Origin of the sequence: Flagellimonas olearia (genome assembly GCF_009184425.1) — a bacterium.
In the GTDB taxonomy this organism is placed as follows: domain Bacteria; phylum Bacteroidota; class Bacteroidia; order Flavobacteriales; family Flavobacteriaceae; genus Flagellimonas; species Flagellimonas olearia.
Window position 1 is genome coordinate 633,395 of sequence record NZ_WELG01000002.1, and the last position, 57,671, is coordinate 691,065.

The 57,671-nt window shown below is 43.0% G+C and carries 37 protein-coding genes and 1 tRNA gene (1 of these 38 cut by a window edge); 22 read left to right on the forward strand and 16 right to left on the reverse strand.

Annotation, left to right across the window (positions count from 1 at the left end; translation table 11 throughout):
- Both dcm and F8C76_RS12270 read left to right on the forward strand, forming a co-directional pair.
- On the forward strand, positions 1–1,143 hold the 3' portion of the coding sequence (dcm, locus tag F8C76_RS12265) for a DNA (cytosine-5-)-methyltransferase (RefSeq protein WP_152131967.1). The gene continues 93 nt to the left of window position 1, outside the view; only the last 1,143 of its 1,236 coding nucleotides appear in the window; its start codon lies off the left edge, out of view; the stop codon is at positions 1,141–1,143.
- Positions 1,133–1,741 carry a hypothetical protein gene (locus tag F8C76_RS12270; protein WP_152131968.1) on the forward strand — a complete coding sequence of 203 codons (609 nt, stop codon included), beginning with the start codon at positions 1,133–1,135 and terminating at the stop codon, positions 1,739–1,741. The genes dcm and F8C76_RS12270 overlap by 11 nt, the downstream gene beginning before the upstream one ends.
- Before the next feature lies 1 nt (position 1,742).
- Here F8C76_RS12270 and F8C76_RS12275 read toward each other — a convergent pair whose 3' ends face one another.
- Together F8C76_RS12275 and F8C76_RS12280 are read right to left on the reverse strand one after the other, a co-directional pair.
- Positions 1,743–2,183, reverse strand: a complete 441-nt coding sequence (locus tag F8C76_RS12275; RefSeq protein ID WP_152131969.1) for a GNAT family N-acetyltransferase — start codon at positions 2,181–2,183, stop codon at positions 1,743–1,745.
- Between the two features lie 62 nt (positions 2,184–2,245).
- Positions 2,246–2,677 (reverse strand): RpiB/LacA/LacB family sugar-phosphate isomerase, encoded by a 432-nt coding sequence (locus F8C76_RS12280; RefSeq protein WP_152131970.1) that lies wholly within the window; start codon positions 2,675–2,677, stop codon positions 2,246–2,248.
- 593 nt (positions 2,678–3,270) lie between these two features.
- Here F8C76_RS12280 and rnr point away from each other — a divergent pair.
- The 3 genes from rnr to F8C76_RS12295 are packed head-to-tail and all read left to right on the forward strand — an operon-like array spanning position 3,271 to position 6,853.
- On the forward strand, positions 3,271–5,454 hold the full coding sequence (gene rnr, locus F8C76_RS12285) for a ribonuclease R (RefSeq protein ID WP_152131971.1): 2,184 nt from the start codon (positions 3,271–3,273) through the stop codon (positions 5,452–5,454).
- A 52-nt stretch (positions 5,455–5,506) separates the two neighbouring features.
- The gene (locus F8C76_RS12290; RefSeq protein WP_152131972.1) at positions 5,507–6,187 is read left to right on the forward strand and encodes a head GIN domain-containing protein; all 681 of its coding nucleotides are present in this window, start codon (positions 5,507–5,509) and stop codon (positions 6,185–6,187) included.
- Between the two features lie 6 nt (positions 6,188–6,193).
- Positions 6,194–6,853 (forward strand): LysE family translocator, encoded by a 660-nt coding sequence (locus tag F8C76_RS12295; RefSeq protein ID WP_152131973.1) that lies wholly within the window; start codon positions 6,194–6,196, stop codon positions 6,851–6,853.
- Between the two features lie 28 nt (positions 6,854–6,881).
- Here the strand turns inward: F8C76_RS12295 and F8C76_RS12300 are convergent.
- The 6 genes from F8C76_RS12300 to F8C76_RS12325 all read right to left on the reverse strand — a co-directional run bounded on the left by F8C76_RS12300 (position 6,882) and on the right by F8C76_RS12325 (position 27,199).
- A tRNA-Cys gene (locus F8C76_RS12300) sits at positions 6,882–6,952 on the reverse strand.
- 219 nt (positions 6,953–7,171) lie between these two features.
- Positions 7,172–7,528: a dihydroneopterin aldolase gene (gene folB, locus F8C76_RS12305; RefSeq protein ID WP_129653876.1), complete on the reverse strand. Its 357-nt coding sequence runs from the start codon at positions 7,526–7,528 to the stop codon at positions 7,172–7,174.
- Between the two features lie 43 nt (positions 7,529–7,571).
- On the reverse strand, positions 7,572–8,522 hold the full coding sequence (locus F8C76_RS12310; protein WP_129653877.1) for a PorP/SprF family type IX secretion system membrane protein: 951 nt from the start codon (positions 8,520–8,522) through the stop codon (positions 7,572–7,574).
- Between the two features lie 21 nt (positions 8,523–8,543).
- Complete coding sequence (locus F8C76_RS12315; RefSeq protein ID WP_152131974.1) at positions 8,544–22,859, reverse strand: T9SS type B sorting domain-containing protein; 14,316 nt, start codon at positions 22,857–22,859, stop codon at positions 8,544–8,546.
- Positions 22,860–22,861: 2 nt separating this feature from the next.
- Complete coding sequence (locus tag F8C76_RS12320; protein WP_152131975.1) at positions 22,862–24,931, reverse strand: PorP/SprF family type IX secretion system membrane protein; 2,070 nt, start codon at positions 24,929–24,931, stop codon at positions 22,862–22,864.
- Positions 24,932–24,937: 6 nt separating this feature from the next.
- Complete coding sequence (locus F8C76_RS12325) at positions 24,938–27,199, reverse strand: T9SS type B sorting domain-containing protein (protein ID WP_152131976.1); 2,262 nt, start codon at positions 27,197–27,199, stop codon at positions 24,938–24,940.
- Between the two features lie 266 nt (positions 27,200–27,465).
- Here F8C76_RS12325 and F8C76_RS12330 point away from each other — a divergent pair, with 266 nt between their 5' ends.
- Entirely contained in the window at positions 27,466–29,151 is a 1,686-nt protein-coding gene (locus F8C76_RS12330) for a glutamine--tRNA ligase/YqeY domain fusion protein (RefSeq protein ID WP_152131977.1), read from the forward strand.
- 234 nt (positions 29,152–29,385) lie between these two features.
- Here F8C76_RS12330 and F8C76_RS12335 read toward each other — a convergent pair whose 3' ends face one another.
- A complete protein-coding gene (locus F8C76_RS12335) occupies positions 29,386–30,312 on the reverse strand; it encodes an SPFH domain-containing protein (RefSeq protein ID WP_129653882.1) in 927 nt (308 codons plus the stop codon).
- 85 nt (positions 30,313–30,397) lie between these two features.
- The gene (gene gltX / locus F8C76_RS12340) at positions 30,398–31,906 is read right to left on the reverse strand and encodes a glutamate--tRNA ligase (protein WP_152131978.1); all 1,509 of its coding nucleotides are present in this window, start codon (positions 31,904–31,906) and stop codon (positions 30,398–30,400) included.
- Positions 31,907–32,070: 164 nt separating this feature from the next.
- Between gltX and F8C76_RS12345 the strand changes: the two genes are divergently transcribed.
- The 5 genes from F8C76_RS12345 to F8C76_RS12365 all read left to right on the forward strand — a co-directional run bounded on the left by F8C76_RS12345 (position 32,071) and on the right by F8C76_RS12365 (position 39,435).
- A complete protein-coding gene (locus tag F8C76_RS12345) occupies positions 32,071–35,442 on the forward strand; it encodes a DUF4175 family protein (protein WP_152131979.1) in 3,372 nt (1,123 codons plus the stop codon).
- Complete coding sequence (gene ybeY / locus F8C76_RS12350) at positions 35,435–35,854, forward strand: rRNA maturation RNase YbeY (RefSeq protein ID WP_152131980.1); 420 nt, start codon at positions 35,435–35,437, stop codon at positions 35,852–35,854. The genes F8C76_RS12345 and ybeY overlap by 8 nt, the downstream gene beginning before the upstream one ends.
- 3 nt (positions 35,855–35,857) lie before the next feature.
- Positions 35,858–37,726, forward strand: a complete 1,869-nt coding sequence (mnmG, locus tag F8C76_RS12355; protein ID WP_152131981.1) for a tRNA uridine-5-carboxymethylaminomethyl(34) synthesis enzyme MnmG — start codon at positions 35,858–35,860, stop codon at positions 37,724–37,726.
- 131 nt (positions 37,727–37,857) lie between these two features.
- A complete protein-coding gene (locus F8C76_RS12360; RefSeq protein ID WP_152131982.1) occupies positions 37,858–38,688 on the forward strand; it encodes a class I SAM-dependent methyltransferase in 831 nt (276 codons plus the stop codon).
- Positions 38,689–38,928: 240 nt separating this feature from the next.
- Positions 38,929–39,435 carry an OmpH/Skp family outer membrane protein gene (locus F8C76_RS12365; RefSeq protein WP_152131983.1) on the forward strand — a complete coding sequence of 169 codons (507 nt, stop codon included), beginning with the start codon at positions 38,929–38,931 and terminating at the stop codon, positions 39,433–39,435.
- Positions 39,436–39,539: 104 nt separating this feature from the next.
- On the opposite strand, the gene F8C76_RS12370 is transcribed toward F8C76_RS12365, so the two are convergent.
- From F8C76_RS12370 to F8C76_RS12380, 3 genes are read right to left on the reverse strand one after another with little or no spacing between them, the layout of a single operon-like run.
- Positions 39,540–40,340: an endonuclease/exonuclease/phosphatase family protein gene (locus F8C76_RS12370; RefSeq protein ID WP_152131984.1), complete on the reverse strand. Its 801-nt coding sequence runs from the start codon at positions 40,338–40,340 to the stop codon at positions 39,540–39,542.
- Positions 40,341–40,372: 32 nt separating this feature from the next.
- Complete coding sequence (locus tag F8C76_RS12375; RefSeq protein WP_152131985.1) at positions 40,373–40,768, reverse strand: DoxX family protein; 396 nt, start codon at positions 40,766–40,768, stop codon at positions 40,373–40,375.
- Between the two features lie 10 nt (positions 40,769–40,778).
- The gene (locus F8C76_RS12380) at positions 40,779–41,930 is read right to left on the reverse strand and encodes a DNA polymerase III subunit (RefSeq protein ID WP_152131986.1); all 1,152 of its coding nucleotides are present in this window, start codon (positions 41,928–41,930) and stop codon (positions 40,779–40,781) included.
- Between the two features lie 132 nt (positions 41,931–42,062).
- Between F8C76_RS12380 and F8C76_RS12385 the strand changes: the two genes are divergently transcribed.
- The 3 genes from F8C76_RS12385 (at position 42,063) to F8C76_RS12395 (ending at position 45,984) form a co-directional block, all read left to right on the forward strand.
- Positions 42,063–43,253 (forward strand): phosphoglycerate kinase, encoded by a 1,191-nt coding sequence (locus tag F8C76_RS12385; RefSeq protein WP_129653892.1) that lies wholly within the window; start codon positions 42,063–42,065, stop codon positions 43,251–43,253.
- Positions 43,254–43,371: 118 nt separating this feature from the next.
- Positions 43,372–44,982: a lytic transglycosylase domain-containing protein gene (locus tag F8C76_RS12390; RefSeq protein WP_152131987.1), complete on the forward strand. Its 1,611-nt coding sequence runs from the start codon at positions 43,372–43,374 to the stop codon at positions 44,980–44,982.
- 51 nt (positions 44,983–45,033) lie between these two features.
- Complete coding sequence (locus F8C76_RS12395; RefSeq protein ID WP_313790134.1) at positions 45,034–45,984, forward strand: DUF4837 family protein; 951 nt, start codon at positions 45,034–45,036, stop codon at positions 45,982–45,984.
- A gap of 84 nt (positions 45,985–46,068) precedes the next feature.
- On the opposite strand, the gene F8C76_RS19040 is transcribed toward F8C76_RS12395, so the two are convergent.
- From F8C76_RS19040 to tatA, 3 genes are all read right to left on the reverse strand, one after another.
- Positions 46,069–46,239 (reverse strand): DUF6747 family protein, encoded by a 171-nt coding sequence (locus tag F8C76_RS19040; RefSeq protein WP_313790130.1) that lies wholly within the window; start codon positions 46,237–46,239, stop codon positions 46,069–46,071.
- 249 nt (positions 46,240–46,488) lie between these two features.
- On the reverse strand, positions 46,489–48,531 hold the full coding sequence (locus tag F8C76_RS12400) for an OmpA family protein (protein WP_152131988.1): 2,043 nt from the start codon (positions 48,529–48,531) through the stop codon (positions 46,489–46,491).
- 225 nt (positions 48,532–48,756) lie between these two features.
- The gene (tatA, locus tag F8C76_RS12405) at positions 48,757–48,951 is read right to left on the reverse strand and encodes a twin-arginine translocase TatA/TatE family subunit (RefSeq protein ID WP_116217611.1); all 195 of its coding nucleotides are present in this window, start codon (positions 48,949–48,951) and stop codon (positions 48,757–48,759) included.
- Positions 48,952–49,118: 167 nt separating this feature from the next.
- Here tatA and F8C76_RS12410 point away from each other — a divergent pair, with 167 nt between their 5' ends.
- From F8C76_RS12410 to rfbC, 8 genes are read left to right on the forward strand one after another with little or no spacing between them, the layout of a single operon-like run.
- Entirely contained in the window at positions 49,119–49,988 is an 870-nt protein-coding gene (locus tag F8C76_RS12410; protein WP_116216671.1) for a M23 family metallopeptidase, read from the forward strand.
- Positions 49,989–51,485 (forward strand): GH3 auxin-responsive promoter family protein, encoded by a 1,497-nt coding sequence (locus F8C76_RS12415; RefSeq protein WP_152131989.1) that lies wholly within the window; start codon positions 49,989–49,991, stop codon positions 51,483–51,485.
- Positions 51,486–51,541: 56 nt separating this feature from the next.
- Positions 51,542–53,227, forward strand: a complete 1,686-nt coding sequence (locus F8C76_RS12420) for a DUF6909 family protein (RefSeq protein ID WP_152131990.1) — start codon at positions 51,542–51,544, stop codon at positions 53,225–53,227.
- Position 53,228: 1 nt separating this feature from the next.
- Entirely contained in the window at positions 53,229–54,230 is a 1,002-nt protein-coding gene (locus F8C76_RS12425; RefSeq protein WP_152131991.1) for a hypothetical protein, read from the forward strand.
- Between the two features lie 13 nt (positions 54,231–54,243).
- Entirely contained in the window at positions 54,244–55,020 is a 777-nt protein-coding gene (gene rfbD / locus F8C76_RS12430; protein WP_152131992.1) for a dTDP-4-dehydrorhamnose reductase, read from the forward strand.
- Between the two features lie 59 nt (positions 55,021–55,079).
- Positions 55,080–56,141 carry a dTDP-glucose 4,6-dehydratase gene (rfbB, locus tag F8C76_RS12435; protein ID WP_152131993.1) on the forward strand — a complete coding sequence of 354 codons (1,062 nt, stop codon included), beginning with the start codon at positions 55,080–55,082 and terminating at the stop codon, positions 56,139–56,141.
- Positions 56,142–56,147: 6 nt separating this feature from the next.
- On the forward strand, positions 56,148–57,020 hold the full coding sequence (gene rfbA / locus F8C76_RS12440; protein ID WP_152131994.1) for a glucose-1-phosphate thymidylyltransferase RfbA: 873 nt from the start codon (positions 56,148–56,150) through the stop codon (positions 57,018–57,020).
- The gene (gene rfbC / locus F8C76_RS12445; RefSeq protein ID WP_152131995.1) at positions 57,017–57,562 is read left to right on the forward strand and encodes a dTDP-4-dehydrorhamnose 3,5-epimerase; all 546 of its coding nucleotides are present in this window, start codon (positions 57,017–57,019) and stop codon (positions 57,560–57,562) included. The genes rfbA and rfbC overlap by 4 nt, the downstream gene beginning before the upstream one ends.
- Positions 57,563–57,671 lie beyond the last annotated feature (109 nt).

Genomic DNA, 57,671 nt, shown 5'->3' on the forward strand with positions numbered 1-57,671 from the left:
AATCAATGGGAACCCTCGACCAAGACCCAGCATGCATCCAAGGTCTACGAGGCTCGTTTTGGTCCAGAAAACCATTCCAACACCAACATTGAGGAAGTTCCCACCGCAGAAATTCCCGACCATGACATTTTGGTGGGTGGTTTTCCGTGCCAGGACTATTCCGTGGCCACCTCACTTAAAAATTCAAAAGGACTACTAGGCAAAAAAGGGGTGCTGTGGTGGTCCATCCATCGTATTCTGACTGAAAAAAAGACCAAGCCCAAATACCTTTTCTTGGAAAATGTGGATCGGCTTTTAAAGTCTCCATCATCGCAAAGAGGGCGTGATTTTGCGGTTATGCTCCGCAGCTTATCCGATTTGGGTTATGCTGTGGAATGGCGTGTGATCAATGCCGCAGATTACGGGATGCCACAGCGCCGAAGGCGCGTTTTTTTTCTAGCCTATCATACATCCACCCCTCTTTATTCCACACTCAAAAAGACAAATCCAAAGGATTGGATGTTCAAAGATGGTGTAGTTTGTAGCGCTTTTCCAATTGAAAATATAAATCAACCCCTTGCTTCCTTTGATTTGGATGAAGATTTGGTTTCGTTGTCCAAACAGTTTAACACAGAGCAAAAATTATCTCCTTTTTTAAATACTGGTTTATGTATTGATGGAAAGGTATATACCCAAAAAACTGCTCCTTCCTTTGATGGAAACCGTACCTTGCTTTCAGATATTTTGGAGAACGGGTCGGCTGACCCAAGTTTGTATATCAATACAAATGATCTTGAAAAATGGACATATTTAAAAGGGGCCAAAAAAGAAATACGCAAGACCAGTACAGGTTTTGAATACAATTATAGCGAGGGAAGCATGGTGTTTCCCGATGCACTCGATCAACCTTCCAGAACCATTATAACCGGAGAAGGGGGCAAGTCGCCCTCCCGGTTTAAGCACGTGGTCCAAACCTCCAAGGGACTACGAAGACTCTCCCCCATTGAACTGGAACGGTTGAACATGTTTCCCGACAATCACACCTTACTGGATGGAATCCCAGATGCCAAACGGGCATTTTTTATGGGTAACGCCCTTGTTGTAGGTATTGTGGAACAAATAGGTTCTGCCCTGTTCCACAAAATATCCCAACTTGAAAAGTAAGTTCTTATCCGACCTTTCCAAAGAAAAACAACTGGCCCCATTACTGGATTTTTATTACCAAAAGCACCTACAGCAATATGCTTTTGAGCGGGTTTCAAATCTAGAGCAACAGTGGAAGGGCATAGATCTTATCCTTGAGCACAAAACCTCAAAAAAACTATTCTATCTGGACGAGAAAGCCCAATTGGATTATGTAAACGAGAGTTTGCCCACTTTTGCTTTTGAACTTTTTTATCATAAAAATGGATATCAAAAACAAGGTTGGTTGTTCGATAATTCCAAAAAAACACATTTTTATGCCTTGGTTACTAGTATTTTTTCCGATGAAGAAAAGATGTTCACTTCATGCAACATCACCTTTGTAAACCGAAAAAAATTGATTGGCCATCTGGTTGATTTAAATCTGACAGAGGAGCATTTGACCAAAGTTATCCGAAACAACGCGCAAACTAATGGAAAATTGATTTTGGAAAGCCTTCATCCCAAAAAAGAGGGATTTCTCTTTTTTTCTACGTCAAACAAAGCAGAAAAACCTATAAATCTTGTTCTAAGACTGGAGTTTTTAGTTGAAATCGGGGTTGCAAAAAGGTTGATATAATCTAATTTTTTGTCATTTTCACATGGGGAATGCCATCTTCCAAGTATTCGTCCCCAACGCGTTTAAAACCCAATTCCGTATAAAATTTTAATAGGTAGGTTTGGGCGGATATTTCAACAATGGTGTTGGGAAATCTTTCTGTGATTACCTCTAAAGAAGCCTCCATAATCTGTTTGCCATACCCATATTTACGCTGATCGGCAGCTACCACTACCCTGCCTATGCTGGTATTTTTAAAATAGTCGCCAGGCTTAAAAATCCGGGTATAGGCCACCACTTCATTTTCTTTTAACCCAACTATATGAAGTGCTTTCTGGTCCTTGTTGTCCAAATCTTGGTACACACAGTCTTGCTCTACCACAAATACCTCGCTTCGCAAACGCATAATTTGGTAGAGTTCCATGTTGGATAGTTCATCAAAAGTCTTGGTAACTATTTCCATGAATGTTGGACCATACTATTTTGGAATGATCGGCACCAATGAGAATGGTACTTCCTTAATTCTTAACTGCAAGGAATTTTATCTATTCTTCGTTCATGCCTACCACCATCAAACTTTGTGTTCAAAAAGGTTTCTACCATGTCCAAGGCTTGTGGCAAGGCAATAAATCGTGCAGGTAGACTTAGGATATTGGCATTGTTGTGCTCGCGCGCAAGGGCCGTGATTTCCTTGTTCCAACAAAGGGCACCCCTAACCTTTTGATGTTTGTTTATGGTCATGGCGGCACCATTACCGCTTCCACAGATTACTATTCCCATATCAACCTTACCTTCTTCAACATCTGACGCAACAGGATGGGCAAAGTCAGGATAATCCACGCTATCCGTACCATCGGTACCATAATTGACAATATCAATACCTTTGGATTTCAATAGTCCTATAATGGCCAATTTATAGTCGGTTCCAGCGTGATCGTTTCCAATGGCAATTTTCATAGTGCATGTATTAAGATGGTGGATTGCAAAGGTACGATTCTTTTTGAGTGCGTGTGTTGATAAAAAACACGCACTTCTTGCATTTTGTTGTTTTACAATGAATTACGTTTTTACCCATTTTGTTGATCGTTTTAAGAAAACTTGGAGCAATTAAATTTTGTAATTCTAAAAAATACTTACAATAGAAGAATTTCCTTTGGTTCGACCACTAATCCATTAAAAATTAATCAACCAATTGGAAACATTATTTCACCGTAATTAACATTAAAGACATATTAAGTTTTCAATAAATTCATGTTGAAAACGGTTATTAAAAATCGTTCATAAAAAACATAACCTTTTGATTTCTATAAATATTCATAACTGAAAAATTGTCAATAAAATTTTCTTCCTGTTCAAAGCAATTTTTTTTCGGAAATATTATTCCACATTTCAACATACTATCATAATCACCATTTTTAATTTTTAAAAAAAGAAAGAAAAGAGATTATATTGATTATTGTTGATAAAAGCGGTTAAGTACTATGATTAGTTCATAGATCATAGTGCCTCAAGGATTATAATTTGTACTTTTCAAAAAAATAGAAATGTAAATGTCAAAGAAAAAGAAGAGGGCCAGAAGTCAGCGGAAGAATGAGATTACAAGAGGCATTTTCACAGTACTGGAGAAAGAACCATCCAAAAGCTTTAATTACAAGCAAATAGCTTCCAAACTTGGAATTACGGATACCCAGGACCGTAATGAACTCATTAAACGATTGGGCCAGCTCAAGTCCAGTGATCGGATTGTTGAGGAAGAACGCGGTAAATACAAAAAGAAACCATCGGTACATACCTATTTCAAGGGAAAAATGGATTTGACCTCCAGTGGTAACGGTTATGTTATCGTTGATGAGTTGGATGATGACATTTTTGTACCCTACAACCGATTGAACAAAGCCTTTCACGGCGACATCGTTGAAGTGTTTTTAAAACCGAGAAGGAAAGGAAAAAAGCAGGAAGGGGAAATATCCAAAGTGTTGGAACGTAAAAAAACTTCCTTTGTGGGTATTGTGGACAAACAGAAAACCTTTGCTTTTGTCCGTCCTACCGATTCTAGGATGTATACCGATATTTTTATTCCCCAGGAAAAGATGAAAAAGGCCAATAATGGGGACAAGGTACTGGTACAAATAGGAGACTGGCCCAATGATGCCGATTCACCTTATGGTGAAATAATTGAGGTTTTGGGAAAACCAGGCGAACATAATACTGAAATCCATGCCATTTTAGCGGAATATGGGCTGCCGTACGAGTTTCCCTATGAGGTGGAACAGTTTGCCAATACCTTGGATACTTCGATAAAGGAATCAGAGATATCCAAACGAAGGGATATGCGTGAGGTACTTACCTTTACCATAGACCCAAAGGATGCCAAGGATTTTGATGATGCACTATCGTTCCAAAAGTTGGAAAACGGAAACTATGAGATTGGAATCCATATTGCAGATGTATCCCATTATGTTCTCCCTGATACCATTTTAGAGGAAGAGGCCTATAATAGGGCCACATCGGTGTATTTGGTAGATCGTGTGGTTCCCATGCTGCCCGAGGTATTGTCCAACAACGCCTGTTCACTACGGCCCAATGAGGAAAAATATACCTTCTCAGCTGTTTTTGAAATGGATGATAAGGCCCGGTTGGTGGACCAATGGTTCGGAAGAACAGCAATCAATTCCAACGAACGGTTTGCCTATGAAGAGGCGCAGCATGTTATTGAGACCGGAGAAGCACAAATTCCAGAAGATATTTCCATTCGTGGAAAAGAGTATATGGTTTCCGATGATATCGTGGAGGCTATTTTAACCTTTGATAGATTGGCCAAGATTATGCGAGCCGCACGGATGGATGCCGGTGCTATTTCATTTGATAAGATTGAGGTACGGTTTAACCTTAATGAAAAAAATGAACCGGAAAGTGTTTATTTCAAAGAGGCCAAGGAGGCCAATAAGCTCATTGAGGAGTTTATGCTTTTGGCCAACCGGAAAGTGGCCGAGTTTATAGGCAAACAAAAGAAAACCTTTGTATACCGAGTACATGATGAACCGGATCAGGAAAAATTAATGGCCCTGAACGGGGTTATTTCCAGATTTGGACATAGTATCAACCTTAAGGATAAAAAGAGTGTCAACAAGTCCCTAAACCAGTTGTTGGAGGATGTAAAGGGAAGTAAGGAACAGAATTTGGTCGATACCCTGGCCATTCGTAGTATGAGCAAGGCCATTTATACCACGGAGAACATTGGCCACTACGGATTGGGGTTTGACTACTATACCCATTTTACCTCGCCCATTAGACGATACCCGGATGTGATGGTCCACCGATTGTTGCAGTATTATTTGGATGGGGGCAAGTCGGCAAAATCCGTGGTTTATGAAGAAAAATGCAAGCATTCTTCGGATATGGAACTCTTGGCAGCCAATGCAGAAAGGGATTCTGTGAAGTACATGCAGATCAAGTTCATGGAAGACCATAAAGACCAAGAGTTCTTGGGTGTGATTTCCGGGGTTACCGAATGGGGCATTTACGTTGAAATTGTGGAAAACAAGTGCGAAGGAATGGTGAGGATTAGGGACATCAAGGACGATTACTATGTTTTTGACGACCGCCAGTATGCCATTATCGGGGAGCGGACCAAACGAATGTATCAGCTGGGCGATGAGGTCTATGTAATGGTCAAGGATACCGATTTGATGAAAAGGCATTTGGACTTTTCGTTGATCGGTAAAAAGGAATAATACTATTTTGGAATAAAATTTGTTATCCTATTGAGAACCAAATTTTTGACACATGAAACCAATTACGATTGTTTTACTGTTGTTTTCCTTGCAGTTCTTGAATGCGCAAGACCGGGAGATTGTAAAAGATCTTCAAAAGTTTACAGAGGTCAAGGGTTTCGATGGACTATCCATACATCTTATCAAATCCACTGAAAACAAAGCAGTCATTACCGGTGCCAATACCGATAAAGTGGCTATTGTGAACAATGAAGGGGTATTGAAAATTCGCATGGAAATCGATAAAATTTTTAGTGGGTACCGAACTTATATCGATTTGTACCATACCGAAACCCTAAATGTGATTGATGTGAATGAAGAAGCCAGAATGTATTCTGACGAAACCTATATACAGGATGTTTTGGAATTGAAAGCACAGGAGGGAGGAGAACTTGAAATTGCTTGTCAAGTAGACCAATTATTGATAAAGGCCGTATCTGGAGGCGAAATATTGGTTTCCGGTTTTTCCAATAATCAGGATATTATCATCAACACAGGAGGGGAATATTATGCCAAAGCCTTTAAGACAAAATTTACTACCATTCGTGTGAATGCAGGTGGAAATGCCGAGATTTATGCCACAGATTATGTCAAGGCCAATGTTAAGGCCGGAGGTGAGGTCCTCGTGTACGGCGATCCAGTAAAAATGGATGAATCCACCGTTTTTGGTGGAAAAATAAAGAGAGTGGAATAATACAATATGATTGACGATATCCAAGCAGCGATACCCTTGGGATTTTTACTGAGCTTTATGATCGGGCCGGTTTTCTTTGTTCTGTTGGAAACCAGCGCCACAAAGGGATTTAGGGCAGGAGTAAGTTTTGATGTAGGGGTGATTATTGCCGATATCGTGTTTTTGGTCATTGCCTATTTCAGTAGTTTCCAATTGCTAGAAAACTTGAGCAACCAGCCTGGACTTTTTGTTTTTGGAGGTATGATCTTGTTGGTGTATGGCATTGTACTCTTTATGAAGAAGGATGGAAAAAAAGCCAATGTAAAAGCCACCAAAGGAAACTATCTGGTGCTTATGGCCAAAGGGTTTTTGTTGAATTTTATAAATATTGGGGTATTGGCATTCTGGTTGGGGCTGCTCATTGTGGTAGGTCCAAGTTTGGACAATGATCCCAACAGAATATTGGTTTTCTTCGGAACGGTGATAGCGGTATATTTTGGTACCGATTTACTAAAGATCATACTGGCCAAACAACTTAAAAAGTACTTGACCCAAGAAAGGATTGTCCTTATTAAAAAGGGACTGGGGTTGGTATTGGTCGTATGTGGTATTGTGCTCATTACCAAAGGTTTTCTTCCCAAGGATGAGTTCAATATAAAACAGGAAATAGAACGGATAAGTGAATAAAAAAACCCAACATTTGTTGGGTTTTTTGAGGCATCGAGCGGATTCGAACCGCTGTACAAGCTTTTGCAGAGCTGTGCCTAGCCACTCGGCCACGATGCCAATTGGATCGCAAAGCTATAAATATTTTATGAATTTTTGGTTTGATATAAACCAAATGTGAACAGCGTTTTCTAAAAAAAGCTTAGAGGCATCGGGTGGACTCGAACCACCATAAAAATCCTTGCGGGATTTTGTCTATCCATTTCGACCACAATGCCGTAATCAATAAGGACAAATTTAAAAAAAGTAATTCATTGTGATAAGCTAGGAAACAGTGGTTTATCGATTATATTCGAGTTTCACCGAAACGCTTTCCACATCACCACCAATTGGAGGGTTAATTTTTGATACTTCCACAATTACATGGGTCACTTCAATGATTTCTTTAAAAATGCGATCGATAATGCGTTTGGCCACATGTTCCAAAAGATTGGAACGGATACCCATTTCTTCCTTTACAATATTGTTCAGATGAACATAGTCCACCGTTTCACTGAGTTTGTCGGATTCTGAAGGTAAGGATAGATCAGCGGTGATTTCCAAATCCACGCGATAATCGCTACCGATAAGCATTTCTTCCTTTAAACACCCATGATTGGAGTGTATCCTGATATTTTTTACCCTAATTTTTCCCACAAGAGTTGAATTGAAGGGCAAAAATAGATCAAAACCAGCTAAATCAATACATACATCTACAATTGCTTATCCCCTGGAAGAGATCCATACCCACGGTAAGTACATGTGTTCCAGTACTATATCCTAAAATTTCGTTGGTAATGACCTGATAGGAATAACCAAAATAGAAATTGCTTTTTTTGAATCCTGCTATTGGAGCTATGTACAGCGGAGAACCGAATTGATCGTTCAAAAAGCGATAGGTGAGACCCACATAGTAGTAGTCTTCAAAATCATGGAACCTGAACTTGGCATTTAGATCGGTTACAGATCGGTTATCACTTTCAAACCACTGAAAGAAAACGGAGGGTTCCAATTCCAATTTACTGTTTTTGTTTTTGGAAATGCTATATCCTGTGTACAGATAATAGTTCCTCAAGGTATTGGGTTCAAAAACAGGATTGAACTGTTCCAAATTCTTGTTAAGGATGTTGGATGCGTTAAGACTCAAATAGAACTTATCATATCGGTAAAGCACCCCAAGATCAAAATTGTGGTTGGTAGTGGCTTTGTCATCCGTAGGAAGTTGTCCATTGTTTGCTGTAAAGTTCTCCACATCTATCCGAAACTGGTTAAAGTTGTAGGAGATTCCAAAAGAGAGAAAAATATCATCATAACGATCCAGGGTAAGATGGTGGGCAAACGATACCCTGGCCCCCCTTTGTTTGGTCTCACCATTGCTATCATTGTACAACAGCATTCCAAGTCCCGATCGGTTTCCTATTCGGGCATCCGCTGCCAAGGTCTGGGTATCCGGAGCATCCTCAATCCCCACCCATTGGGTCAACCCATTCAACCGGACCTTTATGTGGTCCCCAATCCCAGCATAGGTTGGGGACATGATAAAAGGGTTGTCAGCTATATATTGGGATAACTGGGGTATAGTCAATTCCTGCCCTCTGGCCATAAAGGCCATGAGGAACAGAAAGACAGAGGGATATATTTTCTTTAGCATGGGGTTGCGTAGGTTAAGCATTTATTGTCGATATAGGGTAAAGTGGCCCACAAACTCACGGTTGTCCTGTTCGCCTTGTAGACGAACTACGTACCAGTAATCACCGGTTGGTAAAGGTTTACCGTCATAATTTCCATCCCAACCTTGGGTGTTTCGGGTCATCTCTTCCACTACTCTACCATAACGATCGTAAATCTTAATTAGTACGTCTGGGAAGCCTTCAATGTTGTCAGGAATCCAGGTATCGTTAAGACCATCACCATCAGGAGTAAAGAAGTTGGGCATTTCAATGTCAATGAACTCCATGAATATCTCTGCGGTGGCTTGACAACCGTTTTGATCGATTACTGTAACGGTATAGGTATCTGTTCTATTGATATAGAAGGTGTTTTCACTACCGTTGTCCACATCATCAAAATAGAAGGTATACGGAGCCACACCACCTTCGGCAACGGCCGTTATCTGGTTAATGGTGTTGTTTTCCAAAATCAAGGTCAACGGCTCATAACCCTCTATAGTGAAATCATAAGTGGTCATACATCCATTGGCATGGGCAATGGTGATGTAGTGATCGCCAGGAGTCATGTTGGTGAAATCCGCACTTAACTGCATATCGGCTGGATCGGTAGAATCCAAAGCGTACAATACATCGGCAGATACGGTTGGATCTTCAAAGATGATGTCCAAAGAGTTATTAGGGATATTTCCGGTACACTCGTACATTGGGGTTACCGTGGCCCCTAGGTTTACTCCGGGCTCGATTTCCACAAAAACATTGGTATCACAACCTTCGGCATCTCTAATGAATACCACATGGGTTCCGGCACTTAGATTTTGGAAGACGGTCTGTCCAGGAACAAAATCGGCATCCGCATTGGAATCCAAAGCTGTTTCGTATGGCGCAGTACCTCCAGTAATCTGAAGTTCAAAGGAACCATCGGCACTATCAAAACAAACCTCGTGCATAATATTGATGGCCTCTGCCTCAATAGGCTCAGGTTGTTCAATAGTAAACTGGAAGGTCATGAAACATCCATTTATATCTTGGGCAATGACATCATAAGTACCAGGTGCCAGATCGGTAAATGTATTTACGGTATCAAACTGATCGAGGTTAGGCGAAATGGCATATAGAATCTGCCCTGTTCCTCCAGACACTTCCACAGTGATGGTACCATCGTTCATACCAGAACAGGTCGCATCTGTAGATTCCTCACGATCCACTTGCAATGGTGCGGGGTCTACAATTGGGATAACAGGGGATACCTCAACACAATCTCCGCTAGTGACCCTTACATAATAGTCCCCGGCATAAAGACCGTTGAAGACTCCATTGGTATTTGGTCCTGCCACCAAGTTGGTCAGGGCAGCATCGCTGAACAATTCATAGTTATAATTGCCCAGACCGCCCGTTGCATGTGCAATGATGGTACCAGTAGGCTCTCCGAAACAGTTGATAAACGCTGCGGAATCATCAATGGTAAGGATAAGCTCAGGAACCTCATCAATGGTTACTTGGTTGGATACCATAGCGGTACAACCATTGCTGTCCCTTACCATGAATTGATAGGCATCGGCCAACATGTTAGGGAAATCATGATAACTTCCATTGTTGAAGCTTTGCCATGTAGATGTATTCACATCGTAATATTCATAGGAACCACTGCCTCCGGAGGCAGACAAACGCATACTACCGTCCATGGTACAGGTCATTTCGGCGGTCTGCACCAAATTGCTCTCTACTTCATCGGGTTCTTGGATTTGAATAGGACCAACATTTACACCACAATTCCAGTCGTCAGATATGGTGATGCCATAGTACCCTGCACCCAAACCGGTAAAGGTTGCGCTGCTTTGTACCCCGGAAGTAAATACAATGTTTGTTCCGGTTGCATCATACACATTCAATTGGTATTGATACACGCCTTGACCACCCAAAACATTTATAGCGGTAATGGAGGCATCATCTTGACCATAGCAATCCAACATAGTGGTTGAAGCACTGATGCTGGCAGTAATGTCATCTGGACGAACCAAGGTTATATTTCTGGTTAAAGGACAACCATTGGCATCGGTGATTTCCACATCAAAGTCACCAGCGGACAATCCTGTGAACAGGAAGCTGGCCACATTATTGGCATTGTACACTTGACCGGTATCCGTATTGGTCAATACAATATTGTAGGGAGCGGTACCACCTGTTGGGGCCACATAAATCTGTCCTTGGTCATTGGTACAGGTAACATTGGCCACTTCCACAGGTGCAGCATCCAAAGCTGCACTTGGAGAGATGATCTGTACCGTATTGGAATCTTCGACACAGAATGGGGCACCGGTTTCCGTAACTCGGATATAGTAGCTTCCACCCACCAAAAGGTTTGTTGGATCAGGAATCTCGAAAGGATTCACAGAGGTGTTTCCGCTTCCGGTAAGTCCTAATGAACTACCATCGGCACGGAACACTTCATAATCGTAGGCACCGGTATATCCGGTAACATCTATTTCCAAAGTTCCTGCCTCACCATAGCACATGGCATGGGATACAACCGATGCTACTACATCAATGGTATCATAAGGAGCTATCGTATAGGTGATTTCCTCATAACATCCTGTGGTATCGTTTGTGGCACGGAATGTATAGTTTCCAGGAATGGACAAATCAAAAGTAGCCGTTGTTGATGTGCTGGAAACCACACTTCCATAAGGGTTTCCTACGGGCAACAATGCAAAAGTATAGCTATCACCACCAATACTTTCAACAACAGTTATGGTAACCCTTTCAGGATCATTACAAGTAATGGCTGTGTCCTGTGCTGTATTCAATGTGAAGGTGTTCAAAGGTTGAACATCAACACTGTCCACATACTCACAGCCATTGGCATCCCTTACAATGTAATTGATCGTTTGTACGGAACCATTATCAGTTACACCAAAGGTGGCATCTTGGGTAAAGCCATTACCATTAAAGCTATAATAGTAAGTACCCGTTCCGCCATTGGCTGTTACGGTAACAGTAGACTCATTGACCGAATTGCTCGGGCTACACACAAAGGCAGAAGCTGTTGCAGAAGCTGTTAAAGCCGTTGGTTCGGTGATGGTTTCCGGTCTGATGTCTTCACAACCTCTTGATGAAACTACACGTACTTCGTAGTCCCCAGCAGGAAGGTTTTCAAACAATGGCGTGTCTTGCAATGGTCTGCTTGGAGCCCCAACACTTATTCCGATAAGTTCATATCTATATATTGGGTTCGCAGCTGTTGCAGGATCCAAATTGGCCAAGATACTTCCATCACTGCCACCAAAACAACTTACATTTTGTATGGTTGAAGCCAATAGTGAAGGATCAACCTTATCATCCAATTCTTGGGTCAATGTAAACGTACAAGGTGTAGTGGTATCACTATCTGTAACTGTAAATGTATACGTTCCAGGCTGTGTAAGTCCAGTAAAGACCCCTGTGGTGTTGTTGTCTGTGGTCAATCCGTCAGGGAAAACCACTTCAAAGAATAGGTTGGAGGAACCACCAGAAACATTGATGGTTATCTGACCTCCCGGATCTACGGTACAATCTATTGGTTTAACCACGGTTGCAGTTGCAGACATGGCTTCGCTCAAGACTACGGGCCCAACAGTGGTATCACAACCCCATTGGTCAATAATATATACCTCGTAGGAACCTGCTCCTAGGCCAGAGAAAATGGTGCTGGTCTGAGGAGAACCTACATTGCTTCCATTACGGATCAATTGATACATATAGTTGCTGCCCTGACCACCTGTTACCGGGTTAGTGGCCGGGATGCCCACAACCTCGATTTCGCCTTGTAGGTTAACACAGTTTTCATTGTTGACCTGAAGGTCTGCCACTATGGGCAGTGGATCGGCCAAGGTTTCATCCGGTAATTGTACGGCGCAACCAAATTGATCGATTACCCAGATTTCATATGTTCCGGCCACAAGGTTTTCAAACCTTGGGTTGGCCACATAGTTTGATGGGTCATTTGGATCGGGATTGGCCACAGTGCTTACATAGTAAGCATAACCACCCCATCCTCCTTGTGCATTGATGATTTCAATGATACCGTCATTCCCTGGGTTACAGGTAATATCGGTTATGGCCGTAGCTGCGGTTACGGCTGCAGCAGGACCGGCAATATTGAAAGATTGGGTATACACACAAGCCGCTCCAGGAGGATTGGTATCGGTTACCTCAATATAATACGTTCCAGCAGCAAGACCTGTGATGGTAAAACTTCCATCGGCATCAGAACCGGTGGTAATCACATCATCGGCCAAGTTGGTGGGCGTGTTGTTTATGTCATAATATAGGGTATAGCTCGTGGCACTGGCATAGGTAATGCTGGACGCATCTACCAAGTTCAATTCCACTTCGCCATCTGCGGCACCAAAACAAGTGATATTGGTGGTGCTTACCACATCCAAATCCAAAACTTCGGGACTGGCCACGGTATGGGAAACGGAGATGATACATCCCGTAACGGTATTTCTAACTTCAAAGTTATGAGTGCCTACGGCCAATCCGGTAAAGCTTCCAGAAGCTTGGAATGGACCGGAAGGCAACAACCTAAACTCATAGTTGGCAGGGTCTGTTATGGAATTGGTGATGGAACCTGTGGCGGTAATGGTGATGTTTTCACCGGTAACACAAGTTGCAACGGCATCAATGGCCACAGAAGCGGACAATAGTTCATCAAATGGGGCGATGGTCTCCGTAGCGGTTCCCACACAGCCGTTGTTGTCATACACATTGATGATATAACTTCCGCCAGCCGTATTGGTTTCAATGTACACATTGTTCGATCCGGACTGAACCACAACATCGTCTCCAGTGGCTGGCGTACCCTGGTCGTTGATGAACTCATAAATCACATAGGTACCACTTCCACCAGTAATCGAAGCTGTATCCACTGTAATAGTGGCATTGTTCATGTTGTTGCCTGTGGTACAACCAAATTCCACAACACTGGTATTGATGTTGGCAATAGGGTCTGGCTGACTTATAATCTGGGTCAAGGTTGTGGTACAACCATTGGCCGCGGTAACTTCAATGGTATAGGTGATTCCGGCAATACTTCCTTCAAGTCCTGTAAAGGTAGCCGTAGTGGCATTGCTTGACGTTGGAGCAATTGGGAATGAAGCAGAACTTCCAGGTCCAGAAATAATTTCAAAAGTATAAGGTCCGGTACCGTTGTCCACGGCGCTTACCGAGATAGTACCATCAGCATCGCCATTACAGGTTACATCTGAGAAAGATGTAATGCTGAACGAAGGCATAATGGCCGGAGGAACCGAGACATTGAATACCCTGGAACATTCTGGTGATGCTGTATTGTTGTCATAAATGGTGATAATGTAGTCCTCTACCGTTGTGGTGCTGAACACCAACGGATTGGTGGACAAGCTTGTTCTGCTGACCACAATTCCGGAACCATCGGAAATTTCATAATCATAGCTTCCAGAGCCTTGAAGTACCTCAAGGGTAATTTCAGCATCTGGGCTAACGGAACAATCCAAAAGTTTGGTAAGGACCACATTGGCCTGGAGTACGGGATGAACCGTTACGGTATCTGTATCAATACAGCCGTTGCTATCAATGATGGACACATTATATGTTCCTGCTGCGATATTGTTGAATACCCCACCATTATCCACATAAGTAGTTCCACCATCCAATGAATAGAAAATTTGTGCGGCCGTAGTGGTCGCTGTAATGGTCACTGTAGCAGGATCGGTACAGTTATCCACAGCGATGCCTGTAATGGTTGGGTTTGGTGTCAAATCAAGGTCCACTGTACCCAAAGGCATGGAACAACCAAATTGATCCTGAATTTCGACAGCATAGGTTCCAGCAGGTGAATTGGCAGGAATCTCAATAGGATTATCAGATGTTGTTGTAATGGTTACAAACGGAACTGGTCCAGTAACAGTATACGTATAGATTCCGCCTCCACCAAGAGGGTTTTGAACCTCAATGAGTCCAGGGGCATTACAGCTAATATCCTGTAACACATTAGGTGTACCACTCAATGGATCCAGTTCTATCAATAACTCATTCTCAGTGGCGCCAACACAACTATCATTGTTTGAACCATCTACTTCTACAACTTCGATGAAGTAGTTTCCAGGAGCCAAATTATTGATGGTAATGTCCTGTTGTGGAGTAGAGAAGGGAACTATTCCCCCACTATCTGTTACAAAAACAGCAGAACCGGAACTCATATCGTACAGGGTCCATCTGAACTGTGTTTCAAAAGGAGCTTGGTTGTCAGTTACTGTGTAGGTAATGCTTCCGTTGTTGGCTCCATCACAGCTTGGAGTAATGCTTGATGTAATTTCCAAAGGAACCGTGATGATATCGTTCACGTTCACGTTACTTTGACGAACACAACCTGCGCTATCCCTAACGTAGAAGGTATAGGTTCTACCAGGGACCAATCCGACAAAGGTGTGGGTTGTTCCCAAAGGCAAAGGAGCGGTCCATGCTGCAGTAGCCGGGTTAAAATTGGCCGGGTCGTCCGAATAGGCATATTCGTAAGGCGCCGTACCGTTTTGTCCTCTCACCGTAACTTGTAGTTCATTACAATTGACAATTATTGGCAATATGGTAATGTCCAAGTCATCCAATGGGTATGGTATGATGAAGGGAGGAAGGTCTGTCTGACAAATGGTATTGTTGGACCCATCCACGGTTCTCATGGAAGGATAAACGGTTTGACCAGAAGTATAACCCGTAAACTGATCTGAAGTTCCAGGGTTGGAGTTGTCACCAATCCAAGTGGCACCACCATCGGCACTGAATTGAATGGTTCCCAAAGTAGTAGGATATCCAGAGAATTCAAAGCCAAAATCATTGATGTCGCCAGTACAAGTTGCGGGCGTAACCCCAGATACAACCCCCGTCAATTCATCAGGATTGTTGATGGTCTGCGTATCGGTAATGGTACAACCTGTGGCATCGGTGATATTGATGGTATAGTCCCCAGGCATTAGGTTATAATACGTTCTGCTTGTAGAAAGTACGTTGGTATCGGTTTGGTCTGAGGCACCTCCATTGTCCAAATCAATGATTTGAATGGTGTATGGGGCAAGCCCGGAAGTGATATCCACCAAAATGGAGCCAGTTCCATCATGACATTCAGGGTCTGTTGGAGTGGCCGTCATGGTCAACGGAGTGGCCGGGTCAACGGTCACGGTTTCCATAAACTCACAGAAAGGAGCTGTTGCGGAATTGTCCCTAACATATACATCATAAGTGCCTTCGTTACCAGCAGTTACAGTATAGGTGTTGGTTGTGGAGAAAGATCCGGTTGGATCAGTAGTTGTTGGCACAAAAGCATATTCCAAGGTAGGTGAACCACCTGAAGCCGTAACGGTAATGCTACCATCGGCACATGTGGTAATGTCCTCAACGGCCACACTGGCGATCAAGGCATCTACAATGGTTACGTTTTGAAGCGTGCCCGTACAACCAAAGCCATCCCTTACATTGATGGTATAGTTTCCAGCGGCCAATCCTGAGAAAGTGTGCGTTGTGGCCGTGGCAGGACTTGGAGTGATCCAAGGACCACCATTTAAACTGAATTGATAATCGCCATTTCCACTGGTCACATCCACTTGGATAGTACCGTCATTGTTTCCACTATAACATGCAGTGGGTGTAACATCAAATAGGATATCGGCAGGAGGTGCAATGGTAATGGCCGTATCAACAGGGTCTTCGCAAAGATTTGTGTCGATAACCCTGATAATATAATCACCATCGGAAAGACCAGTAAATATGTTGGAAGATTGATAAGCAACAAGCACACCCCCTCCATTGTCTTCCAATTGATATTGGTAGGTAGGGGTTCCGCCTGTGGCTGAAGCCGTTATAGTGGCCCCTCCGTTTGTACAGGTCATCACACTGGTCACAGAGGCAGAAGCAACCAATGCATCAGGCTCTGTTAAAGTTTGATTCAAGATTACTGAACACGCAGGGTCTCTTAAGTCTACAATGGTAATGGTATGGTTGCCTGCTGTTAGTCCGTTAACAGTAACAGGGCTTGCAAATTGAGGGGCAGAAACCGCGCCTCCATCCACTTGGTACGTAAAGCCTGTGGCAGGGTCAAAGTTTTCCGCTTCAAAAGTAATGGAACCGTCGGCACTACCATTACAAGAAATATCAGTGAAGGCAGTAATGGCCGCGTCAAAGGCATGACCATCCTCAACATTGACATCAACGGTCAATGAACCGGAACAAACTTCAGGGGTTTGGAACGCCTGAATATCGTCAATGGCGATGTCATTTCCACCCGTAACAGCAGAGTTGGTACGAATTACAATATCTAAATTGGCATTGCCTCCTGGATTTAGGGTAACTGTATAGTTCTGCCAATCATCAGCATTATTGTTTTTAGGAACTTGTCCTGTTGTGGTACTGGCAATTACCGTACCCACGCCATCTACCAATTGAATATCGATATCAGGGTCAGCACCACCGGTTCCAACTCTTAACAAGTTGAAAGCCCATAATGAAATGGTGATATCCCGATTGGGGACCACTTCAATATCTCTTTTGGCATAGATAATCCCATTGGGCCCTACGGCACCACCTACATTCATGGCCAAAAATCTACCATTGGCCAAGGCGGAGTGATCATTGGGGTTTCTCCATGTACCATAGGGGTTTACAATGGTTTGTGTAACCGAATATTCCCCGTCTTGGATATGGGTGTCAATGGCCCAACCGCAGGAGTTCACTGCTCCGTTTTGAGGCTCGTAACAGTACGCAGGATCCACCTCGGGAATGCTGGTATTGGGTCCAGCTCCAAAAGTTTCCAACAGCAACACACTTGGAGTTGGAGCGGAATTGCTGGTATAGTTTACCGTAATGGTATGTGATCCAACAGCAACATTGTTAAAGATATTTGAGTCAGCAGGAGAGTTTGGATTACCATCGATTTCATAGGTGTAATCAAAATCTGCGCTGTCCGGAGTCAAGGTAATGATACCTTCGCCATCACATTCGTAGTCTATGGCCGGAGTAACATTGGGTGGGGTGGGAACAGGGTCAATGGTCACCGTCATGGGATATGTACAAAGATTGGCATCCCTGATGTAAAGTGTATGTGTTCCTGGAAAAAGATACCCAATAGAGCTTGATCCATATGTGGACCCACCATCAAAACTGTACTCGTAAGGAGCGGTACCTCCCAATGCATTGGTAATACGTACCTCAGCACCCAACCCTGGGTTACATTCTGCCAATTGGGTAACGGCGGCAGAAGCGGAAAGGGTCAAAGGTTCGGTTATGGTATAAATTTCATCAACGGTACAGTTGTTGGCATCCCTAACGCGGATGTTATAACTGCCCGCAGCTTGGTTCACAAATGTGTTTGAAGTTTGATAGGTAGCACCATTGTTGATACTATATTGATATGGGGCTTCACCACCTGAAGCGTTAATGGTAATGGTGGCTTGTGCCTCTCCACTACACAAAATTCCTGTGTCGGTCACTGAAATGGCCAATGGTGGATCTTGGGCTATCGTAATATCGTAGGAAGCCTCACAGTAACCAGCAGCGCCATTGTTATCTCGAACATATACATCGTAATCACCGGCACCGGTTACGGAAACAGGGTTGGTGGTTGAAAAATCCCCATCGGCGGGAGTAACCCCATTGCCCACAACAGCGTATACATAGTTGCCATCGCCACCAGCAGCGGTAATGGTAATATCGGTATCCGTTCCACAAGCAATAATATCTGGAGCCGAAGCAATCACACTCAACTCTGGATCAATAGTGATGGAAGCTGAATCTGTACAGCTGTTCCCGTCTCTAACATCAATGGTGTAGGTTCCTGGGGCTAGACCCGAGAACACATTGCCGCTTACAAACGGACCGCCATTTAGGCTATATTCGTAGTTGCCGTCCCCTCCAGAAGTAACATTAGCGGTAAGGGTGAGGCCTACGGCATCGTCATAACAAATGTCGTTGGGCACAATGGCCAAAATAGGGGCCACGGCTTCAATGATATCAAAGGTATCCGTAAAAACACATCCATTGGAATCCGTAACGGTATACGTATAGGTTCCTCCTATGGTAAGATTGGCAAATAATCCATTTGATTGAGGGGCAGGAAGGACATATCCAACAGGACCTGCAGTGATTTCAAAACTGTTGCCACCCCATCCTCCGGTTGGAGTAATGGTAACCGAACCGTCTGCAATACAGCTAGGCTGGGCAACCACGTGGGAAGCAGTCAATGCTGAAGGAGGTGCATTTATGGTAACACTGGCCGTATCGGTACAGCTGGTGTAGTTGTCGGTAACGGTAATGGTATAGGTTCCTTCGGCCAATCCTGACAAAGAAATGGTTCCATTGGTCTGTGCACTTCCGTTGAAAGTAGCAGGACCTGTAACCGAATAATCATAATCTGTATTGAAGTTGGCTACGTTGAACTGAAGCTCCCCGTCGGTATCACCAAAACAAGTAATATTACTCAACAATTGGCCTGTCACGGAAATTTCGGTAATGGGGTCTATGGTATAGCTTTCATCATACGAACAACCCAAACTGTCGGTAACCCTGAACAAATAAGTTCCTGGAGCCAATCCAGCAAAAGTGGCATTGTTTCCGTTATTGACCACACTACCGGCAGGGGCAATGATCTCGTAGGTTAAATTGGGGGTTCCTCCTGTTGCGGATAAGGTTACATCAGAAGTAAATACGGGACAGATGGGATTTGTGGCTGAAAAATCCAAATCTGTTGGTGGGTTCAAGGGATCTATGGTGATAGGGTCCGTTGCTATAAGACACCCATTGGCATCCCTAACCGTTACAGTATAGGTTCCCTCTGTCAATCCAGAGAAAGTTTCAGCACCGGGACCACTTACAAAGTTTACCCCATCAATACTGTATTCATAGGGAGCGGTACCTCCAGAAACATTTTGGGCCTCAATGATGCCATCCTGTAAACAGGTATAATCCTGAACCAAAGCGGAGTCTGCATCCAAGGCTTGTGGAGGCCCATCAACGGTAACATAATCGTAATAATCACAAGAAGCACTACCCTTACGTTGGTTGATAACAATCACATAATCCCCACTAGGCAAACCAGAGAAAAAACCTGTTTCATTGGTGGCCAATGCGTTTACATAATCATAGTTGTCCTCATCAAAACCAGTGGCATCAAACAGGTAATAAGTAAGTTGGTACCCATTACTGTTCGTAAGGTTTTTGGTAATGGAACCCGTTGATTCCCCAAAACAAAGGACATCAACAATCGTATTAAAATCATAGTCCGCTGCTGGCCTGAATTCAATGGTAACCGGATTGGAGATATCATAACAGTTGAACCTATCCACAACCACGAACAGGTACTCTCCTGGATCATAGATGTCGAAAATCTGACTGGTCTGAAATTCTGAAGGAGGGATATCCTGTACCGTTGGATATGAAATTACAGGATTGCCCAAGTCATCGGTATAGGACCAAATGGCGTACAAGTGAGGTGTTTTACCCCCTGTAGATTCCATAAGAATATTACCTTCCTTACAGGTAATGTGTTGGGAAACCCTGGCAGTAAGCTCCAGGTCTGCCAGGTCAAGAATGGTCACTTGTTCGGTGTAGGTACATCCGTCATCGGTGGTTACGGTAACATCGTATACCCCATCGTTCAAGTTCTCAAAGGTGTAATTATTGTCTGTGGATGGTCCGTGGGTGTCCACTACGGTACCACCTTGGGATATTTCATAATAGTATTGGGGCTCTACATTGAGCACAGAGATGGCAATCTCGCCCAAACCAGAACAGTTGGTGTCTTGTGGAGTGATGTCCACTTGGAAATTTCTTTCCAGAATCCCAATATTCTCTAGAAGAAAAACACAACCATCGGTAACACCTTGTTGTCTCATTTCAACGGCATAAGCACCGTTGGTGGTAATATCAAAGCTTGGACTTGGTCCAAAAGGAACCAATACGTTTCCTGTGGTTTGATCCAAAAGTTGATATTCGTAATCAATAGGCATATTGGTCACGGTAATGTTTCCATCCGTGTCACAAATAATATCGCTAGAGGTGTATTGTGGGTTGAGCGGGTTCTTGTAAATATTGAAATAGAACCTGCTGAAACATCCGTTCTGATAGTTGATGATCAATCGGTACTGTCCTGAATCCGAAGCCAAGAAGTCGTTCCCGGTATCCACGGTGTTCCAAGTACAGCTTGCGTTGGTGTTGGCACAGCCTGAAACAGCAGATCCACAGCTAGTTTCGTCCAATTGTTCCCAAACAATGCTCTGCGCATCAGGGATGTTTACTTGTATAAGTTCTGTGTCGTTAAGACCACATAAGAAGATTTCGGGCAGTTCGCTACCGTCATTGGGGCAGATTTGAATCTCGCCATCAATGGTATTTGAAGTGTTGTTGATTAACGCCGTGATAGGGTTGCTTTGAACCGAACCGAACAATTCAACCACTATGATTTCCATAAAATCCTTACAGGGATCGGCAACTTGCTTGTCTACTAGATAAGTTCCGGTATCACCTACCAAAATAGTGCTTGGGTCGTTGTCGGCATCGGCATCGGTAATAACGGTATCTGTACCAAGATCAATCTGGTTGTTGCCATTTTCATCACGGTACCAGATATAGTTGTCAAAATTGTCACCGGCATCCAAAAGCACGGTATCACCACAAAGTTGTACCGTTCTGCTAAAGTTACAGGCACTTAGGTCATCCAACAAAAAGTTGGTGGCCCCGGGGGTGGGGAAACCACAACCGTCAAATTCGGACACACTGGGGTCGTCCGTAATCTGTGCATTGTTAATGACACCACTATAGGTGGAATAGGCCAAGTTTTGGATGATATCCGTACAGGCATCGATAAAGTCAAAACAGTTTTCCGCCACTTGTACCCGCATCCGGATGGAGGCCATGGGATCACCTTCTTCTACCAAACCATCTGGAATACTGAAGAATATGGTTCGTGAGGCCGGATCGTAGGAGTAAGTAGCTCCTGCGGGCATGGTAATGCTGCTTTCATCCAAGGTTACGTTAATGGGCAATACATCTCGAATGGTATAATATCTTTGAAAAGGGTCTGAACTGGCAGGATCAACCCCGGTGGCATCATCATTCCCCACATTCTCAAAAGAGAGCACATAATCCAAGTATTGTCCTAAGTTAACTCCTTGACCTGTAATATCGTTACCTCCAATATCCTCAACGGTTTTGGTCAGCTCAATATTGGGCTCAATGATTTCCACATCCAGAGAGGTGAAGAAAATGTCGTATTTATCCTGGGTTGAGGATGCTCTTAAAGTCGCCCCGGTCTCACTGTTTGGAATAACCGTCTGGTTGGGGTTAGGTATGGTGAACAAATCCACATCCCAACCTAAAGTGTTTACACTGTTGGGGTTTCTAGTGGTGATAATATTGTCTTCAATGGTAATGTTACTATTGAAAAAGTTGGTGGTAGGGTTGACTGTGTTTCCAAGTGTTGTAAATCCGGCGTTGCTGTCCGCACGAATGGCAAGCCTGTCCCCAGAGATTCGGTTGTCTCCTTCCAAAGTGGCCACACCCAATTTTGCACGCACGGGAAAGGGCGCGGGCAATGTGGTAAAACCACTAAAGGGAACATCAACCGTTTGTCCTGATTTGATACCGGCGTACCCATCAAAAGTGGTAATGTATTTACCGGGAAGGGTTGGGTTTTCATAAACCACGACCAAGGTCCAACCTCCAGAAATACCTCCGGTAATGGAGCTTCCGGAACTAGCCCTGACGTTTGCTACAAAGTATTCCCCATCGGGGTTGGCCAATGAGGATACCATGGAAGTTACATCCTTATAACAAGCATAGGGGCTATAGCTCCCAAAGTCGGAATCGTTATATCCATCAAATAAAATTTCATCTGCGGTCAGATCTACATAGGAACCTCCAGGAACCCTAAACTTGACCTGGTTGAAATCGCTCCTATCACTGCCCTTGTATACTGCGGACCAGTATAGTCCGGCATATCGTATTAATGAACAGGAAGGGTCCGGTACGGCCAAGGTGGCACTACTGGAACTAAAGGTGGAACCATCCCCGTCTATATCAATATATTGCATGTTAAGGTCATCGTTATATGATGAGCTTGAACCGGTTGCATTGTAAGGGTCTTCAGGGTCTGTACTTCCGGAATCCCTGTTTACTATATTGTTGGCAATAAAGGTAAGATCCCCCCTAAGTTCGTTTTCATAACGTACGTCAAAGGTGTTCTTGACCTGGGAAGTACCCACCCAAGAAATGAGTGCCATCCCTAAGAACAGCAATATTTTATGTAAAGGTTTGGCCATGGTTAGCTATTGTAGTTTGGTTTCACGCGCATGATCCACATTTGGTCATCATACGAAGCGTTTAGTTTGGAATAGTAAGAGGTTAGGGCGTTGTTCCAGGTTTCATGTTTTTTGAGGTACACATATCTATGGTTGTCCTCTGGGTTTATGAAATAACTGGCATTTAAACCTCTGGAATTCAGTGCTTTTACAAATTGCTTGGCACTGGTTGAATTGTCGAATACGCTGGCTATGATGTAGAAGCCTTCTGGCAATCCGTTTGCGTTTATGGTTTTGTAGGTTACCTGGCCTGAGCCTGTACTACTTTTGTTAACATTCTTGTGTAAGGAGTTGTTTCCATATTTGGAAGGTGTTGTTGTTGAGCTGTTTACAAATCCTTGGATGGTGGCAGTACCATCGTTGACGTTCATGACCCACGCATCACCTTTATATGAACCATTGAGTTTGGAATGGTATGCCTCCAAAGCTTCTTTTTTGTCCTTGTATCCGTCCAAATACACATAATTGAGACCGTTCTTTGGATTTTCAAAGTAGCCAGCATCAAGAATACCTTGTTCATGGAGTTGTTGGATAAAGGCGTCCACGTTTTCTGGATTTTTAAAAACGTTGGCGATTAAGTAATGTCCGCTTTGAACATTGGGAATAGCATTTGACTTGAAACGGGCAGATTTGATCTTCTTGGTATTGGAGGTTTTGTCCCTTTTTACCGAAGAGGTATGTGCTACCGCGTTGTTGGTTTTGGATTCGTTGATACGGATAATCTTTTTGGTTGCCGTGGTATTGGTAAGCCCGTGATTTGAAATAGGTTGTTTCTTGGTTTGTGTTACAAGGTCGGCACTGTCCATATTGGCAAAATAGACTTGCTTGGCCTTTTCTTCAAGCGCTGGATTTTGTCCTCTTGTTTCACGTTTTACCATTTTCATGACCGTTTCAAAACGTTTCTCCAAATCTTGTCTACGGGTGGTTTCTATGGAATCCTGACGCATGAGGAGCTCGTCCAAAATGGCATCGTTTTCGGCTAACTTGTCTTTCAATTGTGCTATTTCCAGGTCCTTTTCGGTAATACTCAAGCTGTCTTGTGGAACATTTTCGTTTTCCACCAAGGCTTCGTTTTCTTTTTCCAACATTACGCGGTCCTCGGTAAGGTTCGGCGTAAAGGAATAGGCAAGGGAAATCTCATGACTTACCCCAAAGTTTTCAAAGTTGTTGGAGAGACCTTTTTCCATGGTGTAACCCAGGGAGATGTTCTTGGTCAAATTAAACCCAAGTCCTGCAGATGCGCCGTAGAAATCGTCATAACCCGCTTGTAGCCATCCTAGCTTGGGAAGATCAAGGATAAGGTTTCCTCCCAATACGAGGTTTTCCTCACCCACTTTTCTAACCCGGGCCATAGGCATCAATCTGGCGCGTTCCAAAAGCCCCGCACCATTTTTAAACTGATGGGTATATTGTAGGTGTCCGGAATAGGTTTTTTCGTTGAATTCGGTAACAGATTCACTGTTCTTAAGGTTGTAATCAAAAAGGTTTTCGGCAAAACCACCAATGTCGAAATTCCCTATGGAAAAGTTGAAACCGGGTTGAAAACTCACCAAGGAACTACTTTCCAAAGTGTTTAGAAAAGGATCGTTTTCAATGGCATTGACACGGTCTTGGTTCAAGGCACTTTGGTAATATGAAAAGTTGGCTCCGAAAGTAAAGGTGCTTTTTGGGGCCAATCGCACACCATAGGCGTAGTTGGCGTGAACACCGAAGTTGTTGAAAACCCCTTCCCTATTGGTAAATAAGCTTAGACCCACACCACTTCTGTCACTCACTCTACCACTATAACTCAAGAAGTATACCTGGTTGTTATCGTCAAAAGATACCGACTGGTTTCTATGAAATAAATTGATATAGGACTTGTCTTCGCGCACTGTTGAAAATGTTGGGTTCAACAAGAACCTGTTAAATTTCAGCAAGTTCTGGGATGGGATGTTATAGGGCACAAAAGGATCCTCCTCTTGTCCGTAGGTCCCGGATGAAGCAAGTAGCAAGATATAGACGAGTAGTAGTAAAGGTTTTTTGGTGTGCATTTCTGTTTATTTAATAACAGTTATGGTGCCCTGTTTCAGGCTTTTACCTCCTTTGCTGATCTTGTAATAAAAGATCATGCTGGATTTGTTGAACGTTGAGGTGGATTGCGGCCAATTGTTTTCATAATTGGTCTGGCTGAATACCTCCTTCCCTCTTTCATTGAATATGGTCACTAGAACTTCTTGATCTCTGGAGTAGGTATTTGGCAATATCCATAGGTCATTGATACCATCGCCATTGGCTGTAATTACATTGGGAATGGCAAACATGTCCCTATATACCACAGTAATGACACGGCTTACGGTACACCCACCAAAATGGGCTACCAACAGGTATTGTCCTTCCTCTTGAAAACCAAAGAAATCCTGAGTTGATACTAAATTGCTGTTGTAGTCGAACCACTCATAAGAATCTGCACCGCTTGCGGTCATGGTCATGGTTTCGCCCTCAATAATGATAAGTTCTTGAGGCTTGTCCAAGACCAATAATGATTCGTCAAAGGCACGTATAGTAATTTCATTGGATGTCAACGGACAATCGTTGGTCCTGATAACAAGTTGGTATACGCCAACCTCTGAAACGGTATAGCTTTCAGATGAGGTGTCTACAACAGTGCCGTCCTTAACCCATTCAAAAGTTTCACCCTCGAGGCTTTGTGTGCTGTTCAGTACGATAGGGTCTGAACCTTCACACAATACGGTTCCCGTAGTTGAAATGGTAAGAGCTTGATTAACAACAAGCTTGACATTTAGGGTGTTGGACGATGCGTTGAACCCATCCAAGGAACCATTTAGTTTGTAGTTTCCATTGTTCCCGTGGTCAGATAGGGTTATGGTCTTGGAGGTTTCCCCTCCTATAATATTGCCATCTTTAAGCCATTCATAACTGAATGACGATTGTAGGTCCGATGTTACATTAGTTTTTGCCCCACCATCGCCGACTGCATTGATGGTTGTTAAACTCAATGTGGCATCAGTATTTTCACATGAGGTATAGGAACCTACGTAGGAAATGACAAACTCAAACGAGTTCGGAGATACTACCGTAGTTACTGCGGAGTTTTTCGGAGAAACGGAACAAGACCCACCATTTTGGGTAACCGTAACATAATACTCCCCTACTTCGCTGATATTTAATGTGTTTGTGGTTTCTCCTGAGATGGCACCACCATCTTTGAACCATTGGTAGGATGGAGAGGCTGCCGTTGTGGAAACCGATAAGGTTTTGTTCTGTGAGGGCAGCAACACAATATTTTCTTCATTGTTAAGGGCTACTTCAAAAGAACCTGCACTCTGTACGGAAACTGCTGCGGAACGTTCTTTACAGGCACTTGGCCCTTCAATTTCAACTTCGTAGCTTCCTTCAAACCCAACCAGATTAGAGTTTATCGCATAGGAATCACCTTCCAACGTGGGTCCACTTACTTTTGTCCCATCTTTATACCACGTGTAGGTAAGCCCCATTCCGGTGATGTTGGCCTGAAGGGTATAAGGGTCTCCTGGGCACAGCTCAACATTGCTGGAACCATTTATGGCGATGCCCTGACTACTACCGGTATTGATTTCAATGGTGTTGGACAGGGTGTTTGCCGATCCAGAACAGATGGAACCATAATCCAGCTCAACATAGTACATCCCAGAAGTAGAAACGGTGATGCTCTCTGTCTTCTGGGGAAGCAATGTACCGCTGCGGTACCAATTATATTTATAGGTACTGGCATTGGGTATGTTGTGAGGTTTTAGGGTTACCGTGCCACCATCACATATTTGAATGGTTCCACCGGATGGAATGCTTCCACTGCCATTTTCACTAATAAGCAAGGGCGAATTATAGTCAATATAGTACATGGGATAAGCATCGGAGGCAGGACTGGTTTTTGAAGGACTGGTGCTTCGTACCCTGAATTTGTAGTTTTCTCCACGGACATAGTTGGGTACGGAAAACTGAAATTCGAAGTCAAAAACAGTGTTTTTATCGCTCACCCTTGATAGTTCTATGGGAGAACCAAAGTTTCCATTGGCATCCGATAGCTCCAAGACAAACTCGTTGTTTGAGTTCACCAAGGGTAGGTTCCAGGTGAAATTCACATAATATTGATTGAAACTGCTTGAAGCACAGGCTGCTGTCCAAGGGTCGCTACTGCCATAATTGGGATTGGGCGCAGCGGTTGGTTTGTTTAGGATTTGGGCTTGCATGGTAGACGCACCCAAAATGACCACCATAAGGGTCAGTACCAGAAGGCCATACGTTGAACTACTTTTTTTCATCACCGTTAGTTTTAAGAGGTTGAGGGCATACAATGCCCAGTTAGTTTGTGCCCCTTAATGTCTTTTAGTTCGTTAGAGCGTTTCTCAAGCGCCCCATTTTCATATAGCTTTCTACTAACAAATATGATTTTATTTTCGTCGAATGGAAATATATTGTTGTAGGTGGCCCCAAAAGTGTTGTGAAATGGCGTACTTTGTATACACTAAAGCGTGATTTTTAGCTACGAAGACACGTTTTTACTACATTTGCGCTTCAAATTTTGGATATGGCCGAGGATGTTAAATCGCTGAATTTTATTGAACATATTGTTGAGGAAGATTTAAGAAATGGGTACAATGCTGAGAGCCTTCGTTTTCGTTTTCCGCCGGAACCCAATGGGTATCTTCATATTGGGCATGCAAGCTCCATTTGCCTCAATTTTGGGTTGGGATTACGCTATAATGCACCGGTAAATCTTCGTTTTGACGATACCAATCCTGCCAAGGAGGAAAAGGAGTATGTGGATGCCATTAAAAAGGATGTCTCTTGGCTTGGTTATGAGTGGGATACGGAATGTTATGCCTCTGATTATTTTCAACAATTATATGATTGGGCCGTGGAGCTGATAAGGACCAATAGGGCTTATGTTGACAGTCAATCTTCTGAAGAAATAGCGAGTCAAAAGGGAACCCCAACGGAGGCCGGGAAGGAAAGTCCATATCGTAACCGCTCTGTGGAGGAGAACCTTGAACTGTTCGAAGGCATGAAAAATGGTGATTTCAAGGAAGGCGAGCATGTGTTGAGAGCCAAAATTGATATGTCCTCCTCGAATATGCTCATGCGTGATCCGGTCATGTATCGAATTCTGCATAAGCCCCACCACAGAACAAATACCGATTGGTGTATTTATCCCATGTATGATTGGACGCATGGCGAGAGTGATTATATCGAGCAAGTCTCGCATTCCCTGTGTACACTGGAGTTTTTGCCCCACAGAGAGCTTTACGATTGGTTTTTGGACCAATTGGTAGATTCTGATAAATTGCGTCCTAAACAGCGTGAGTTTGCCCGTAGAAACCTTAGTCATACGGTAGTCAGTAAACGAAAATTGCTTCAATTGGTGGAGAGCGGTGCGGTTACTGGATGGGATGACCCAAGGATGCCAACAATATCTGGATTGCGGAGGAGGGGGTACACCCCGGAATCTATCCGAAACTTTGCTGACACCATTGGTATTGCCAAGCGTGAAAACGTGGTTGATGTATCCTTGTTGGAATTTCATGTGCGTGAGCATTTGAACAAGGTTGCCCCTCGGGTTATGGCTGTACTTAACCCCTTAAAATTGGTCATCATCAATTACGAAGAAGGGAAAGAGGAATGGTTGGATGCCGAGAATAACCCTGAAGATGAATCGGCAGGAGAAAGGAAAGTTCCATTTTCCCGGGAGCTTTATATTGAACAGGAAGACTTTAAGGAAGAAGCAAACCGTAAGTTCTTTAGGCTGAAGTTGGGGGGTGAAGTGAGATTGAAGAACGGTTATATCATAAAAGCTGAAAGTTGCACCAAGGATGCAGAGGGTAATGTTATAGAGGTGCAATGTACCTACGACCCTAAAAGTAAAAGTGGTTCTGGAACGGAAGAAAGTTTGCGCAAGGTGAAAGGTACCTTGCATTGGGTCTCCATTCCCCATGCCATTCAAGCCGAAGTGCGTTTGTATGATCGTCTTTTTAATGACGCAACCCCGGATGCCCATAAGGATAAAGATTTTATGGATTTTATCAATCCGGACTCTTTGACGAAAGTGACCGGGTACTTGGAGCCCAGTTTACAAGAAGCTCAAATCGGTGACGTGTTCCAATTTCAACGATTGGGTTATTTTAATGTTGACAAGGATTCAACTCCGAATAATTTGGTTTTTAACCGAACGGTGACCTTAAGGGACACTTGGGCCAAATTGGAGCAAAAAGACTAACATAGTTTTTTCTTATTCTACAACAAAATACCATTTGGTTTTCTTATTAAACTAGGCTTGTTTTAAGCGTGTTTAATGGCTTTTTGAAACAGGGCAACCCATTTCCCTTTGTGTTGGAAAGATCTTCTTGGAAAAGTACTATATGGAGTTTTTTACAAAAAGAGGAGAAAATTTAGGGTAACAATAAAAAAGGGAGCTAAAAAGCTCCCTTTTTCAATTCATGAAAGAATGATTTTATTCTTCTTTCTTTTTGTTTTGCTTTTTCATGGCTTCACCAATTTGGTTGCTTGCCGTAAAGGAGGCCACCATGTTGTTGAGCATGTCGCTTCCTGCTTGTGGTGAGTTGGGCAAAAGGATCAGGTTGGTATTGGTTTCCTCACCAATGGCCTGTAGCGTGTCATAGTGCTGTGTGACCACGATCAAAGCTGAAGCTTCTTGCGAATTGATGCCAACTTTGTTCAATACTTCAACAGACTCTTCCAGGCCTCTTGCAATTTCTCGACGTTGGTCGGCAATACCCTGTCCTTGAAGTCGTTTGCTTTCTGCTTCGGCCTTTGCTTTTTCCACGATAAGGATTCGGGCCGCATCTCCTTCAAATTGGGCTGCAATCTTTTCACGTTCGGAAGCATTGATACGGTTCATGGCCGCTTTTACCTGTGCATCGGGGTCAATATCGGTCACAAGGGTCTTGATGATATCATAACCGTACTCCAGCATAGCGTCCTGAAGTTCGGACTTTACTGCGATGGCAATATCGTCCTTTTTCACAAAGACATCATCCAACTTCATTTTGGGAACTTCGGCACGGACCACATCAAAAACATAGGAAGTTATCTGATCATGGGGGTACTCCAATTTGTAGAAGGCATCATATACCTTGTCCTTTATAACTACATATTGCACTGAAACCTTGAGCTTTACAAATACATCGTCCAAAGTTTTGGTCTCTACAATAACATCCAACTGTTGGATTTTTAAACTCAATCTTCCTGCAATGCGGTCCACTAACGGAATTTTCATTTGTAATCCTGAATTGCGAATACTTTGGAATTTACCAAACCGTTCTATGACAACGGCGGTCTGTTGCTTTACAATAAAGAAGAACTTAAATAGAACAATAAGCCCAAGAAATACAATTGGTAATAATAAGTAATTGCCCATGCTGATCGGATTTTATGTTAGAAATGAAATTTACAAAACTCTGTAACATATCAGTAGACAACCACGAAGTTTTGTTACAGAATGTTTATTGCGAAAACACAGAAATCGCGTTTTTAATTCGCCCTATACTGTCTTCTTTACCAATAAGTTCGATAATATCAAATAGGTGAGGACCCTTCATGTCGCCCACAATGACCAATCGCAGTGGAGGCATTACCTTTCCAAAGGAAAGTTCTTGCTCTGCAATCCAAGCTTTTACCTTTTCTTCAATAATAGCGGAAGAGAAATCATCGATATTTTCTAGGATGGAAAGAACTTGGTCCATGATCTGTGGGGTATCTTCCTTCCATTGTTTTTTCACTGCTTTTTCATTGTATTCGGTGGGGGCTTCAAAAAAGTAATCGCCCAATTCCCAAAAGTCTGAAACAAAACTTGCCCGTTCCTTGATGAGGTATATTACTTTTTGGACATAATCTTTTGAGGCTTCTATCGGATTTTCTTTTTTTGAAAGCTCTTGTAGAAACAAATCGGCAAGATCTTCGTCACTCTTGCGCTGTAACCACTGCTGATTATACCATTTGTTCTTTTCTGGATCAAAACGTGCACCGGATTTGTTCACACGCTCCAAAGAAAAGGATTGGATGAGCTCGTCCAAAGAGAAAATTTCTTGTTCTGTACCGGGGTTCCACCCCAAAAGGGCCAAAAAGTTTACCACGGCCTCTGGAAAGAAACCGGCTTCGCGGTAACCTTCCGATTCGTTCCAGGTTAAGGGGAACACGGGAAACCCCCCTTTTTCGCCATCTCGCTTACTTAGTTTGCCCTTACCTACAGGCTTCATGATGAGCGGCAAATGGGCAAATTTGGGGGCAGTCCATTCGAAAGCTTTATACAATAGAGTATGCAATGCCAAGGAGGGAAGCCACTCTTCACCGCGAATCACATGGCTGATGTTCATCAAATGATCATCCACAATATTGGCCAAGTGGTAGGTGGGCATACCATCACTTTTGAACAAGACTTTATCATCCAGTATGTTGGTGTCAATTGTAATTTCTCCTCGGATGATATCTTGTAGAATGAGTTCTTCATCTTGTGGGGACTTAAAACGGATGACGTAATCTTCGCCGGCATCCAATTTGGATCTTACCTCTTCTTGGGTCAGTGAAAGTGAATTGTTGAGTTTCAACCTGTTGTGCCAATTATAGATGAAGGTCTTGCCCTTTTCCTCGTGGTCTTTTCTATGAAAGTCCAATCGTTCTGGGGTATCAAAGGCATAATAGGCGTTGCCATTTTCAATAAGTTCCATGGCGTAAGCTTTGTACATGGCCTTGCGCTCGCTTTGACGATATGGACCAACAGGACCTTCTTTCCCTGGTCCTTCATCAAAGGGAATGCCGCACCAGTTCAAGGCTTCAATGATATAGTTTTCAGCACCATCCACAAAACGGTTTTGATCCGTATCCTCTATACGTAATATAAACTCTCCACCGTGTTTTTTAGCAAAAAGGTAGTTGAACAGAGCAGTGCGAAGACCTCCTATATGTAACGGTCCGGTTGGGCTTGGGGCAAAACGCACCCTAATGGTATCACTCATGGCATACAATATTGTTGTGCAAAGATACATTGCCTTATACGATCCTGAAAGGGTTTAGGTGCGACGCTTGTATGTATCGGAAAAGTATTGATACACCAAGCTTTAACAATAATTTGCGGTGGTTTTCACCAGTATCGGGTATCTTGGTAATAAAATATATTGCTTTGAGTAGCTATCAGGACATATTACAGAAGCTGGGTGGCTTTACCAAAAAGTATTATACCAAACAATTGATCAAGGGAAGTATTCTTTTTTTGACGCTCGGTTTGTTGTTTTGGATGGCGGTTATGTTTGTGGAGTATCTGCTATGGATGGACCAACAATGGCGATTGACGTTTTTCCTTGTTTTTTTACTGGTTGAGTGCTTTTTGCTTTATAGGTTTATTGTAATTCCGTTGATGTATTTGTTTCGTTTGCGAAAGGGAATAGGTTATATGGAAGCTTCCAAATTAATTGGAACGCACTTTCCTGAGGTGGATGATAAATTGTTGAATCTTCTTGAGCTTTCCGAAAGTCAGCAGAAAACCGACCTTCTTTTGGCCAGTATAGAACAACGTGCCAAAAGTCTGGGAGCCGTCCCATTTACTGAGGCGGTGGATTTTAGGGAGGGGTATAAGTATGCAAAGTACATTTTAATTCCTGTGGCCCTATTTGGTTTTATTTGGTTGAGTGGTAACATCGTTTCTTTCTTTAATTCCAATAAAAGGGTAATGAATTATGATTTGGCATATGAGCGCCCCGCTCCATTCACCTTTAGGATATTGAATGAAAGCTTGGAGGTGTTGGATAGTGAGCCCTTGGTTATCAGAGCTACAACCGAAGGCAATGTGAAGCCGGACGATGTTTATCTAATGCTGAACGGGGAGCCGTTGTTGTTGCAAGAACAAGATGGGGTGTATACCTATCGATTTGAAGCGCCTGTGGAAGAAAGCTCTTTTTACTTAAGCGCCAATGGTTGGACCTCTAGAAGTTATACCATTAAAAGCCACAAAACACCTGCACTTGTCGATTTTCGGATGCAGTTGGATTATCCTTCATACTTGAATCGGGGGTCTGAAGTCATCACAGCTACCGGAAACGCTGTGGTACCAGAGGGCACTAAGGTGACTTGGAATATTGTGGGGCTGAATGTTGATGGGATTGCTTTGGAGACCTCGGATAGTATTTATTCTTTTTCCAAGAAAGGGAATGAATTTATACAGACTATGAGGCCTTTTGATGATATGCGGTATGAGCTTCGTACCTCTAACTCACATGTTGCCGATTTCGAACGCTTAGCGTACGCAATAGATGTCGTTAAGGATGCCAATCCTACGGTGAAGGTCAATCAGGTTTTGGATTCCCTTAACCCGAATCAGTCTTTTTTTAGTGGACAAGCTGCCGATGATTATGGTATTGCTTCCATCCGACTGGTTTGTTTCCCTGCAGATGATGTTCAGAAAGAACAGAGAATTGTTTTAGAGTCCCCAAAATCTAATGTGCATCAGTTTTACTATACGTTTCCGTCAGGACTTTTGCTTGATAAAGGGAGACAATACAAAGTCTTTTTTGAAGTGGTGGATAATGATGGGATTAGAGGAGGAAAGATTGTAAAAAGCCAAGTATTTAACACCTCTATTTTAGATGATAAACAATTGAAAAAGAAGGAGTTAGAGTCTGAAAGCACTACTTTGAGCAAAATGAATCAATCCTTGAAGGACTATAAGGAACAACAAGAGGTTCTTAGTGGGATGACTAAGGAACAGAAGGAAGAAAGAACATTGACTTTTGAGGATAAGAGCCAGATTAAGGATTTTTTACAGAAGCAACAGTTGCAAGAAGAATTGATGCAGAAGTTCAGTAATGAGTTAAAGGAAGGGGTCAGTAGAAGTGAGCACAGCAATGAACAAAAAAGAATGCTTCAAGAACGGCTTGAGCGTCAGGAGCTGGAGGCCAAGAAGAATGAACGGTTGCTTAATGAACTTAAAGAACTCACAGACAAGATGAATAAGGAAGAGCTCCAAAAAAGGTTGGAGGAGCTTGGAAAGAATCAGTCTAAAAACGCAAGAAATCTTGAGCAAATATTGGAGCTCACCATGAGGTATTATGTCACGGAAAAGATGTCTCAGTTAGCGAATGAATTGGAAGATTTGGCGAAAGAACAGGAGAGGTTGTCTGAAGCTGTTGGGGATGACAATCAGAGTGAGAATCAAAAGGAATTGAACAAACAGTTTGAGGAGGTTTCTGATGAATTGAATGAATTGAGAAAGGATAATGATGCTTTGCAAAAGCCAATGGACATAAATGTTACCCAAAAGCAACAGGACGATGTAGATCGAGATCAGAAGGATGCCTTGGATGCGCTTGAACAGATGAAGGATAATGGGTCCGTTGAAAGCAATAGTGATAGTGAGCAAGAAAATGCCAAACGAAAGCAAAAATCTGCGGCGCAGAAGATGAAGGAAATGAGTGAGGCTATGCAGCAGAGTGCTTCAATCGGAGGGGCAGATGATACGGAAGATGCTGAAATGTTACGACAGATATTGGATAACCTGGTTACGTTTTCATTTAAGCAAGAAGGGTTGTTTGACAAGATAGAAAGTGCAGATGTGGACATTTCACAGTTTTCAAGAACGGTCCGTGACCAAAAGGACCTTAGAAGGCTTTTTGAACATGTGGATGACAGCTTGTTCGCTTTGTCTTTGCGCAGGGCTGAATTGTCCGAGTTTGTCAATGAGCAGATTTCGGAGGTGTATTATAACATTGATAAGTCTTTGGAGAGTATTGCGGAGAATCAGGTGTACCAGGGAGCTTCCTACCAGCAATATGTGATTAATGCTACCAATGCCCTTGCTGATTTTTTGGCTACTATTTTGGACAATATGCAGCAAAACATGAGTCCCGGGCAAGGAGGTGGCGAAGGATCGGATTTTCAATTGCCGGATATTATAAAGGGACAACAAAGTATTCAGGAAAAGATGAATGGCTCTGGACAGGAGGGTAAACCTTCCGGCAATGAGGGACAGGAACAAGGAGAAGATGGTGGGGAACAGAAGGGCTCCAATGAAGGGGATAAGGGCGAGCAGCGTGGCCAAGGAGAGCAAATGCAAGGCGGCAATGAGGGATTGGAAGGAAGTGAAATGGGGTTGAGTGAGGTATATGAGATATACAAGGAACAGCAGATGTTACGACAGATGCTTGAGAAGCAGTTGCAGGATATGCTCAACGCATCGGATAGAAACTTTGCCAAGAAGTTGATGCAGCAGATGGAGGACTTTGAGAACGACTTGTTGGAAAACGGAATTACAGAACGAACAAGAACTAAGGCCAATTCCATCCAGCATCAGCTATTAAAATTAGAGAATGCGGCTATGGAGCAAGGGGAGAAGAAGGAACGGGAAAGTGAAACCAACAGCATCGATTTTACGGCACCCATCTTAACCAAACCGGAGCTGCTGAGGGATAATCAAAATGATGTTGAAATATTAAATAGGCAAGCACTACCTTTGCGCCAAAATTTTAAGGAACGCGTAAAGAGGTATTTTAAGAATGATTGAATTTCATTTTGAATTGGACTTTCAATTGATAAATGAACCCAAGTATTCCGATTGGGTTAATAGAATTTTGACTTCTGAGGGCTTTGAAGCAGGTCAGATAGATTATATTTTTTGTACAGATGAGTACCTGCTTGAAATCAATAAGAAGTATTTGAATCATGATACCCTTACAGACATCATTACTTTTGATTACACGAATGGAGTGGTTGTGTCCGGTGATATTTTTGTTTCTGTGGATAGGGTGAAGGATAATGCCGAAAGATTTGATGTTGGTTTCAATAATGAGCTTTTAAGGGTTATGTCCCACGGCTTATTACACCTTATGGGTTATGGGGACAAGAAGGATGAGGAGGTTGTAATTATGAGGAGTAAGGAAGACGAAAAAATAAAAATGTTCCACGTGGAACAATAGGATATGTTCGATAAAGAATACGACGTTATAGTAGTTGGAGGAGGTCATGCTGGTGCTGAAGCTGCGGCCGCCGCTGCCAATATGGGCTCTAAAACGTTATTGGTGACCATGAACCTGCAGACCATTGGGCAGATGTCGTGTAATCCGGCAATGGGAGGTATTGCAAAGGGACAGATTGTCCGTGAGATAGATGCGCTTGGTGGTTTTAGTGGAATTATTACAGATAAATCCGCCATTCAATTTAAGATGCTGAACAAATCTAAAGGACCGGCCATGTGGAGTCCCAGGGCGCAGAACGATAGAATGCGATTTGCAGAGGAATGGCGTTTGGCCTTGGAGGCTACTCCCAATGTAGATTTCTATCAGGAGATGGTTTCTGGATTGCTTATAGAGGGTGAAAATGTGGTAGGGGTACGTACCTCTTTGGGAATTGATGTAAGAAGTAAAGCAGTAGTCTTGACCAATGGAACTTTCTTAAATGGTCTAATCCATATTGGCGAAAAGCAGTTTGGTGGAGGAAGAGCGGGCGAAAAGGCCGCCACAGGGATTACCGAACAATTGGTGGATTTAGGCTTCGATAGCGGCAGAATGAAAACTGGGACACCTCCGAGAGTGGATGGCCGCTCATTGAATTACGACCTGATGATACCTCAGCCCGGTGATGCCAAGCCGGAGAAATTTTCATATTTGGACACACCTGTTTTACAGGTCCAGAGGGATTGTCATATGACGCATACGAGTGCCTTGGTTCATGATTTGTTGCGTGAGGGTTTTGATCGATCTCCTATGTTCAATGGTAGAATTCAAAGTTTGGGCCCGCGCTATTGTCCCTCCATAGAGGATAAGATTAATCGCTTTGCGGATAAGGATGCCCACCAGATATTTGTTGAACCTGAAGGTTGGGATACGGTGGAAGTTTATGTAAATGGATTTTCTACATCATTACCAGAGGATGTTCAGTTTAAGGCATTGAGGTCTGTAAAAGGTTTTGAAGGGGTTAAGTTTTTTAGGCCAGGCTATGCCATTGAATATGATTATTTCCCTCCGACCCAGTTGAAACATACGCTTGAAACCAAATTGGTGAACAATCTTTACTTTGCCGGCCAGATCAATGGAACTACGGGGTATGAAGAAGCCGCTTCACAGGGCTTGATGGCGGGGATAAATGCGCATCTTAAAATTAAGGGCGAAGAACCTTTTATTTTAAAAAGGGATGAGGCGTACATTGGGGTTTTAATTGATGATTTAATTACCAAGGGAACCGAAGAGCCGTATAGAATGTTTACTTCAAGAGCAGAGTACAGGACCTTATTACGACAGGACAATGCAGACTTGAGGCTTACCCCTAAAGCATATAAAATAGGGCTGGCTAGGGAGGAGCGGATGAAGAAAATGGACCTCAAACAAACAAAATCCAAAGAGTTTATCAAATTTTTCAAGAAAACCAGCTTTGTTCCGGAAGAGATAAATCCTATTTTGGAGTCCTTGGATTCAGCGGTGGTAAAGCAGTCTGATAAACTTTTTAAGGTGTTTTCTCGACCAAAAGTGACCATGGAGCACATGCTTCAGCTGGATTCGGTTTCGACTTTTGTTGAAGAACACGACCTAAATTCGGATGTGTTGGAGCAGGCAGAAATAGAGGTAAAGTATTCCGGGTATATTGAGAAAGAGAAAAGCAATGCAGATAAGTTACATAGACTGGAAAATGTCAGGATTCCAGATGACTTTGACTATTCAAAGCTAAAATCACTTTCTTTTGAGGCGAGGGAGAAAATGGAATCCATAAGACCTGTTACCATATCACAAGCATCTAGGATCAGTGGGGTTTCTCCAGCGGATATTAGTGTGTTGTTGGTCTACCTAGGGAGATAGGGATTTGATGTTCCACGTGGAACAAACATCAAAAAATGCTTTCCTGTAAACCTTCAAATCGAAAATAGTTCAGGCATGAAAAACGCCTGTTTTTTTATTCCAAAACCCCGATATTACTTTCTAAAATGGCAATGAAGTTGTTTTTAAAGGCTAAGGATTTTTCTGTTTCCGGTGAAACTTTCGAGCTGCATAAGGATGCAGAACGGGATATGTTGGTTACGCAACCGGTTCCGGAAAATCTTGCCCGTTATTACGAAAGTGAGGATTATATTTCGCATACTGACGCAAAAAAATCATTCACAGACAAGATATATCAAAAAGTAAAGCGAGTAAACCTTAAAAACAAGACTCAACTTATTGATAATCAATCAAATAAAAACATAAAACTACTGGATATTGGTGCTGGGACGGGAGATTTTCTGGTAATGGCCAAATCTCAAGGTTTTGTCGTCGATGGAGTGGAACCCAGCGAGATTGCCCGGATCAATGCGGATAAAAAAGGGATTCAGTTACACGAAGATTTGGATGCCCTAGGAGGGCAACGGTTTAATGTGATAACCTTGTGGCATGTCTTGGAGCACCTGCCTAGTTTGGAAAAGCAAATTGCACAGATGGTTTCCCTTTTGGAGGAGAACGGAACTTTGATCGTAGCGGTTCCCAACTACAAATCTTTTGATGCCAAACATTATAAATCCTTTTGGGCGGGATTCGATGTGCCTAGACACCTATGGCATTTTTCTAGAAAGTCCATAAGTACACTTTTCCAAAAGCATGATATGGAAGTTGTAAAAACCAAGCCTATGTGGTTTGATGCATTTTATGTCTCTATGCTTTCCGAAAAATACAAAGGAAACCCACTGTACCTGATCAGTGCTTTTTTTATAGGTCTATGGTCAAACCTAAGAGCTTGTTTCAATAAAGAGTATTCATCGATCATCTATATCCTTAAAAGAACAAATTAGGCGTTTTCGAAGCCTCTGAAGCTCGTATTGCGCTCAACACACGATACACTCTCAAAGTTTAATAAAATGTGCAGAGAGCCCCATTTCTACAAGTCAAATAAAATAGAACGAACCAATACCGATTGTCAAAAAGCATAGATATTTCTTATATCGATGGTTTTGAGAATTTTGGTTCACAAAAAGATAATGACCAGCATTCCAAAAGCTTTTCTATTTTTGCGCATCATTAAAAAGTGAAACATGAAAAAAATTATAATGCTTGCCGTGGTATTGACTACCATGGCCTGTCAACAAAACAAGATTGGTTATGTGGACAGCGTGAAGTTGATGGACGGCTATCAAGAAAAAATTGATGTGGAAGCCCGATTCAAGACCAAGGCGGATGCGATGACCAAAAAGAGGGACAGTATTTCACAATCTTTTCAATTGGAACTTCAGGCATTCCAGACCAAGGCCCAAAAAATGTCACAAAAAAATGCTCAGGAAGAATATGGCCAGTTGCAACAGCGAGGTCAGTTTGTAGGGCAGCAGTTGCAACAAGAGGAGCAACAATTGCAGTTGACCAGTCAGGCCGAAATGGACACGTTGGTGAAAAAGGTAAAAAAAGAAATCAAGGATTATGGTAAGGCCAACGGATACACCTATATCCTGGGTGGGGGAGACGGCGGTGCCGTATTGTATGGAGAAGACGCCAATGACCTTACAGAGACCGTGCTGAAAATACTTAACGATAAGTACAAGAAATAATAGCCCGTCACAAGAATGTAAAAGGCCCATTTTTAAATGGGCCTTTTTTGTTTAAATTTTTAAAATGACGGCAGGGTGAATGAAGTGATGGTTTTGATTCGACGTTATTTGTCCTCAAGCAATTCAAGGGAAACCAAATAGGCACAATGGTCGGATGCGACCGTATCCTGAATGACTTTGGTTTCAATAACCCTCCATCTGTTCTTGGGGAGAAACATCACATAATCAATCTTTTTTTCAGGTTTGTCGGAAGGGTAGGTGAAAGCAATGTTTTTTGCGTCGTAAGTAGCAGCCCAAACTTCTTCCAAGATAGAAATGGGGACACTTCCAGGAACATCATTAAGATCGCCGGCCAAAATGGTGGGATAACGGTTTTGGGAAAATACAGTGTTGATTCGTTTTACTTGGGCAATTCGGTCTGTTGCATCTCCGAAATGATCAAGATGGGTGCCCACAAAAACAATGGTATCACCCGAAGGGAGTGTAGTGACCACTTCCAAAGCAGCCCTAGGCTCATTTTTTGGGCTATGCGGCAAAGCAATGTTTCGGGTACTCAAAAAAGAGTATTTGGACAAAACACCTTCCCCATATTCCCCATCATCATAAGTCATGGCCTTGCCAAACAAAGGAACAAGCTTGGAGCGCCAGCCCAACTCGGTTACCAAATCATATTTTTTGGCCCTGTTGGTCTTGAAGTCCACTTCCTGTAAGGCCACAAAATCTGGATTGGCATCTTTAATGACCTTGGCAAGCAGGTCCAGATTAAAGTCTCCTTTTGTGGTTGCTCCATGGAGAATATTGAAAGTGAGCACGCGCACTACAGGGTTCTGTTCTGTATTCTTCTGTCCAAAGATTGAGGAACAAACCAAAAGAACGATCAAGCAAAAGGGTATTCTAAACTTCATGTTTTAAAAAGGAGATTGATTGAAAAAATCATTTATTGCAAGAGATAGACCAAGAAAACGGTGGGAATCAAATACACCACAATGGTTTTGGCACCTTCGTAGTCCTTGGCCATACGCTGTCCAAAAAGTAAGAGCAATAGCGTAATCGTTGAAACCGCTGCGGCGTGGAACCCAATGGAGCTTTCACCTTCAAATACAAATTGGAAAATAGCTACTGCGGCCAAGATACCGGAAACCATCTCCATAAAAAGTACTATGCCCAATAGAATGGCCACACTGCCTTTAAAAGCTGTTTTGGCAAAATGGCCGTTGAGCCAACTCAGGTTTCCCCTCCAATCTATGATTTTGTCAATGCCGCTCTGTAAAAAGGTGATGGTCAAAAAAATGAGGAGCAAGATTTCGGTGGCGTTGTTGGTAAAGTTTTCCATGGTTGTTTTTTTATGCGGCTTTGGCATGCAAAAGCCGGGTTAGTTTTATGGATAGGTCGGTAAAGATCAACTTGGAGTTCCCATTGCGTTCCACGTGAAAAATGGCCTTTTCCAGTTCCTCTACAATGTCCAAAATGTTGTTTTCATGGACAAAGGGGGCAAAGCGCTTGAGGTCAAAGTCCTCCATATGGATTTTGGTATAGACAAGTTCATGGGCGTTGTAGTTGAGCAACAAGGCCTGACGCATAAGCGACAGGCAATAGTTCAAGAATTGTTTTTGCACTTCCCTGCCTGTTTTCGCCACTTCATCACTCCATAAGATGAGCTCCTGAATGGCAGCTTTGTTGCCTTTTGCCTTAAAGGCACTCCTCACCCATTGTACAAACCAACGCTCAAAAACAAGATCCTCAGAATCTTTGTTCAATAGATCCAAGGCTTTGTTGAAATTTCCGTGGGCCTCTTGCGCTATGGCATGGGCTTCAGGTTGACTCACACCACGGTTAACGAGCTCGTCCAATATATTCTGTTCCGCCAAAGGGGGAAAATGTAAAATCTGACACCGGGACCTAATGGTGTTGATGATTTGTTCCTCCTCTTCGGCCAATAATAGCAAAATGGTTTTTTGAGGCGGCTCCTCAATAAGTTTGAGCAGTTTGTTGGCGGCGGAGATGTTCATTTTTTCGGCCATCCAAACGATTAGGATCTTGTACCCACCCTCATACGATTTCAAAGAAAGCTTTTTGACCATATCCTGGGCTTCGTCCACCCCAATTTGTCCCTGCTTCTTCTCAATGCCGATATGTCTGTACCAATCAAAAAGATTGCCATAGGGCTGTTCTTTTACGAATTGCCTCCACTCCTGCAAATAGTGATCACTTACTGCATGTGATTTCACCTTATCCGAACTCGCTACGGGAAACGCAAAATGCAGGTCGGGATGGGATAAAGAGGCACATTTGGTGTTGCAAACAGCATCGCCACCTTCATTTTCACCACCGGTATTGCTACAGAGCAGATATTGGGCATAGGCCAAAGCCATGGGAAGTACTCCGGAGCCTTCCGGGCCAACAAAAAGTTGGGCGTGTGCCACCCTACCAGAATCGGCGGTGGTCACCAAATGGTTTTTAATGTGCTCCAGGCCCAAGACATTTTTGAACAACATGCACCAAAGATAAGGTTTTTAGGGGCTTGGTCTTTTCACGTTTTTTTGGATAGGCAACCAAAAAATAACAACAGGGGCCAAGGCAAAAGGCAGGAAATCTTTACTTTTGGACTTCTTATAAAGACACACTACATGAAGACGATAGACGATTACAATTTTGACGGAAAGAAAGCATTGATCAGGGTAGATTTCAATGTGCCTTTGGATAGCGACTTTAACGTTACGGATACCAGTAGGATAGAAGCGGCAAAGCCAACCATCCTCAAGGTTTTGGAAGATGGGGGTTCTGCCATTTTGATGAGCCATTTGGGACGGCCAAAAGGAAAAGTAAACCCAGACATGTCCCTTTCCCATATTTGTGAAACGGTATCGGAAATTATAGGTGTCCAAGTAAAATTTGCAGGGAACTGTGTGGGTAAAGTGGCAGATGATGCCGTAGCCGAGCTAAAAAGCGGTGAGGTTCTTTTATTGGAAAACCTTCGGTTCCATGCAGAGGAAGAAGCAGGCGATACTTCTTTTGCCGAAGCCTTGGCCAAGCACGGTGACATTTATATAAACGATGCCTTCGGAACGGCCCACAGAGCACACGCATCCACCACCATAGTGGCCCAATTCTTCCCAGGCAACAAGTGTTTTGGCTATTTATTGGCCAAGGAAATCAAGGCCATTGAAAAAGTTATGCAGACCGGTGAAAAGCCGGTAACGGCCATCTTGGGAGGGGCAAAAGTATCGTCCAAGATTACCATCATTGAAAACATTTTGGACAAGGTGGACAACCTCATCATTGGGGGTGGGATGACCTATACGTTTGTCAAAGCAAAGGGAGGCAGCGTAGGCGATTCCATTTGTGAGGATGACAAAATGGATTTGGCCTTGGACATTTTAAAACAAGCAGAGGCCAAGGGGGTCAAAGTGCATATCCCAGTGGATGTTTTGGCTGCTGATGCTTTTGACAACAATGCCAACACCCAGTTTGTGGACGTGGACAAAATCCCTGATGGGTGGCAAGGTTTGGATGCTGGACCAAAGACCTTGGAGAATTTCAAGGAAGTGATCTTAAACTCCAAGACCATACTTTGGAACGGTCCTGTTGGCGTGTTTGAAATGGAAAACTTCGCCCAAGGAACCATCGCTATTGGAAACTATATTGACGAGGCCACACAGAAAGGTGCTTTTTCCCTTGTTGGGGGCGGAGACTCCGTGGCTGCCGTAAAACAATTCGGTTTTGAGGACAAAGTGAGCTACGTATCCACAGGAGGAGGTGCCATGTTGGAGAGTCTTGAAGGGCGGACCCTGCCAGGAATCGCTGCAATATTGGACTAGTCCATACGTTATGGATTAATGGGACTTATCCCAAAAATTGTGTTTTGGGCTGAAAAACTTTAGTATTTCAGAAAAAAACGCCATTTTCGTTGGTCCCTACAACTCAAATCCTGTCCAAATGAACCAAATTTTGAAAACAGCGGCATGCGCAGCGCTGCTTTTTGCAGCTCCATTGGGGTATGCCCAACAAGTTGATTCCATTCCAACCTCTACCTTGGACACTTCCAAGTTGAAAACGGAGGAACTCCAGAACATTTCGGTTGCGGAAAAGACACTTGATGGGAATTTGGTGGCGTTGGAAGTCGGTTCCAAGGAAAAAATCCAATTACACGATTTGGAGGCAGCTCGCAGGTACGACAGCCTATGGCTGAAAGAACTTCACGGTAGCGCTCAGTTGTTCAGCGATATGCTTTTGGAAGTTGAAAACGGACCGGGAGCGGATTCCATCGTTGTGGTGGATTTGCCCACGGACACTTTGAAGGCCCGTTTGGCATTGATGAATGAAAAAACGCCTTTCAACATTTCTTACAACCCTTCTCTGGAAAGTGTGATCAAATCCTTTTTGACACGAAGAAGGGATTTGATGCAGCGGATGATTACCGCAAGCCAATTTTATTTTCCATTGTTCGAGCAGGAGTTGGACAACCATGATATCCCCTTGGAGATCAAATATCTCGCCATTATAGAATCTGCCTTGAACCCAAGGGCACGATCTAGGGTTGGGGCCAAAGGCTTATGGCAGTTTATGTATGGTACCGGAAAAATGTATGGGTTGGATGTAAGCAGTTATGTGGATGAACGTCATGATCCCATTATGGCAACCAAGGCGGCCAGCAAGTACCTTTCCAAGCTCTATGATATTTTTGATGATTGGGATTTGGCCCTTGCCGCCTATAATTCAGGACCTGGAAATGTAAACAAGGCCATTCGCCGATCGGGAGGATATGAAAACTATTGGAACATACGTCCGTTCCTTCCACGTGAAACAGCAGGGTATCTACCTGCATTTTTGGCGACCATGTACATTTTTGAGTATGCGGAGGAGCATGGGCTGCAGTACAAAAAAGCGGACAGGCCCTATTTTGAAACGGATACCATCCACGTAAAGAACCTGATCTCCTTTGATCAAATCTCCAAGTTGGTGGACATCAGCACCGAAGAACTGGAAATGCTGAACCCAGCATATAAGCTTAACATCATACCCAAGGTTAAGGGTAAAAACTATGCCCTTCGGTTGCCTAAGTCTAAGATTGGCAAGTTTGTGGCCAATGAGGAACAGATCTATGCCTATGTGAAGAAAGAGATGGATTCCTCGGAAAAGCCTCTTCCACAAATGATCACGGCCAACGATCAAATTCGGTACAAGGTAAAGAGTGGGGATTATTTGGGTAAGATTGCCGAGCGCTATGGTGTAGGGGTAAGTCAGATCAAGTCCTGGAATGGGTTGCGAAGCAACAATCTCCGGGTAGGACAACGATTGACTATCTTCCCAAGAAAACCATATATCCCCAACAAGACAGTGGCATCCAAAACGAGCACTTCAAAGCAATCTTCTGGAAGTGTGGCCAGCAACTCAAAGGTACACACGGTACAACCAGGGGATTCCCTATGGACCATTTCCAAAAAATATCCTGGGGTTTCTGTAGAAAATTTACGAGAATGGAACGGTCTTAGCAGTAATAACCTAAAACCGGGCACAAAACTTAAATTGTGCGATTGTTCTTCGTAAATTTAACTCGAGATGAAAAAAATTGGAACACTATGTTGCGCCATATTCCTTATGGTGCTATGGTCTTGTAAAGACTCTGGATCAAAACAAAAATTTCTTCCTCCGTCAACAGGAGGTATCAATTCGTTAATGGTTGTGATGGACACTGAACTTTGGCAGAGCGGTGTCGGGGACAAGATAAGGGAACACTTTGCGGCCCAAGTATTGGGTGTGCCCCAAAGAGAGCCCATTTTCACGATCACACAATTACCTCCCAGGGTATTCAAAGGAGCTACCACCTATTCTAGGTCAGTACTGGTGGTGGAACAAGACTCTACCTCCGTGGCGCATATCAAGTCAAATGTTTATGCCACTCCTCAAAAAGTTGCTGTGGTCACGGGAAGAAACCATGACGAGTTGATACAAAATCTGGACTCATTGGCACCCAAGGCCGTTGCCGCTTTCAAGCAGTTGGAAATAGAAGAGGCCCAAAACCGGTTTAGACGCTCCCTAAGCAAGGATAGGGCGATGCAGGATGAGTTTGGCCTTAGCCTAGAAGTTCCATCGTTATATAAAGTTGGAAAGCGCGAAAAGAACTTTGTTTGGATGGATATCCAAATCCCAAAGGGAACCATGAACATTGTTGCCTATGAAATGCCGTGGAACAGTTTTTCCAACGACTCCACTTTTGTGGAGGATATTGTGAAGATGAGGGATTCCATAGGCGAAAAATATATTCCGGGGCCCTATGAAAACACTTTTATGATTACAGAAAAAGCCTTTGCGCCCTATGTTTTCCCTGCTGAAATTGGCGGAAAAAAAGGAGTTGAGGTACGAGGCATTTGGGAAATCAGCGGATATCCTATGGCGGGGCCTTTCCTGACCTATATTATCAACGATGAGGAAAACCAAAGAAAAATGGTTTTGGAAGGCTTTACATTCGCCCCATCAGCTGAAAAAAGAAATTATATGTTCGAGTTGGAAGCCATCTTAAAAACGGTCAACTTCAACCCAACACCTTAAAAGGGTTTAATCCATTAAACAGGAAGGCCCGAACCATTGGTTCGGGCCTTCCTGTTTTTTGTATGTTGTTTCTCGGGAGAATTCTTAGTCAAAAGCAAAGCCGGTGGCTATCCTATATACAAAGGCATATAGAACAATAAAGAACATCACAAAGCTGAACCAGGCAAATATTCTAAAATACTTTTCTATAAGGAAGTGTCCGAGGTTTCGAAAAGCTTCTAAATAAATTTCTTTAACGAGTAATAATCTTTTCATAAGTAAGGTTTTAAGATTTAAGACATAGCAAAGATTTGGATTTCCACACTCCATTTAAAAACTAAGGGACGAAATGCCAAAAAAGGAAGATAAAAGTGAGGTGCAGGCCTTGGGAATCCACAAAACATCTGCATTCATCGACGAATGACCCAAAGAGGCGTGTTGTTTGGCGAGGGAAATTGTCGATGTATGGTAACAACCGGAAGAAAAAGGCAAAAAAAAGCCCCGATATGGTCGGGGCGCTATGGTTTACTGACGAACTATGATGAATTCCGATCGCCGGTTTTGTTGATGTCTTTCTCGTGTACAGCGTATTCCATCGGTGCAATTATTGAGTAATCGTTCCTCGCCGTAGCCAATGGCGCTTTCAATCCTGGAAGGGTCAATGCCCTGGGATATGATATAATCCCTAGTGGATTTGGCCCGTTTGTCCGAAAGATATTTATTGTATACCCTAGGACCAATGGCATCGGTATGCGCCTCTATCTTAATGACCATATTCTTATATTCACGGAGTATAGCCACTAATTTGTCCAGCTCTTTGGCCGCTTGGGGTCGTATACTATACTGATCAAAATTAAAATGGATGGCCTCAGGCTCCAAGACTACCTGTTGTTTTTCCTCATCGATGAGTTCTTTGAGCTTTTTCAGGGATTGGGCAACCTCAATGGTCTCATTGTTCTTGGTAATGGCGTTGCGTACATCTTCAAAATATCCATCTTTGCTCGTCTTGATGGTATATTCGGATGTCGGGTCAAGATTTCTGAATTGGTAGCTGCCATCTTCATCGGTGATAACTTCGGCCATTTGGTTCTGTTCTTGATTGAACAAAACAATTCTGGCTCCAGAAATAGGCTCTTGCGTTTGATAATCTTTCACCATTCCCGCAATTACGTTTCGGTTTAGGGTATATCTAAAGGAATAAATGTCGTCATCCCCTTTACCTCCTTTTCGGTTTGAGGCAAAATATCCTTTCTCACCATTGCTGTCAATAATATAGGAAAAGTCGTCCCTGCTGCTGTTTATAGGTTGGCCAAGGTTATAGGCCGGACTGAAGTTGTCTTGGGCAACATCAGATTTATAAATGTCCAACCCTCCAAATCCCATAGCCCTATCGGATGAAAAATATAGAGAGCTCTCCGTGACATAAGGAAACATCTCTTTGCCTCCCGTGTTGATGGTTCTTCCAAGGTTTTTGGGTTCGGAAAACAAACCATTTTCCAAAATATCCGCCACATAGACGTCGGTTTGTCCGTACCCTCCCGGGCGATCAGAAACAAAATATATCTTTTTGCCATCAGGACTTACGGATGGATGTCCTGTGGAATAGTTTTCACTGTTAAAGGGCACTTCCTTGGCTTCGGTCCATTCCCCGTTTACAAATTTGGAGGTGTATATCTTTAAATGATTGATGCCGTTTTTTCCGCGCTTTAGTTTTTTACCGTAGTTGTTCCGCGTAAAGTACATAGTTTCTTGGTCAGGGGAAAAAGCTACTGAAGCTTCGTGGTATTTGGTATTGACGGTTTTTGAAAGCTTTTGGGCTCCAAATAGATCATTTCCCTTGGAATTGGTTTTGGCCACATATAGGTCCAAAAAGGGTTGATTGTTCCATTTATATCTTCTGGTGGTCAGGAAAGAGGTATCCCTAGCCGACGCGAACACTACTTCAGAATCTTTATGGAACATTGGGGAGAAATCAGAGTATCTGGAGTTTATCGCTAGGTTCTTGATTTCTACAGATGCGGTGCCCTTCCAAGTATTGGTAACGGTACTTTCCAATTCGTTAAGGGGTTCGTCCCTTTTCTGACGGAACAATTTGGTAAGTTTTGCCGCCCTACGATATTTTCCGGTGCCCTTTAGGCTATGGGCATACTTATAAAAATGGTCTTCGGTGATATCATTGGGATATAATTGGTAGAGTTCATTGTACCAGATATATGACTTTTCCAGATTTCCACTGTAGTAATGGGAGTCCCCTGCTTTTGAAAGCAGTTCCAAAGTGTGCTTTACGCCACTTTTTTCAAGAACGATGTCATATAATCGGGCCGCTTCGGCATACCACATCTTATCGAAGAACTCATCCCCTTTTTTTATGAGCTTTGCGGCCATACCTTTTTTCCGGGCATAGTTGGCCAGTTGCCTATTGTCAAGGTCATCCAAATACTTTGTGTCCGAAATGGGGTCTTCTTGGGAAAGGGTAACTCCATCCTCCTCAAATTGCACGAAGGACACTTCTTGGGATTGTACCCCAAGAGTAAGTAAAAGAAGAAAAGGTAGTATTAGTTTATTCATTCCACTCTGTCTGCGCAGTTGATTTGTTATGACCAACTGGAGGCTAAGCAAAGAGAGCCTAACGTCGTTTTCAAACGCTAAAATAGAATAAGGATTAAGCTGGGCTAACTTTTTGTTGTGAAAGAGTGAATTTATGGCGTGTAGGCGACAAAAATGTGGTTCTTTATCGAAAAGCCCTTTAAATACAAGGGTTTACACGCCCATAAAATAAGCGGGAAGAAAGGCTTATGATTTGGATTCGTTTCCTCCTTCCAACTTCTCCTCCTCTTTGGACGCATCCTTAAATTCTTTGATACCACTGCCTAGGCCTCTCATCAGTTCAGGAATCTTTTTGCCTCCAAAAAGCAAAAGAACCACGACCACGATAAGCACAATTTGCCATGGACCTAGCATACCAAGAAAAATAGTTTGAGCAATCATAATGTCAAAACCTTTAAAGTGAAACGTAAAATTACTAAAAAGAACTGTAAGAGCCATCGGATTAACGAAAATTAGCAAATGAGGATGATATTGTTAGCATTATAGCAGTTGCAGTATTTTAAAAAGCTTAACATCAAAATTAAAATGGAAGAGTATCTTTGTTGATTATGGCTAAGGACAAGAAGAAAAGAAAAGAGATCAAACGAAAGCTACTGCACAAGTATCGCTTGGTCATTCTCAATGAAAGCACCTTTGAGGAAAAAATTTCTTTCAAGCTCAGCAGGCTAAACGTATTTGTTACCGGGATGCTGTTCATCATAGTACTTATAGGCCTTACCACACTAATTATTGCTTTTACCCCCCTTCGCGAGTACATCCCGGGATATTCCTCAACCCGATTGAAGCGGCAGGCCACAGAATTGACTTATAAAACAGATTCTTTGGTGAATGTCCTAAATTATACCAATGGGTATTTAGAAAATGTCCGCAAGGTCCTGCGAGGTGACATTGAGAACAATGAAGCCAACAGGGATTCACTTTTTGAGCAATATAAATTGGACCCCTCAACAGTGGACTTGACACCCATTCGTCAGGATCTATTGCTTCGGGAAGAAGTAGAGCTGGAAGACAAGTACAATCTTTTTGAGCGAAACATGGAAAATGTGGGCACGTTACTTTTTTCCCCATTGAACGGAACGCTTTCGCAGACCTTTGACCCCAAGGCGAAACATTTTGCGGTTGATGTGTTGGGACCCAAAGACTCACCCATAAAATCCATTGCGGATGGAATTGTTCTCTTTGCGGAGTGGACTTCTGAAACCGGTTATGTGATCATAATAGAACATCAGGATGGAATCACGTCAGTCTATAAACACAACAGTTCGTTGAGTAAGTCCCAAGGCGATTTGGTCAAAGCGGGCGAAGTAATCGCAACGATTGGAAATACAGGGGAGCTGACCACGGGCCCCCACCTACATTTTGAACTTTGGAGAAAGGGCAAGCCTGTAGACCCTTTGAACTATATCGATTTTGATTAAATGTCCTTAAAAGCATTTGCCGCAAAACTCTTTGCCAAGCGCATTGTCCGTAAAACTGCAAAATGGGCAAAGCATCCCGTACAAACCCAGAACAAGGTGTTCCAAGAGCTTGTTTCCCAAGCCGCCCAGACCCAATTTGGTATGGACCACAACTTTGGGACGATTATATCTCATCAAGGTTTTGTAGATAAGGTTCCCGTTCGGGATTACGAAGAACTGAAACCATATGTCCAAAAAATACTGGATGGTCAAGATGATGTGCTCTGGCCAGGAAAACCCATCTATTTTGCCAAAACTTCGGGAACTACTTCTGGAGCAAAGTACATCCCCATTACCAAAGGTTCCATCAAGCACCAAGTAGAAGCCTCCCGTAATGCCATATTGAGCTATATCCATGAAACTGGAAAGGCTGATTTTGTGGATGGAAAAATGATATTTCTCCAAGGAAGTCCCATTTTGGAGGAAAAAAACGGGATCAAACTGGGAAGGCTTTCTGGGATTTCCGCCCATTATGTGCCCAATTATCTGCAGAAGAACCGTTTGCCCAGTTGGGAAACCAACTGTATGGAGGATTGGGAGGCGAAAGTTGACAAGATTGTTGAGGAGACCGAAAATGAGAACATGACCGTTATTGCGGGCATTCCGTCTTGGGTACAAATGTATTTTGAAAAACTGAACACCAAGACCGGGAAAAAAGTTGGGGAACTCTTCAAAGCATTTCAGTTGTTCATTTATGGCGGGGTAAACTATGAACCCTACCGGGCCAAATTTGAGAATCTAATCGGGAGAAAGGTGGACAGTATTGAGTTGTTTCCAGCCAGCGAGGGTTTTTTTGCATATCAGGATTCACAAAAAGAAAGGGGTATGCTATTGCTCCTGGATTCTGGAATTTTCTACGAATTTATAAAGGCCGATGAATTTTTCTCCGAAAGCCCCAAGCGGTTGACCATAGCCGACGTAGCGTTGGATGTTGATTATGCCATGGTCATTTCCACAAATGCAGGCTTATGGGCCTATAACCTTGGGGATACCATTCGGTTTATTTCTAAAGATCCTTACCGTATTATTGTTTCGGGCCGCATTAAGCATTTTATTTCGGCTTTTGGGGAACACGTGATTGCCAAGGAGGTGGAAGAGGCCCTTCGGGTGGCCGTTGAACAAACCGATGCCTTGGTAAATGAATTCACGGTGGCGCCCCAAACAGACCCGGAGAACGGTGAGCTGCCCTATCATGAATGGTTCATAGAGTTTGAAAGGCAACCTTCGGACACCTCAAAATTTTGTAAGGTCATTGAAGAAAGTATGAGGAAGCAGAACAGTTACTATGACGATCTTATAACGGGTAATATTCTGCAACCGTTAAAAATTGCCCCCGTACAACAGGGAGGTTTTCAGGAGTACATGAAGACCCTTGGTAAACTTGGGGGTCAGAACAAAGTACAGCGGCTTTCCAACGACAGAAAAGTGGCCAATGGACTGGAACCCTTCAAAATATAGATTCTGGGAAGCATGCAACTTTCGTAGGAATTCATGTATTTTTACCAGAATTCATTATGGCAACCGAAATAAAACAGACCACTAGGGCCCAGGAGTCCACCAATGCCATTGAGCGATTGTACATTACCATGCGACATTTGCTCAATAGGGGATTTTATAAACCTTCTGGGGTTTCGGGCAATGCACTCAGAAGCGCACTTTTACTATTAAGACCAGAAATATACGGTACCGTTGCGGAAGATAAAGCGGAGTTGAACGGCCTTATCTATGTTTTGGAACGCTTGCCCAATGGCATCGAGGAATGTAGGTTTATTAACCTTACTTCGGACGAGGGGTACTCCAAATCCCATTTAAAACCTATAGTCCCTCCCAAACGGAGAAGAAACTGCTACCGGATTGACGAGGAGCAGATGAACATTGAGATCACACGGGGCCGTAGCGACATCTATGATATTCTTACCCACCTTACCTTTTTGTTCATTGAATCCGGGAAAATCTGTAAAAGAGTCTTGGTAGATGAAGGTAACGCCACCATTCGCGATTGGGACAAGCTGAACAGTTTTGTCTTAAGCGAGGAAAAAGGGGATGATGAACGTGAAGTAGCCTTGATCCATGCTGCCAATATTTTGGGAAGGACCTTTGATGAGGTTGTGGAGATTCAGAATAAACTGGCCACTCCTGAGAGTCCAGATCAATTCCTCAATGTGATTCATTGGCTGGGGAAGTTGGCCATAGAGGAAGAAACCACGGGGAACAAGCGAACCATCACGTTTAGCCCTTTACTCAGGGAACGATTGGGACATCATATCCATGGGGAGCGATGGGCGGACATGATTAAGCAGACCCTAAAGGACAATAACCTTCTAAATAGACCCCTTCACATCATAAGTGCTAATATGCACAGTGTCATGAATTCCCTTTTTGCCAAAAAAGCATTGGCAAAGGATTTTCCAAACACCAAATCATTGGAGGTTTTTGAAGCGTTGAGCGCAGCAAAAAACAAAAGCCTTAACAAAAAAGTGAAGTCGGCCGCCGAGAAAAATGGCATGCTATTTTTGGATGATACCTCTGGAGCGAATATAGACGTACAGATTTTCGACACTGCCAAATTTGGTATGGGCACTTGTTGCTATGATTTGCCCGAAGGTATTTTGGAAGAACAAAAACCAGTTATATTTGTGATGGACTATGCCTTTGGCGAGCAGGCGTATGAGACCATTGATGAACTGTTAAAACCTTTTGAACAAGGAGATCAAAAATGGTTTTTGAACGTGGATTCGGTTTCCATTATGGGCAAGGCCGGTATTTTGGAAGGGGGCAAGGGTGATTTGATGATTCCATCGGCACATATTTTTGAAGGAACGGCAGACAACTATCCGTTTCGCAATGAGTTGTGCGCCTCGGATTTTGAAGGAAACGGCCTAAAAGTTTTGGAGGGAGCCATGGTAACGGTTTTAGGGACATCCCTGCAAAACAAGGATATTCTTCGATTCTTTCATGAATCCACATGGAACGTAATAGGATTGGAAATGGAAGGGGTGCATTATCAAAAGGCAATCCAATCGGCCTCCCAGATTCGGAAGAGCATAAAAAAGGATGTGAAAGTAAGATATGCGTATTATGCTTCGGACAATCCCTTGGAGACAGGGAGCACCTTGGCCTCTGGAGGTTTGGGGACAACAGGGGTAAAACCCACTTATTTGATAACGGACAGGATTTTAAAACAAATATTCAATTCATAACATGGCAGACCAACCAGTACATCAAAACACCTCGGATGAGATAGACTTGAGGCAATTGTTTCAACTAGTTGAAAAAGGTTTCAATAAGCTTGGGACACTCTTTTTACGTCTTTTTCTTTATCTTAAAAAAAATGCCATAGTCCTTTTTGGACTCGTTATTTTGGGGGCAGCCATAGGATATGGTCTAAAGTTTATTTCAACTGAAAAGCTCAAGGTTGATGTCATTGTTCGACCATATCTGCACAGCAAGGACTACTTATATGATGTAGTTTCGGAAATTGAGGCCAATATAAAGGTGCAAAATGAAGCTTTTTTCCAAGAATTGGGAATCTCAAGTGAAGATTTAAAAGGGTTTCAAATTTCAATAGAACCGGTTAAAAAAGATGCTGAGAAAGCTGCTGATGGAGAATTGGAATATCTGGAAGTACTACAAAAGTTTGAAAAAACGGATTTGATATCTGATATTCTGCGGGAAGAAGTCCTAAATCAGACAGAACTCAACCATAGAATAACGTTTGAGTATAAAAGTGTTGGAGGTGATAAGATTGCCAGAAAATTAATGGATTATATAAATTCCAATGAATATTTTAAGGAACTTGTGTTTATCCAAGCTACCAATTCAAAGGAGAGAATCAATAAAAATGAGGTTTTGATTTCTCAGATAGACACCATAATTAAAAATTACTCTTCAAACCTAAGTAAACAGGAAGGCTCGATTGGTTCAGGTCAGGTCTTGTTTCAGAATGAGGAAAGAGTGAATGTTGCAGCACTTCTTAATTTAAAGACAGAGTTGATAAAGGACACAGAGGACAGAAAGATTGAACTCTCAGAACTCACCAATCCCATTGGCGTAATAAATTTTGGAACCCCGCATCAGGTAAGTAAAGCGTTTTTCAGTAAAAAGATAATCCTTATTCCTCTTGTTTTGGTGGCAGGTTTCTTTTTGTTCTCCTTTCTTCTGTACCTTAACAAAAAGGCTGCCGAAATGGAAGCAGGAGATTAGAGGCCTCAAAAAAATGAAAAAAGTTGTTGTTACTGGTTCAGACGGGCAATTGGGGAGAACGCTCAGGGAATTTGCCCCAAATTCAAAAAATCTGCTTTTTGATTTTAAGACTTCAGCGGATCTGGACATAACCAATGAGCAACTGGTTTCCGACCTTTTCAAAAATCAAGAATACGGATACTGTATCAACTGTGCAGCGTATACCAATGTAGAGCAGGCCGAGAAGAACCCGGATGCCGCATATCTGGTAAATTCTGAGGGGATCAAAAATTTGGCACTGTCCTGTAAGGCCTATCAGGTGAAATTGATCCATATTTCAACAGATTATGTATTTGATGGCGAGAAGGAAACCCCCTATTCTGTTGAAGATGAACCCAACCCCATCAATGTGTATGGCAAGTCCAAATTAAAGGGGGAAGAATATATCCGAAAGACTTTACCCAATCATTTCATTGTTAGGACATCTTGGCTTTACAGCAAAAAGTATGGGCACAATTTTTATCGGACCATTCTACGGAAGGCATTGGAAGGCGATAATCTTCGTGTGACCGATAATCAAAAAGGCTGTCCTACAAACACAGAGACGTTGGCCAAATTCATCATAGATGATATTTTAAGAGGAAAGAAGCCGTATGGCACCTATCATTGCACTGATGGTGTGCCCATGACCTGGTACGATTTTGCCCAAAAGATATTGAACGAAAATGGGTTGAGTGACAAGGCCAACCTTGTATTGGATAGGAATTATCGTACTTTCGCAAGAAGACCAAAGAACAGTGTTCTGTCTTAGCCAAAGGTTGGCTCTTGGTGCACTATGGCACCAAAAAGGCTTATGTTAAATACGCTTTAATGAAAAAGTATGCCCAAAAGGACATATTGATTACGGGAGGAGCTGGCTTTATTGGGTCTCATGTGGTACGACGGTTTGTTGAAAACTATAAGGAATATCACATCCACAACCTTGATGCCCTGACCTATGCCGGCAATCTTGAAAATCTGAGAGATATTGAGGCGGCTCCCAACTACTCTTTTATCAAAGGAGATATTTCCCATACGGATTTTATTAGCCAACTGTTTTCTCAGAAGAAATTTGACGGGGTGATCCATTTGGCAGCGGAATCGCATGTGGATCGTTCCATAACCGACCCATTGTCGTTCGTAAAAACGAACGTATTGGGCACGGTAAATCTTTTGAACGCCTCATTGGATTTGGCAAGGAAGAATCCTGATTTTCGGTTTTATCACATCAGCACGGATGAGGTCTATGGCGCTTTGAGTGATACCGGGCTCTTTACGGAGACCACACCCTATAGCCCAAACTCCCCATATTCGGCATCAAAAGCAAGTTCAGACCATTTTGTGAGGGCCTATGGAGAAACCTACGGATTGCCTTACGTGATATCCAATTGTTCCAACAACTATGGGCCAAACCACTTTCCAGAGAAACTGATTCCCCTTTTCATCAACAATATCATCCATAATAAGCCACTACCCATTTATGGCGATGGTAACTATACCCGGGATTGGTTATATGTAAAAGATCATGCGCAGGCCATTGATTTGGTGTTCCATAAGGGAAAGGTAGGGGAAACGTACAATATTGGCGGGTTTAATGAATGGAAGAACATTGATTTGGCAAAATTACTTTGCCAATTGATGGATGTAAAGCTGAAACGAGCAGACGGAAGTTCAGAAAAACTCATCACTTTTGTGAAGGACCGTCCGGGCCATGACCTGCGCTATGCGATAGATGCCGCCAAGATCCATGAAGAATTGGGCTGGGAACCTTCGGTTACTTTTGAGGAAGGACTTGCATTGACCATAGATTGGTACTTGAACAACCAGGAATGGCTGGAGCATGTAACTTCGGGCGATTACACAGCATATTATGAAAAACAATATCAACAATAAGGCAGCATGAAAGGAATTGTTTTGGCTGGCGGAACAGGTACCAGATTGCACCCATTGACCCTTTCGGTGAGCAAGCAACTGATGCCTATTTATGACAAGCCCATGATTTATTACCCCTTGTCCACCTTACTGTATTCTGGGATAAGGGAGATATTGATCATATCAACCCCAAAAGACCTTCCTCTTTTTCAAGAACTGTTGGGGGATGGAAAAAGATATGGTTGTTCCTTTTCCTATGCCGTACAGGAGTCCCCTAACGGATTGGCAGAGGCATTCATCATTGGCGAGGATTTTATTGGAAAAGACAAGGTGGCCTTGATTCTTGGTGACAATATTTTCTATGGAACGGGGCTTTCAAAATTATTACAGTCCAATAACGATCCAGAAGGAGGGATCATCTATGCATACCAAGTAAATGACCCACAACGGTATGGTGTGGTAGAATTTGATGAAGAAGGGAAGGCCACAAGTATTGAGGAAAAACCTCAGACCCCTAAATCCAATTATGCGGTTCCGGGCATTTATTTTTTTGACAATGAAGTGGTTTCGATAGCCAGGAACATCAAGCCCAGTGCCCGAGGCGAACTGGAGATTACCGATGTGAACAAAGAATATCTTAAGCGAGGTAAGCTCCGCGTAAGTATTTTGGACAGGGGTACCGCTTGGCTGGACACAGGAACCTTTCAGGCCTTGATGCAAGCTTCACAGTTTGTAGAGGTGATTGAGGAGCGTCAAGGCTCTATAATAGGGTCCATTGAAGTTGCGGCTTATGAAATGGGGTTCATCAACAGAAAACAGTTTGAGGGATTGGCCCAACCCCTGATGAAAAGTGGGTATGGAAAAAGATTGTTGGGCATACTGAACAAAGAAGGAAGATGAAGGTAACTGAGACCGAACTTAAGGGATGTTTTATCCTGGAACCCAAAATTTTTAAGGATGAAAGAGGATACTTTTTTGAAAGCTTTAACCAAAAGGAGTTTTGTAAGGCCATAGGTCAAGAAGTAAACTTTGTACAGGATAACCAATCATTTTCAAAAAAAGGGGTGTTAAGGGGATTGCATTTTCAAAAAGGGGAGCATGCGCAGGCCAAATTGGTCTCCGTGTGGGAAGGCAAGGTGCAGGATGTGGTGGTAGATATTCGCAAAGGCTCCCCAACTTATGGCCAGCACATATCCATGGAGTTGAGCAGTGAAAATAAAAGACAACTGTTTGTTCCCAGAGGTTTTGCCCATGGGTTTTTGGTGCTCAGCGAAACCGCCCGTTTTTTTTATAAATGCGATAATTATTATAACAAAGAGGCAGAGGGAGGCATTAGGTATAATGATGAGGTTTTGGGAATTAATTGGCAATACCCACCTAACCAGGTTTTCCCCTCGAGCAAGGACTTAGCGCAGCCTTTCTTAAGCTCCTTATTTTTATGAACAGTTTTGAGGTCAAACAAGAGATTTTGGGAGGAACCTGAGAGCTACTTGCGAGCCTAAATCATAATTTTAGGGAAATTAAATTCATTAAGAGCAATAAAAGCTAAGA

Coding starts and splice junctions, on each gene's coding strand:
- F8C76_RS12360 (WP_152131982.1), top strand. CDS start 37,858: ATGAAGTTGTTTTTAAAGGCTAAGGATTTTTCTGTTTCCGGTGAAACT.
- rfbA (WP_152131994.1), top strand. CDS start 56,148: ATGAAAGGAATTGTTTTGGCTGGCGGAACAGGTACCAGATTGCACCCA.
- F8C76_RS12380 (WP_152131986.1), bottom strand. CDS start 41,930: ATGTTGTTCAAAAATGTCTTGGGCCTGGAGCACATTAAAAACCATTTG.
- tatA (WP_116217611.1), bottom strand. CDS start 48,951: ATGATTGCTCAAACTATTTTTCTTGGTATGCTAGGTCCATGGCAAATT.
- F8C76_RS12425 (WP_152131991.1), top strand. CDS start 53,229: ATGGCAGACCAACCAGTACATCAAAACACCTCGGATGAGATAGACTTG.
- F8C76_RS12295 (WP_152131973.1), top strand. CDS start 6,194: ATGATTGACGATATCCAAGCAGCGATACCCTTGGGATTTTTACTGAGC.
- F8C76_RS12375 (WP_152131985.1), bottom strand. CDS start 40,768: ATGGAAAACTTTACCAACAACGCCACCGAAATCTTGCTCCTCATTTTT.
- F8C76_RS19040 (WP_313790130.1), bottom strand. CDS start 46,239: ATGAAAAGATTATTACTCGTTAAAGAAATTTATTTAGAAGCTTTTCGA.
- F8C76_RS12310 (WP_129653877.1), bottom strand. CDS start 8,522: ATGCTAAAGAAAATATATCCCTCTGTCTTTCTGTTCCTCATGGCCTTT.
- F8C76_RS12275 (WP_152131969.1), bottom strand. CDS start 2,183: ATGGAAATAGTTACCAAGACTTTTGATGAACTATCCAACATGGAACTC.
- F8C76_RS12280 (WP_152131970.1), bottom strand. CDS start 2,677: ATGAAAATTGCCATTGGAAACGATCACGCTGGAACCGACTATAAATTG.
- F8C76_RS12320 (WP_152131975.1), bottom strand. CDS start 24,931: ATGCACACCAAAAAACCTTTACTACTACTCGTCTATATCTTGCTACTT.
- ybeY (WP_152131980.1), top strand. CDS start 35,435: ATGATTGAATTTCATTTTGAATTGGACTTTCAATTGATAAATGAACCC.
- mnmG (WP_152131981.1), top strand. CDS start 35,858: ATGTTCGATAAAGAATACGACGTTATAGTAGTTGGAGGAGGTCATGCT.
- F8C76_RS12325 (WP_152131976.1), bottom strand. CDS start 27,199: ATGAAAAAAAGTAGTTCAACGTATGGCCTTCTGGTACTGACCCTTATG.
- F8C76_RS12335 (WP_129653882.1), bottom strand. CDS start 30,312: ATGGGCAATTACTTATTATTACCAATTGTATTTCTTGGGCTTATTGTT.
- F8C76_RS12415 (WP_152131989.1), top strand. CDS start 49,989: ATGTCCTTAAAAGCATTTGCCGCAAAACTCTTTGCCAAGCGCATTGTC.
- F8C76_RS12390 (WP_152131987.1), top strand. CDS start 43,372: ATGAACCAAATTTTGAAAACAGCGGCATGCGCAGCGCTGCTTTTTGCA.
- F8C76_RS12330 (WP_152131977.1), top strand. CDS start 27,466: ATGGCCGAGGATGTTAAATCGCTGAATTTTATTGAACATATTGTTGAG.
- F8C76_RS12290 (WP_152131972.1), top strand. CDS start 5,507: ATGAAACCAATTACGATTGTTTTACTGTTGTTTTCCTTGCAGTTCTTG.
- gltX (WP_152131978.1), bottom strand. CDS start 31,906: ATGAGTGATACCATTAGGGTGCGTTTTGCCCCAAGCCCAACCGGACCG.
- F8C76_RS12385 (WP_129653892.1), top strand. CDS start 42,063: ATGAAGACGATAGACGATTACAATTTTGACGGAAAGAAAGCATTGATC.
- rfbC (WP_152131995.1), top strand. CDS start 57,017: ATGAAGGTAACTGAGACCGAACTTAAGGGATGTTTTATCCTGGAACCC.
- F8C76_RS12365 (WP_152131983.1), top strand. CDS start 38,929: ATGAAAAAAATTATAATGCTTGCCGTGGTATTGACTACCATGGCCTGT.
- rnr (WP_152131971.1), top strand. CDS start 3,271: ATGTCAAAGAAAAAGAAGAGGGCCAGAAGTCAGCGGAAGAATGAGATT.
- F8C76_RS12315 (WP_152131974.1), bottom strand. CDS start 22,859: ATGGCCAAACCTTTACATAAAATATTGCTGTTCTTAGGGATGGCACTC.
- F8C76_RS12400 (WP_152131988.1), bottom strand. CDS start 48,531: ATGAATAAACTAATACTACCTTTTCTTCTTTTACTTACTCTTGGGGTA.
- F8C76_RS12370 (WP_152131984.1), bottom strand. CDS start 40,340: ATGAAGTTTAGAATACCCTTTTGCTTGATCGTTCTTTTGGTTTGTTCC.
- rfbB (WP_152131993.1), top strand. CDS start 55,080: ATGAAAAAGTATGCCCAAAAGGACATATTGATTACGGGAGGAGCTGGC.
- rfbD (WP_152131992.1), top strand. CDS start 54,244: ATGAAAAAAGTTGTTGTTACTGGTTCAGACGGGCAATTGGGGAGAACG.
- F8C76_RS12395 (WP_313790134.1), top strand. CDS start 45,034: ATGGTGCTATGGTCTTGTAAAGACTCTGGATCAAAACAAAAATTTCTT.
- F8C76_RS12410 (WP_116216671.1), top strand. CDS start 49,119: ATGGCTAAGGACAAGAAGAAAAGAAAAGAGATCAAACGAAAGCTACTG.
- F8C76_RS12420 (WP_152131990.1), top strand. CDS start 51,542: ATGGCAACCGAAATAAAACAGACCACTAGGGCCCAGGAGTCCACCAAT.